The following is a 44,604-nucleotide window of genomic DNA, read 5'->3' on the forward strand; positions in this document are numbered from 1 at the left end:
TAAATTAAACCAGGCTCACCGTGGGAGAACGGCTACGTGGAAAGCTTCAACGCGCGGCTTCGCGACGAACGCCTGAACGGCGAGATCTTCTACACACTCAGGGTAGCGCAGGTCGTCATGGAAAGCTGGCGACGTCACTACAACGGCGTGCGCCCGCATGCCTCTCTGAGATACCGACCGCCGGCCACGGGGGTGTTCATGCCAGCCTTCTCCGCTTGGCCGGCTGCGCTTGCCAGACCAGCTCCGCCGGCAAGCTACCCGTGGCGGAGCGGCCCACCGTGCACTAACTCTACCCTTGGACCACCTCGTGGGGGCCGATCACTGGTTGCGCCCTACCTGACGCTGCTGCGTGAGGATGCCGGTCAGCGTGAGCATGCGTTGCGCGAGGTGTTCAACGGCCTGCGCTACGTGGTCAGGAGCGGCTGCCCGTGGCGGCTGATGCCCCACGACCTGCCGCCCTGGTTTGCCGTGTATCAGCAGGCCCAGCGCTGGCTGGCGGCCGGCTGTTTCGAGCAGCTGGCCGAGGACCTGCGTGCGGTGCTGCGCATGGCGGCCGGTCGCCCACCGGAGCCGAGCGCGGCCGTGCTCGACAGCCGGACCTTGCGCTCCTCACCCGAGAGCGGCGAGCGGGCCGGCTACGACGGGGCTAAGCGCAAGAAGGGCTCGAAGCTGCACATGGCGGTGGATACCCTCGGCCACCTTCTGGCGCTGCATGTCACACCCGCCGATGCTGATGATCGGGCTCAGGTTGGCCGGCTGGCCAAGGCCGTGCAGGCAGCCACGGGCGAGAGCGTCGAGGTCGCCTTCGTCGATCAGGGCTACACGGGCGAGAAGCCGGCCGCGGCAGCCCGCGCGCACGGCATCGAACTGAAGGTGGTAAAGTTGCCCGAGGCCAAGCGGGGCTTCGTACTCCTGCCCCGCCGCTGGGTCGTCGAACGCTCCTTTGCCTGGGCCACACGCTTTCGCAGGCTCGTCAAAGATTACGAGCGCTATGCAAGCACCCTGGCAGACCTGCACCTCGTCGCTTTCGTCTGCCTCATGCTCAAAAAGGCCGCTCAACTCGCCACAGGTTCATAACAGCCCCTAGGGCGAGACTAGCGGTCGGAAAGTTTAAGGTGCCTAAACCTGAGCGAAATTCCTAAAACAATCTGACGAAGTTGCTAGTTGCTTTCTGCAACCAAGAGGCGATGCAGCGGGCGCTGAGGCATTCAAGGATTGCTCTCTGAAGAAAGCCGCTCCGCGAGTGCCCTTTGAAGGCGTTCGCTCGTCGAATGTGCCCGACCACAGTCCGGAGATCCCGGTGCCTGGCTGGTCGATGATCCGGGCGAGATCGGCGGATCGTACCTTCGCCTTAGATCGCATTCACAGTGACTGCCCACGTGCGAAGCCAGGCGAACATTCATGCGACCTACCCTCGCGCTCATAGCCGCCTTGGCCGCCCTCACCTGCCTTCCTGCTATGGGAGCCGCACAGGGCCGGCCGGAGCCTGATGAGGAGAACGCCTCAGCCGCATCATCCCCAGGCGAAGAGGCGGCTGATGTCGTCGATCCGGAGGTGCTAGCACGCTGCCGCCGACAGGCTGCGGATCAGAAGCTGAAGGGCCCTGCTCGGAAGGCCTTCATGGGGACCTGCGTCACGCCGGAGGATTGAGGTCGAGAGCCAAACGGCTTTTTCACGATAAGACATGACAACGCTGTCACGTGACCACGTGGTCACTCGCCCCGGTTCAACGCGTCGAAATCGCGCCCGTGCTGGCGCAGCACCAGCCGCAGCCCCTCGATGTAGAGGTCATGCGGTTTGCAGTCAGTGGCGGCCGCGATCTCCCGAAGCGCCTTGAACACTTTCGGGTGCGCGTAGATCGAGGCGTGGGGCTTCTCGTACCGGACCCGTCGCTTGTACCCCTCCGGTCCGGCGGGCTCTGGCACCACGTTGTCAGTCACAACGCTAACCTGTGGATCCGTTGCCACGCCATCACGTTGTAACGTGGTAACGTCGTCACGTTGACGCGTTGTAGCGGGGTCACGTGGCTGCTCGGATGCCGGCGCCTGCGTGGCGATCCTGGCGAGCTGATCGTTGATGGACGGCCGCGGTTTTTTGCTCATGCCTTCGCCCCTGCGAGCTGCGCTTTGATCCACTGCCAGAGCAGCCGGACCTCAACAGCCGCCTTGCCCTTCGGCGCCAGTTCAGTGACGCCTAACCCTGTCGTCATCGAGTCGAGGAAATCCGAGCGCGTCGCCACCATCGACGGGGCAAGTGCACCTGTGCTGACCAGAGCGGTAGCCGCGTCCAAGGTGCGGGCCTGCGTAGTGGCATTGCATTGGTTGAGAACGAAGGCGAACTGCCGCCCGAGAAGCCTGAGCTGCTCAACCGTCGGCCTTGCTGCTTCGACGTCGAGGATCGACGGCTTAACTGGCAGAAGGCACAGGCTCGCCTCGCGCAGTACGAGCGCGACGTCGGGCCCGAACCGGCCGGGCGTATCGACGATCACGAGTGAGACTTGGCCAGCACCGCGCAACTGCTTGAGTGTTCCGGCGAACGCCGACGGCTCCACCCGCTGCACGTCCAGGCCATTCGCCTCTCGGCGCCGTCCCCATCCGAGGAGCGACGCTTGTTGGTCCGTATCTAGTGCTACGACGGTCTCCCCGTCCTGCATCGCCGCAACGGCGAGCGAGGCCGCGAGCGTGCTTTTGCCCGATCCGCCCTTTTGTGTGGTGAGAGCCAGAACGCGCATCACAGCCCCGCCATCCCGGCCGGGTTCTGCTTGAAGAGCTGCCCGGACCGGATGTAGCCGCTCGTCGTGTCGAAGCGCTTGTGTCGGAGCTGTCGCTGGATCGCGTGACCCGGCGCGTCGTTGGCTGCGGCCGACGTGGCGAGCCCGGACCGGAGCGAGTGCCCCGCATAGGCTGCCGCGAGCCGCCGCGCTTCGTCCGGTGAATGCCCCTCCGCCAGGGCCGCCGCTTCGACTGTGCGTTGGACGATCCGAGCCACGGCCCGATCCGTCACCGCCTCAGCGCCGATGTGCCCGTGCCTGTCGATCGGCCGGAACGCCGGCCCCTCCGTCAACTGAGCGGCCTTGATCCACGCGCGATAGCTGCGCACTGGGCATGTCTCCATGTTCGAGCCATAGGGTACGCCTATCTCGGCGCCCTCCCCCGATTGATCGGTCTTGCTGCGGGCGAGGTGCACCACGAGGCCGTCAGGCTGCTCCTCGACCCACGCACCACCGTCCCGCCGCGAAACCTCGAGCCCTGCGAGCTCGGACCGGCGCAGCGCCGCGGCAAAGCCCACCAAGATCAGCGCGCGATCGCGCCGGCCAGCCAGCGTGTCCGGTAGAGCCGCCACGGCCCGCCGCAGGTCCACCGTCATTAGGGGCCGCTTCTTGGCCGCCGGCTGGCCGTGCGCCCGTTTGATCCCGCGCCACGTGTCGCGGAACGCTGCGGACGAGGTGTCGAGTTTGAACCCCGCCGCAGCGTGCTGCTCTCGGATCGCAGCGAGACGACGTTGCAACGTGACAACTTTCAACGTGGTAGCGTGGTCAATCAGGTATGATAGCACTGCAGCTGGGCTCGCCGGCAACGACGCCTCGCCACGTGCCTCGCACCAGTTTGCGAAGGCTCGCACATCCGAGGCGTAGGCCCGGCGCGTGTTCGCAGCCCGCGACTGGTCGGCATACTGGCGGGCCCGATCAGCGAATGCCTGCAGGCCAATCGGTGAGGGGAGGGTGATTTCCGAGCTCAAGGCAGCGTTTCCTCGTGCAGCGGCTCACCCTTGTCGATCGCCGAGATGATCTGGCTTCGAACGAGCTTCAAAGCTGCTTGTACCGGATCGGCCCAGTCAGGCCGTTGGGCCTTCTGGATGGCCTCAGACGGCACGACGACGAAGAACCGCGTCCGTCCCCTCGAGCGAGCATGCCAAAAGCCGCGAACCTCAACGCCAGCCGCCGTTGCCCGCGCCTTGGCGATGAAGTCCTGCCCGGCGTGCGAAAACGAGAGGCGAGGGGGCGTTGGCGACATGCGAGCTGCTGGTGTCCGATAACCTCTTCTTATCGGACCTTAGTCCACCACGCGGAAACTGGCAACGGGATCGCGTCACCACGTTGTAACGTGGTCATGTGGTGACGTGGTGCAGACAATGAGAGTTCGCTATCTGCTTCCTACCGGCCGTGGACGCGACCGGGTTATGCTCAAGGCCGGGCGAGCCGTGGTGATATGGCCGCCCGGCCGTCTACGCTCTAGCTAAGTCGCTCATGAAGGGGGAAAATCCTGGGTGGGTGCGCGCCAAGCTGGCGACGGCCGCCATGCTGCTGCTGTTCGCGTTCTTCATCGTCCTGGCGCGTGGCATCGCGCATTTGTCGTGATGGCGGGTCAACGCGAACGAGCCTCATGGACGGGGCAGGGGAGCTGCAGTAGCTCTCCGGCATGGCCAGCAACCCGACCGTGTCCGACCTGCGCAAGGTCTCCGAGGTGACGGACGACGAGATCACCGCCGCCGTCGACGCCGTGCTCGCGGATCTGGCCTCAGAGGCCTACCCGCTGGCCAAAGGGTGGGTGCTCGACCTCGGCGAGGCCGTCGCAGGCCACAAGGCCTCACAGGACGCACTGCTCACCGACCGGGACGCCTACAAGCGCAACATGGTCCGCACCGCGATCCTGCTGGCACAGCCGGTGAAGGGATGAGGCATGAGTGAGGCTGGAACCTCCGCTGCGCCTTCGCTCCCCATCGGGCTGATCATCCGAAGGAGGCGACGTGAGTTGGGGCTGTCTCAGAACGATCTCGCCCGTCAGCTCGGCATTGCACAGAGTTCGATCAGCAGATTAGAGCGCGGGCTTGAAGGCGCGCATCATGTCTCTCGCATCTTGAGTGCTCTAGGAACTGACGCTGATACCGCCCACGCAGGAAGCCCGGCACATGGCTGATCAACCCAATGCAGGCGTGGCGATCCAGCACATGATGCGCCGGCTCGACGGGTTCGCCCGTGGCCTGGGACTGGACGAGGCGGCCACGCGGCAGATCGTCGAGAAGGTCGCCGCGGACATGGCGGATCAGCCAGACGAAGAGCGCATGATTGAGGCGCGGACCCGAATGATCGTGGCGTCCGCGTAGCCGCATGCTTGAGGAGGATCCCATCGCCGAGGCCGTGACAGTGCTCACATCCCGCGGCCACACCGTCGAACCCGACGACGATCACGAGAACTGGCGCGTGGACGGCGGTGAGCCAATCACTGCCGGGGACCTGCTGGCCTGGGCCATCGTGCTCGGCCTGAACGGCGGCGTCGGCCGACTGCAGTAGTGCGCGATGCCTCAGACCCTCACTGGCTGGATCCTATTTGCGGCCATCATGGTCTCGTCGACATGGACGATAGCCGCTGGCATCAAGCTGACCAGGGTCATGCAGACGCGGGGAAAAGAGGATCAGCGCGACCTCTACCTGGTCTACGCATTCGGAGCGCTGCTCATGTTATCGACGCTGGTGTTCATGTTCGTCGAGTCGCCGTAGCTCGACGCCGCTATGCCCACCGAACCGCACGCCCCGATCCGTGGCCGCGCCCTCTTGGCGCTTCGTGCCTGCGCCGCCCATTCGCAGAGCCTCCAGCATGAAGCCTACCCGACCTACATGCCGATGCTTGCTGAGATGGGCCTAGTCGTAGAGCGGCATGTGCACGGAGTTGGTCGCAGCTAGCCGGCGTGGTTTCTGACCGCGGCCGGGCGGGCTGTGATCGCGGAACTCGGGTCGAGCGAGGTGCGGGACTAACCTCTCTTCGCCCTGAACTCCCAGATCGGTGGGCCCCATTCCTGTCCCTGCTTATCCCGGCGTGCCGCGGTCCGCTCGAACACGATGCGGTCGGCATCGACGGCATGAACCCGGTCGCCGGCAACCATCAGCGCTCCGCAGTAGTCGACGCGCAGCGTGCCGTGCTCAGGATGGACGCCGAACAGTTGTCGATCCGTCCAGCCGTGCCGCTGAGCCTCCGCGCCGAACCGGTCGCAGAAGTCGAGCGCCGCTTCCCGCATCTTCGCCCACTGCGCCGGCGTTAGGTAGCGGCAGGGCGAGGCGTGCGGGGAGATATTCTCAATCGCCCCATGCCACATCGCGACGGGGTTCGGGATCAGGGTGGGGGCGAGACCGGATGACATCCGGCCGAGCTACGCCAGGTGCTGCAGGCAGGCCATGCGACCAGAAGCGGGGTTGCTCAGCGTCGAGACCCACCGACCCGTTCCGAGTGAGGGGAGGGATTTGGACCGGGCCGGTGGGTGTCCCTCGGGAGGACGCACCATGGTGCACCGCAGTGCTGACCTTTCAAAGCCCAAAACGAGCAAGGCCCGCCCAGGGGGATTGAGGTGGGCCTAGAGCAACCACACCGGCTAAGCCGCATTGTGACATCTACCGTGTACCGGCCCTGGCACTGCTCTTCCGACGATCACTCTCCAGCCCGATCGCTGCGGCTATCCTGCGCCCGCATTCTGGCAGCCCTGACAGCGGATCAAACGACGATCCCCGTGAAAGGAATACCCTGTGTTCAATCGCGCAGCCTAATACGTATCGTGGTCTTCAACGCTTTTTAGCAATGCCCTGTGCTGTAAGGCTGCTGAGTAACAGCTCGGTGGTCGGAAACACTCATGCAAACCGTCGGATCCGTTCTCGACCGGCGAGGCGGGCTCGCCCCCGGCTTCGACTTGCTGCGGATTGTCTTAGCTGTGTCCGTCGTGATCTGGCACGGGCGCGCCATCGTGAATAATGAGATCACCCGCGTCGGCGGGTTCTTTGAACTCGGCAGTTATAGCATCATCGCTGCCTTCTTCGGGCTGAGTGGTTTTTTGATCACCGGCAGCGCCCTTCGCCTCCGGCTCCGCGACTTCCTACTCAACCGAGCGCTGAGGATTATTCCCGCGCTTGCAGTGGAAATCGTACTCAGCGCTGTCGTTCTTGGCCCGCTGTTCAGTGATCTACCATTGTTGAGATACGCCACCGATCCTCAGGCCTACCGTTACTTCGCCAACATCCTAGGACTGATCGTCTATACGCTGCCGGGCGTGTTCGCGCACAATCCCACTGACGTCGTCAACGGCTCGCTTTGGACCATCCCTCATGAAATCGCCTGCTACGCACTGATGTCGGCCTGCGTGCTGACCGGCCTGCTGCGGCGGCCAGCTTTAGTCCTTGGTGCGGCAGGGGCGGTGATCCTGCTCGGCTTCATCCTGGGCCTCGGCGCCATAGGTGACCCCGTCAGCGTCCCGGCTCGACTGGCCGACAAGTTGTTCGTCGACAAGGCCTCACGGCTCTACGTGGCATTCCTGCTCGGGATCGCCGCCTATCTATATCGCTACCGGCTGCCCTACGACTGGCGATTGATCGGCCTCGCAGCAGTGATCGTGTTCGTCGCAGGCGCCTTCGACTTAACTGCCGTCACAGCAGTGCCAGTCTTCCCGTTCATGAACCTTATGATCCTGCCCGCACTGATTTACCTCATCGTATGTTTGGGCGTGACGAACCTCTGGGTCCCCACCCTGCTTCGGCGTGGCGACTATTCCTACGGGATCTACCTGTACGGATGGCCACTTCAGCAGGCTCTAGTTGCCCTCGTACCTGTGCGCGACACGACCCAGCAAGTTCTCTTGGCGCTGCCGTGTATCATCCTGTTTGCGATGGTGTCCTGGCACATGATTGAGCGGCCGATCCTTAGCCTGCGGCGTCGCTTTTCGTTCGTCGCATCACACCGTCTTAAGGCTGAACTGGCTCAGCCGACGGCCGCGACTGCGACAGGTCTTGGACGTATGCGATAGAAGTCACATGTGAAGCGGGGTCGGCTGACGTCAGGGAGCTACGGCAAGCAAAGTCGATAGGACATGCGGCCAGAAGCGGGGTTGCTCAACATGGATGGGGTCAGACGTAGCCCTTGTAGCCGACCCGCTTGGCCTCCTGTCGGGCTATCTCTAGGACACGATCACGGTCCTGAACGTTCTTGATCTCCGACCAGATGCGCACGAAGACGAGAAGGTCGCCAACTTCGTTGACGCGCGGCTCGGCCAGGAATTCTTCTGACGGCACATCGAGTGCCTGAGCTAGCCGCTTTAGCGCAGGGGAGTTGCAGCTGATAGTGGGATCAAGCGTGTCCATAATCGCGCAATGCGCCATCGGACGACCTGGTCGCATAATGAATTCAAAATACCGTGAGGTGTAGATGCCCACGGTGTTCTACCGGCTCGGCCCCGCCGCCCAATCTGATCACGGGCTGGCGGGGGAGGTCGTCGATCTCACCAGCGTACAGGCAGAATGGCTGCCCGTGGTTGAGCGAGCGTGAACGGCTCTGCTCTCAAGCTTGGGGCATCAGTGGGAATTCCATGGCGGTATCTCGCGCCAGTTGTCAGGAAACCCCATCGCTTTCAATGGCACGCCGGGCCGGCGGTCAATCAGTTGTTCAAGCCGTGACGCCCACGGCGATGAATTGTCGATTAGTTTTGTTAAGTGCCATGTCATTCCACAGATAACAAAAAGCCTGTCGTGCCCAAAGGTCGGCCAATGAGGTGAATAAACACGTGGTACCTTAGGCTTGATAGTAAACGCCCTGTTCCATATACGATTGTGATGCGCGCAGACATTGCGTGCGAATGATAAGGAATGAAGCCAGCTTTCCATTACGTCATGCTGCAGATCGAACTTTGATGATACGGCTTGCCGTATATTTCCTTTTGAAAACTTATATATTTTCGATATAGATCCGAATGACATTATTTCAGTCATCATCCAAGAGGGTGGATATGGCTGAGAATATTTATTCATAAACTGATTTATGAACATGTGCTGATGCGGCTGGTTTCTATCGCCAACGCAGCCGTCGAGAACTTCGGTAATCAAACGGTGCGAGCCGCGGTCAAAGTTCGACGGTTCGCACAGCCAAAATGGTCCGTGCGTTTGCGCGCCGGCATCAGATAGCGTGGCTTTTACTGCTACTTCCACCCTTTCGAATGCCCGGGTGAATAGCGCCCTTAGGCGGCGGTCGAAATTATAGATTTCGACCAGCTGCTCGAACGATATGCCAGGGACAAATCGCTCTCTCTTAGGGTCCGCTGGGTCAGTATAATATTTGTAATAGCCCGAAAGCCTATAGTAACCAACAAACTGTAGAAAGTGTTTAGCTTTTCCTGCGTCTGAGATTTCAAGACCGCGCTGTCTAAGGAGATCAAGCTGCGCATCGAGTGTAATGGCAGGTTTTGTAAAGTCGACTTTAGACAAAAAGAAACCCCCCTGAGGCGCTTCCATGGAGAGGCGTGGGGGGTGTTATTACCCGCGATAATTGGCGCCGCCTCGCCCTGAGTCAAGAGGAGGTTATGCACAATCGGTTGCGAAAATCACATGTCCCACAGGCTCAGTTAACGATTTTTTGCATCTTCGCCGCATGGGCGAGGGTTGGCATGTAGGACGCTGGCGCTAGCAGCCCGCAGAGCCTGCAGGAGGGCGTTGAGCTGGGCGATCGTGACCGTCAGCCCCTCGGGGCTGCCCTCGGCACGCGCGACAACGCTCACAGGCACCTTGGCGCGCTGAGCCAGATCTCTGGGCGTCCAGCGAATGGAGAGCCGTGCTGCGAGAAGCTGCGGGCCTGTGATCAATCCTTCCGCTCCCCGAACCGAGATCTGAGCCTTGCTACTCACGAGCGCGCCTGTCGCTCTCGATGAAAGTAGGACGCCACGCCGGTGGCGATCAGGACGGTCCCGACCCCGATGTAGGCTATCTCGACGATGCTGATGATGAAGTCCGTGGGCCGCGCGAGGGCGAGCCACACCATGAACAACAGGCCGGCGACCGGCACGCTGAGGGCTAGGACGCTGATCACGAACATCAGCCAGTGCGGCATCGCTCTAGGACGGCGCGGCGCCGGCAGATTGCTATCGCTGATGCGTGTCACGGCCCCTTCCTCTCCCGGAACCGGATCCCGGCCCCACCGCCGTTCTCGGGGATGAACTCTAGGCCGGCGGTCATGCCTCGCCTCGACGCTTCCGCACACGAATGTTGGCCGGCGGATCGCGCCGCAGCCGAACACCGGGAAGGCCGCCGTTTTCCGGCAGGAATATCGCCCCCTCGTGCTCCAGCGCCTTCTGCAGCCCGGCCAGGGTCATCGAGTTCGCGCTGAGCGGGCCGTCCAATCGCTCCAGCCGCTTGATGGTCTCGGCCGACACGCCGGACAGCTCGGCCAGTTCGCCCTGCTCCAGTTTCAGCATCGCGCGCGCGGCGCGCAGCTGCTCACCCGTCAGCATTTTACACCTATCATGCAAAAACATACGCGTTGAGTGTTGACGTGTTATCGGGATGGGATTACACGATAAGGGCAAGCAGTGACCCGCGCAAGGCATATCCGATGTCCCACCGCACCGTCTCCTGGAACACACTCTCCCGCAGCCTGCACGACAGCCGGCCGGCCGTCGCACCCGGCCTGCTCTCGGCAAAGGCTCGCATCGACATGACAGTGCGCACCACCCGCCGACCGCTGTTCGCTGCCGGCCAATTCGACCGCGGCGCCATCATGTCGGCTGCCGCCTCTGCTGCCCGCGCCCATCAGGAGCGGTTCGGCTGCACCTGGGGCGAGGCCATGTCGGTCTGCCTCACCGCCGCGTGGCGCGCCGCCAAGATGGCCCGCCACATGGCCGCTCACTGATAGCATGAGTCCAGAAGCCGTTTTTGGGCCCTTGAGCGCCTGAAAGCCCAGACCGCCCAGACACTTGGGCGAGTGAGTCGACCCTCCCCTTTTGATCCCCGCCACGAGCCCTCACCGGAGCCCGAACGATGACGCACGCCCGCATCCCCGATTTCTCGCAGCCCGCCACGGCTCGCAGCACCAGCGCCCGCACCGGCCGCCGCCGGCTCTCGGCCGATGGCCGACACCTGAACCTGCCGAACGAGCAGCAGCCCGGCACGATCGACGCGTGGGAAGGCGTCTATCCGGTCCGCCCGGACACCGCGCACAGCCGGTCCCTGCGCTTCCTCGACACCGCCGGTGAACTGCTGGCTGCGGTCGCCATCATCGGCGGCGGCATCGTCGTGACCGGCTTCGCCACGCTGCTCTGACCCGACCCGCACCCGAGCGGGCCGGTTGCCCGCGCCCCTCACTCTCGAGGATCCCGCGATGTTCCTGCGCACGTCCCTCAAGAACCTGATCCGCCGCAATCCAACTGCCAGCCTGCGTGAGCGCGCGGCCGAGCTGCGTGGCACCTTGAGCCGCCGCACCGTCGTGGCTGGCTCCCTCGCTGTCGCCGCACCCTTGCCGGCGATCTCCGCGCCAATCGGGGCGCCCCCCGCGCAGCCGCATCCCGACGCCGCCCTCGTGGCGCTGGGCGAGCGGTGGCTACGAGCGCACGACGCGCAAGAGAGGGCGCGGGAGGAATGGGGTGTCGCCTATCAGCAGGTCTACGCGGTCATCGTCACGTGCCCGCCCGAGCTGTTCGCGACCCGCGATGAGCAAATTCGGGTGCTCGGCGGCTGGCGCTGGCCCACGCTCCTCGGCGTGAACCTCAGGCACGTCGCTCTGGATTGGGGAACCGAGGAGGCTCACACCGAGCGGGCCTGGACCGGTGAGGCGTTGCGCATCGCCATCGCCCGCGCGGTCCCGATGCTTGGCCAAGGCGGCAAGACGCCGGGCCGGATCCGCCGGTGGAAAGCCCTCCTGCCGATCGCCGACGCCTTCGATACCCAGGTGGAAGCCGTCGAGACCGCGACCGACCGACGGCGCCTTGAAGCGGCCCGCCGGACGGCGGAAGACGAGTTTCGCGATCTGAACCGTGAGATCGGGCGGCACGTCGCCACTACCCCAGAGGGCATGGCCGCCCTGGTCCGGGTGATCGGCCTCTATCCGTGGAAGGACACGGGCGGCGCTTGGCCGAACCTGCTGCGCAGCGCGGCTGCCGTCTCCGGCATCGACTCCGCCAGCCTCGAACACAAGCACGCGTCGACCCGCGCAGATCGGGCCTGACGCCGCCACTGCGCGGCGCTCGCCCTGCCGCGCCTCCCGCCATCCTTATGACCTCGGAGGCCGCCCGTGCCATCTCTCAAGCTGTCCAGCCTGTTCCGGCGTGATCCTGACCGCCCCGACCTCAAGCAGCGGGCCGCCACATTAAGGGCGAGCCTCGGAAAGCACCCCCACCTTCAGCCGCAGCCTGGCAGTAATGAGGCGAAGGCGGCGTTCAAGGCTGCCTGCCACGAGCACACCATCCGGACCCAATTCGCCAACGGCTACCCCGAACTGAAGCGCACCACCTTGGAGTGGTGGACTGCGAGCAGCCTCGGCAAGGCGCTGGAGACGGGCGAGCTGACGCCGGCTGAGTGCGCCCGGCTCTACCCGCTGGCGACCGAGCGCGAGTTGCGCATGGCCGAGATTGAGCACGAGCTGAACCTCGGCGGCCTGTTCGCCCTGGCGTTCGCCGATGAATACCCGGTCACGCCCGTGGCCGACGATCCGGATCCGATCCACGCCGTGATCGCGGAGAGCTACCGCGCCGAAGACGCGATGAAGGTGTTCGGGTTGGACCCGACCTCGACCTCGCGGCCAAACTGGTTCCTACGCGAACGGGCGCTGACGGAGGCGCAGAGCGCGACGCGAGATGCTGTGTGGCGCACCACGCCGACGACCCGCGCCGGTCGGCTCGCCCTGGTCGACTACGCTCGGTTCCAGATCGCGCTCTTCACGGGCAGCAGCGTCGAGGATCCCGACTGCCCGGCCTACCTATTCCGGGAGATCATGGGCGCCGTCACCGCGGCGTTCGAGGCCGACTGCGCCCCGCCGGACGATGGCGCTACGCACGACCTGTCCGGCTGCGACCTCGCCCAACTCGCCCGCCTCTACGAGACCTGGGAGGGCGTATTCCACCATCTCACCGGCGCTGGCGCGATCCCGTGCTTCACTGCGGATCGGCACAGCGGCTTCACGCCGGCCGGCGAGGTGCTGGACCGCGAGTACGACCGAGCAGGGGCGTTCCTCGGCGCCATCGCCAGCGAGGTTCGGAGCCGCACGGCCGTAAGCGCCGACGACCGGCACGAGCGCCTGGGCGTGCTCATCCGACACGAACTCAACACGAACGGCCGGCCTGTCGACGAAGCGCTGCTGTCCGAGCTGAACACCTCGGACAATCGCTGAGCCTCTCTTCCCGTAGCCGTGTGTACCGCCCCGGCCGGATCCCGCCGGGCTTCCCCTTCACTGCGACCCGAGACCTGACATCATGGGCGACGTGCTCACTTTCACCCCGCGTCCGAAACCGGCCGCTCCGGAGGCCCTGGAGCCGCTGGCCGGAGCAGCCCTCCGCGCCAGCCTGGAGGAGGCCGCACAGGTCGCCCTCGACGCCGCGGACCGCATCATCGCCGTGCTCGACCGCATGGACGGCGATACGGACCTTGAGGACGGCGCCGACGCCGAGCCATCTTTGGCGGCGCCCGAGAACCACACAGGCAGCCAAGTCACGTGGCTGCGGGGGAACGACCAAGACCGCGAGGCCGAGGCGGCCGAGACCACCTTGCCGGAGGTGACCACCGTGATCGAGGTGGAGCCTCTGCGATGGGGCGGGCGGGGCAATGTCCTCGCCGCGGCCGCCTCGTACCTCGTCGACCTGCTGGAGCGGGCCTAATGCCTTGCATCAGTCCGCCATGCCGCCGCGCCTTCGTCCACGTAGTTGCCGATGGTTAGAACGCTGGCCTGCTGCAGGTATTTCCGTCTGGACTTATGGCTGAATTAGGCGATCTGAAATCAGTTCAGACTGTCGCTCACACAGCACAGGTGGCGATAAACGGTGGGCTCAAGGGGCTGACGACTACGTTGTGATCGCTCCCGCCATCGACTTGTCGAACCGACAAGCGTCACGCTGACGGCAAGCATCCGCACACGCAAAAGCGTGGCTGACGGGTCCGTGTAGGGCGATTGGGAACGCGACGATGGCAGGCGGTCAGGGCGGAAACGGCGCGGGTGCAACCGGGACTGGGGGGCAGCCCACCGCAGACGATTTCGTTGACGCAAATGCCGGCGCCGCTGGTGGAAACGGCGGCTCCTCAACGGCCGGGAGCGGCGGCGGGGCGGGTGGCTCATCTGGAGTGACCGGTGGAGCCGGCGGTGCCGGCGGCGGAACTGTCGCTAACACCACAGGGACGGGCGGTGCTGCCGCGACGGTTACAGGCGCTGGATATCAGGGGGGCAATGGCGGGATTGGCCTCGCTGGGCCGAACGCCGGCGATGGCGGGGGCGGAGGCGGAGGCGGTAGTCACGCGTTTTACATCAATGGCTCAGGTTTAGTCGCTTCCACTACGAGAGTAGGCGGCTCCGGCGGCATCGGTGGGGCCGGCAACGGAACCGGCGGCGGTGCCGGCGGTGGCTCCGGCGGGTCCGGGCTCGTCGCACCCAGCCAGCGGTTCGCGCTCGACTCCTATGCTACGATCACGGGCGGCGTTGGAGGAGCCGGAGGGGCTGCCGGTGGTCCGGGGGCTGTCGGAGGTAACGGCGGCAACGGCGGGATCGCCGTCGTCATCGGCGGTGGGGATGTTACTAATAGAGGCTCAATCACGGGCGGCGCAGGCGGTCTAGGCGGCGCGGCGAACGGAGGCACGGCCGGGATCGCAGGCCAAGGTGGAGCTGGTCTTTCCGGTGCAAACCTCGCAGTCACGAATACTGGAACGATCTCGGGTGGCTTCGCTAATGCTGGCAACGGTGTTCAGGCCGATGCTATTGATTTTACTGGAGGCGCAAATACCCTCACGCCCAGCACCGGCACGCTCAACGGCGGCATTGGCGTCACCGGCACGCTGCGCGTCCTAGGCACGAATACTACACTGGCCAACCCCATCCGCGACTCCGCCGCGGGAGCTGGCTCGCTGATCAAGAACGACGGTGGCAACCTTACGCTAACCGGCACCAACACCTACACCGGCTCGACCTCGATCGCGGCGAACAACACGCTTGCCCTGTCGGGCACTGGCTCGATCGCCAATTCCAGCGGGGTCGCCAACGCCGGCACCTTCGACATCTCGGGGACGACGGCGGGTGCCTCGATTACCACCGTCTCAGGCGCCGGCGGGACGACACTCGGCGCTCAGACGCTGACCGTCACGAATGGCTCGACCGGCTACAGCGGCGCGATCTCTGGTACTGGCGGCGTGGCGATCACCGGCGGCACGCAGACGCTGACCGGGGCCAACACCTACTCCGGCGGCACGACGATCGGCGCGGTTGGGAGCACGACGTCCAGCACGCTGCAGCTGGGCGGAGCAACCTCGGCCGGCACTGGAGCTATCAATTTCGCCAGCATGTCTGGCACCGCCACCGCTCGCCTGGGCCTCAACGTCGCTGCTCAACCCACGAACGGCACCTTCACCAACACCCTGGCCAACTTCGGCTCCGGCAACGAACTCGCGCTCGCCGGCCTGACCAATTCCAGCGTCAGCTACAACAGCTCCAACAGCTCGATCACCGTCACTGGAACCCGTACCGGTGGCGGCGGCCAGGTGAGCCAGAACTTCGTGCTGTCGGCCCCGCGCACTACCAGTTTTACGGCGACGGTCGACGGCCAGAACAACACGATCATCCAGGCCACGCCGCCTACTCCGCCGCCTACCCCCACTCCGAACCCGGCGCCAAACCCTAACCCGGCTCCGAACCCTACGCCGGCCCCGGCCCCCTGCTACGTCACTGGTAGCCACATCCGGGTGTTACGCGGCCATACGATCCAAGACGTGCCCGTCGAGACCCTGCGTGTCGGCGACCTCGCCGTGACCGCCTCAGGCAAGCCCTGCCCAATCCGCTGGATCGGCAGCCGCTCCTATGCGGGCCTCACCGCCCCGCAGCATGATCGCCCGGTGCGGATCAAAGCCAACGCCTTTGGTGATCGCGTACCCGCCCGCGACCTGCTCGTCTCGCCCGACCATGCCCTGATGGTCGACGGCATATTCGTGGCCGCCGGGCACCTCGTGAACGGCACGTCGATCACCCGCGGCGAGGCAGTAGTGGATCTCACCTACTGGCATGTCGAGTTGGATAACCACGACCTGCTCCTAGCCGAGAATACCCCGGCCGAGAGCTTCCTGGCCGCCCCGGGCGTGCGCGCTGGCTTCGCCGGCGTCCAGGCCCTCGACGCAGGCGCCGCTCCCGTGCCCTACGCCCAGCGCACCGAACTCGGTCCGGAACTGGCGACGCTGCGTGGGCGCTTGGCCCTTCGTGCCGTCTCGTCAGGTGAGGCTGGTGGCCTGCCGGGCCCCGTGCGGGCGTGGCTGGATCGGTGCACTGTCGGCACAGACGGCGTGCTGCACGTGGCCGGCTGGGCACATGAGGCCTCGCAGCTCGACGCACCGGTATGCCTGGACGTGATGGTGGATGGGGCTGTGGTGGCGTTCACCGTAGCGAGTGAGTACCGCGCGGACCTCGCCGCAACCGGCATGGGAGACGGCCGATACGGCTTCGACCTCGGGCTGGACGTGCAGTTGGCGCCAGGCGTGCCACACGTCGTCGAGGTGCGTCGCTCGGCCGATGGGTCTCTGGTGTGCGCCAAGCAGGTCGACGCAGCAGGGGCATGGACGGCGCTGCTGGCGGCGTGAGCGCCCAGTTGGTCCTGCGCGGGGGCATCGACCTCCTGAACCATCGCCGCATTATCGGTTGGGCATGGGATCCGGGCGCGCCGCACGTGCCCGTGCCTATACTCGTCGTGATCGAGCGGCGCGTGTTGGGCCGGGTACTGGCCGACCTGTACCGTGAGGATCTGGCGGCTCAGGGCTTCGGGACGGGTCGGTGCGGCTTTGCCCTCGACCTGCCGGCGGAGCTGCTGTCACTGCGGCAGGGCTACGAGATCAGCGTCCGCCGCGAAGGCGACGGCGTCCACCTACCTGGCTCGCCCTACGTGCTGGATCCATTGATCCGGGTCGTGCGAGAGGAGTAGCGTCAGAGCCAATCGTTTCGTCATAGCGGCTATTGGAACGTCATCGCTACTGCTGGCACGTCCTGCTTCATCAGGCTTCTAGAGCGTGTCTGATGCCGACTGCCTCACCTCAATGCGCATGCCCTTCCGCTCTCGCGCGTCATCGTCAGCCGCTGGGATACCCATCAGAACTCGCGCAGGATGCGTATGTACGATCCGAACGCTCTTCGGCGCCCAACCACACCCAATGCAAACAGCGTAGGTCCATCGCCCCCAAAGATCTGAGTTATGGCTGTCAACAGATTTCTGTCTTTCTCTTGCTTTTGCAATAAGTTGCTTGGTTTCTTCCGCCTTTTCATCGCTAGTTATATCAGAGTTATTTGCGGGAGCAACCCTCCGGGGCTGTACATGCTGCGCCAGTGTCGGTGACGCAAAACCGATAAAAACAATCGAGATTAGTATTAAAGTGCGCATTAGATGCTCCAAGAGCCTCGTTGGCACCCCCCTGTTGCGGCCTTGACGAAACTGAGCTCCGATAGGTTTCAGGAACAGCGAAAATAATTACGAGAAATCAATTTTAGATGATGGTGCATTGCAGCGCAGGAGCGAAAATGGGCGAGCGGAAACCTTGCGATAGGCCCTACTCCCGCGCGGGCTTCGGCTCTGGCTTAGCCGCTCTCATGGGGCTCTGGATCACTCGTGGCGTCGGACCAGCCTTCTCGGCGATCTCGGCCTCTTGCTGCTCGATGAGATCGCGGGCTGGCTGATCACCGTCGAGACTGCCTAGTGGTACAAACTTGACGCCTGATACCCACTCGCAAGGTCGGTTTGAGGTGGAAAACGGAACTAGGCGTTGAGGCTTTCTGTGAGACATTCGGCCGATGAGCTCCACGGCTGAGCTGAGATGATCACGAAGCGTCGCAAAGCTAGTACATTCCTGGCATTCGCCCTCACGCTCGCGGTGGAACCCCTGAACGCGCAGACAGAGGAGCAGCAGCGCCGAATTGAAGCTGTGCAAGCGCCGTTCGTGAAGTGCATGCGCCGAAGTGTCGACGAAATTTACGCGTCAGCCTCAGATATATCTCGCTCGGCCGATCAAATTCTGGAGACCTGTCGCCTGGAGCTCGGGGCGTGGCGCTCAGGTGTGCAGGCAATGGTTCAACAACCCAATCCGGCCGATCGCCACTATCTTGAAGATAAGGCATTCGAAGAAAGGTCGACGCGCAATATGATCAAGAGCATGATCATTTATAGGATCGCGCAGAAGCGGTGCGCGGCTGGACTGCCAGCTACAATGCTTGATTGTGCCTCGCTCAGTCGCCCACTCATTCCACCACGGCGCTAGAGCAGGCACGAGGGGCGCGAATGCGGTCCCGGGTTCAGCTTCGGCGCGCCGGGTCGGTCACGAGGGATTTGACTTGCTCTATGTGTTGGCTTGAACCCGGCGATCAGGATCCTGCGTGGAAGCGTAGCACTCGGGGCCATGCTGCCGACGGTGCCATTTGCAGGCTGATCGGCGGCATGGTCGCGATTTGTGGGGCAAGGCCCAAACAACCTTTGGGATTGTAGCAGGCGACGCCTACTGGAAGCTGCCGTCGGGTAGGCGACCGTGGAACGGCGTGTTGCGGCAATGACCCCATGGCCCACGCCAGTAGCCCGGAGGGCACCCATTCCCTGCGCGCACTTGGTACCAGCCGCCGGGGAGGGGGCCAGAGTACGGCGTATTCCGGCAATGCCCCCACGGACCGCGCCAAGCGCCTGGGCCGCAACCACCCGCAACAAGGGTAATGGGAGCAGTGATGCCCGGATCTGCCGCGATCGGCATCGCATTCGCGGAGGCCAGCGGCAGAGTGGTCAGCGCCGCGGCGGCAAAAATTGTATTCATTATCTTCATGGCCGGTTTCCTCAGTACTCCGTCGCCAAGATGCTCGTGGCGGCTGTCCCTACAACTTGGCAGGAGGGCAGCCGCTGCATTAAATCTTGGCCATGAAACCGTAGGGTTTCTGCAAAGAGGAAAATTTGATGCGGATGAAGCTAACGACGATGTTGAATTAAGTTCGCAGGAGCTCGGCTCATGCGCCCCGCTTGACGCTGGAGCCCAGCCGAACGGAGTATCGAGCACGACCGCGCCGCCGAACGTCAGGACCGAGACCAAGGTTTTCTCGACATAGCTGCTGAAGTGCGCGTTTGGCGATGTCGGGCTGATAGGTCCTCAAGCTCGACATACTAGGCCGTCAAATAGCAATGGTTTGAGCATGGCGGTGATCGATAGAGGTTCCTATGGTCGCTGCCATGCCTCGCCGGTCCTGTCAGAACCCCAACAACTGCCATGCTGCCGGTCGCGGTGGGCCGTGCCGAACTTGTGACGCGGAAGCGATCGCGCGCCGGGCTGTCCTGCTGCGGGAGCGTATTCATGCGAACCAAGCGGAGGGGCGCCCGCTGTATGCCGAACGCCTTGCACAGCCCCCGGAACAGGAACGTAGTCTCGATCCTGAACTCTGAGCGAAGCTTCGCTACTCCGCAGCAGCCCCGACGCTATCGGCCATCTTCGCTCCCCGCGTCCCTAGGGGCTGCGGTTCGCCAACAGTCGTGTCCTCAGCCGTCTGATGTTCCATCTCGGCGTTCACCTGGGCGCCCAACAGCACGATCGTCGTCGAAATCCAGATCCAAGTCATGAACCCGATCGCCGCCCCGAGTGAGCCGTAGGTTTTGTTGTAGCTGCCGAAATTCGACACATACCAGGAGAACAACAACGAGCCGCCGAGCCAGAGTATCGCCGCAACGGTGCTGCCCCCGGTGACCCAACGCCAGCGCGGCGCGTCCCGACTCGGGCCGTAGCGGTAGAGTACCGCCAAACCGCCGAGCACAGCCAACAGGAGTACCGGCCATCGCAGGAGAGCGAGCCACCATGCGTCCTTGCCGACGCCAATGAACTCGAACACCACCGGCAACACCACGACTGCGCCGAGTGCCAGGACCAGGAACGTCAGGGCGCCCGCCGTGAAGGCCAGCGAGACGAGATTGAGTACGAAAAAATTGCGCCTCTCACGCTCGTTGTAGACGAGGTTCAGTGCGTCGAAGATGTGCTTCATGCCGCCGTTGGCACTCCACACCGACAGAACGATGCCGACGATCAGACTAAACCCCAGCGTCGCGTTGCCCTTCTCATCCAACGATTTGATTTGTTCACCCACAATGTCGAGAGCGCCTTGGGGTAGGATGCCCTGCAGGCTGGCAAGCTGGTCGTTAATGGTCGAGGTATCGGCCACGAGGCCGTAGACGGATACCAAGGCGGCAACCGCGGGGAAGATCGCCAGCAGCGCGAAGAAGGTGACGCCGGCCGAGACCAGCATGATCCGGTTCTCGCCGACGTCCCGGTAGGTACGCAGGGCAATGTCCTTCCAGCCCTTGGCCGGGATCTCAGTTGGTCTCGATGCCTGGCGGCCGCGATCGGCCTGCGTGTGTGCCACCTCTTCAGCATCGCGGCCGACATGGGAGGGCGACGCTTGACGGGCGTCGTTCGCCCCTTGGTCGCCTGATGTCACACGTGTCGTGGAGCGGCGCGGAAGCGCCACGAGGCCGATGAGAGCGGTGGCGAGTGCCAGCGTCCAGACCGCTGAGGCTTGTCCGTCAGGTTTACCGGACGGATCCGAATTCGAGGGGGTAGGGGACATAGTCTGGCTTCAGCCTCACGCACGAATGCTCAAGATCGCCGCCACAACGACGAGGCGTCAAACCGTGTTGCAACGAACGTAGCGTTTTGCTGAGGATGGAGGGTGATTGGGGCACTCAAGACGCCCGAACCACGCCATCCGTCATGTGCTCCCGATTTGCCGGCTTGAGGTTCAGCCTTCCACGCATGGCCTTGCCCGGCTTAAAGTGGACGCTCGTCCTTTGCGTAGAGGTGCGGGTTTTGCTCCGCGATGCGGGCGACGAGCTCGGATCGGACCATGGTCGCTCGATGCCGCGTCGTTCACCGGACCGCAACGGTGTTGGGGGCGTTCCTGGTTACGGGCCGGTTGCGTATCGGCTCGCGGGATGATGTCGGTCGCTCCCCTGCCCCAACCGGATCGGGGTCGGGTCGAGTGGCCGACGGGTCACAGCGCCGTCGGATGCGCCGCCATGACGACGGCCGCGACCGCGTTCCGGAACGTCTTCTCCTGCGGACCGGCGCGGTTCGCGACCTCCGTAGGGTCGATCGTGGAGGTCACGAGCGCGGACACGTCGAGGCTGTAGCCACTGGCGAACAGGTAGGGGCCGGCCGTCGGGTCGATCATGTAGGCGTCGATCGCCGCGACGATCTCCTGGCTGCTGATGCGGCCGGACCTGCGCAGGTCGGCGACGGTCGGTAGTGCGGCAGTCATAGGCGCGCTGATCATTCCCTGACGTTGACTTAACCGTGCCGCCCGGTCGACATGGACCGTTCCGGCCGGGCTCGCCTCGGCGAGTCGAGAGCCGGCAATTCAGGAGACCGTCGCCGCGAGATAGACCCTGAAAAGCCAACAGCCCCTTCCCGGCAAGGAAGAGGCTGCTGAAAATCCTGAGGCCTTGTGAGACCCGGCGTAGCTGCCCCTCACAAGCCATGAGACCCCCCGGGGTGTCAAGACGGAACCTGTTTCCGTCAACGGGAAGGCTTTGCCTGGACCCTAGCCGCGGCCCGTGAGGGACCGGGTTCGATGAACTATGCCGATGAGATCCGCCGACAGGCGGAGGAGGCTACGCGCGCCGCGTTGCCGGCCGTCACGGCTGCGCTCTGGCGCGCGTACAGCGACGGAAAGATTACGGAAGCCGAGGCTGAGTCGCTGTCTGGGCTGATCGAGGCACGCACGGACGCGCCCGCGGCTCGTCGGCTGCCGAGCGAGGCCCATACCGATCGGCATGCCTCCCAGGATCGCCAGAGCAGCCCCAGGAGGCCCGGCGTCGGCTCCCGGCCACGCACGGACGCTTCGATGGAGCGCCGCCGCCGTTGGGCCGCTTCTGGCCGCCTACCGCCCGCCATCGCCGCGCGCTTCACCCTAGCCGAGCAGGGCGTGCTCGCGCTCGTGGCTGCTGAAGTGGTCCGCCGGAAGGATTGCCGGTTGGCCGTTGGGCATTTGGCGGCGATCGTCGGTGTTGCCGAGACCACTGTGCGTAACGCCATCCGCGAGGCTCGGAAGCTGGGCCTGCTGACCGTCGAGGAGCGCCAGATCACGGGCTTCCGCAACGACACCAACATCGTGCGGATCGTCTCGCCAGAGTGGCTGGCCTGGCTGCGGCTGGCCAGGAAGGGGGTTGCTACCTGGCCTACCCCTGCACGAAGGGAGGGCCGTCATGACCCAGCATCCCAGGGGGGAGGGTGCAAATCCGCGCTGGGCACGCCTACTGAGGTTCTAGGTCTGGGAAAATCGAGGCCAGCGGATCCCTCAAAGGGCTGCCGACAAGCGGCTGGCGACCTCGACCAATCAGGCCATCCGAGAATTCGCGCGGGTGGTGGCGCGGGCCGAGCTATGCGGTGAGGGTCTGCGCCCGTTCGACAAGGCGGACGCAGAACAAACGCTCGAATTTTTTCAGGCTGCGAGGTTCTGAACCGGCTCGTCCGCGCATGGTCCAGTTCGAACCAGAGCAGCCATAAGCTTCATCGCGGCTGCTGCGGCGTCAGCGAGTTCGACCTCAACCCCGATGCGGTCCAGCAGCGCCCCGGCAACAACATCTGGCACGAGGTAGGTCATTGCGCCGTTGCCAAAGCCCGGCTCCAGCACCGGACCGCACTCGATCACCTCTAGGCCGGTATGGCGCAGGTCGCAGCAGATCCGATCGAAGATTGCCTCGACAGCTGCGGCCGATCCCTCCAGGGCCTGCACGAAGAACAGCCCAGTGAACATCAGCGTCCCCGTGACGCCGGCCTCGGCATTGCGGCGCTGTGAGGCGGCTACCACCGCGTCGATGGTTTGCTGCACCGCCTCAGCGCCACCGGCGATCGCGCTGCGGCTCCGATAGACCAAGCGGAACAGGTCGGCATTGTCCGGCGGTGTCATGCAGCCTCGCGCGCATCGACGAACGACAGGAACTCGCCGAGCGGCAGCGGGCGACTGACGTGGTAGCCCTGCACCTGGTCGCATCCTTCCCCAGTCGTGAAGGCGAACTGCTCTGCCGTCTCGACCCCCTCCACCGTGATAGACATCCCAAGGCACGTCCCCATGGTGATGATTGCCCGCACGATCGCGGCACTCTCCGGATCGGACGGAAGCTGGCGCACGAACGACTGGTCGATCTTGATCTTGTCGAACGGGAAGCTGCGCAGGTAGCTCAGCGACGAGTAACCGGTGCCGAAATCGTCCATCGAGATGCCGACGCCAGCCGCTCGTAGCTTGGTCAGCGTGGCTAACGTGCGCTCCTCATCCGCCAGCAGCACGCCCTCGGTGATCTCGAGTTCCAGGCGGTTCGCAGAAAGGCCGGATGCGGCCAGCGCGGCCTTGACCGTGTCCGCGAGCCGCACATCACGGAACTGCGCGGGCGAGAGATTGACGGCGACCCGGATGTGCACCGGCCATTGAGCGGCCTGGGCACAGGCCGTGCGCAGCACCCACTGGCCCAACGGCCCGATCAAACCGGTTTCCTCGGCAAGCGGGATGAATTCAGCGGGTGAGACCAGGCCACGGTCCGGATGACGCCAGCGCACCAGCGCCTCCGCGGCGTTGATACGGCCGGTGCGCGCGTCAACGAGCGGTTGGTAGTACAGCTCGAACTCCTGAACGACGATGGCGCGTCGCAGATCGGCCTCCAAACCACGGCGGGCCTGCATGCGTGCGTCCAGTGCAGGTTCGAACCTCCGGAACGTACCCTTGCCGTCCGCCTTGGCCTTGTAGAGCGCGAGGTCGGCGTTGCGCAGGAGCTGATCTGGATCGATGCCGTCCATCGGGGCGAACGCCGCACCCACGGACGCGCCGACGTTGACGAGCATGCCGTCGATCAGGAACGGCCGGCCCATCAACTCGATGATGCGAGTCGCCAGTGCGTCGGTGGCTTCAGGGCCGGCAACGTCGACCTGCAGGATCGCGAACTCGTCGCCGCCGAGGCGCGCGACGATGTCGTGCACGCCGAGTGCCGCCTTAAGGCGCTGGGCGGTCTTGCGCAGAAGCGTGTCGCCCAGGCCGTGACCAAGCGTGTCGTTCACCAACTTGAACCGGTCCAGGTCGAGCATGAGGATCGCGAAGGCGCGTCCGTGCTCGCGGTACGAGGCTGCGTGCAGCGCGACCAGATCTTGAAAATGAGCTCGGTTGGGTAGGCCGGTCAACGCGTCAGAGAAGGCCAGCAGGCGCATCCGGGACTCGGTCTGCAGGCGCTCCCGCTGGTCGCGGATGGCCAGCACAGTCTGCGGCTTGCCGCCCAGCCGGACATCGCTGCGCAGGACGCGCACTGGCACGCGCTGTCCGTCGGCACCAATCAGCTCCGCCTCGCGCTCCTCGCGCTCAGGCAGCGCGGTGACGTCGAGCCCGGGAAACAGCCCGAGCAGGTCGCGGCCGTTCAGCGCGCCGGCGTCTAGGCCCGAGAGACGTTCTAGGCTCCGGTTGGCGGTCGTGATCACCGTACCGTCGCAGACGGCCAGCCCTTCGACCGCGAGACTGGCCAACTCGCGCAGTCGTTCCTGGTCCCGCCGGACCTGCGCGCGGAAATTCAAGGTCAGGCGCAGGCCGACCAACCCCAGGGCCAGCAGGCCGAGGGATACGCTTGCCACCACGGGCGCCATCAGCTCCGGCGGGACCGCCCCGGACGGCAGCAGGCGAGCCGGATCGAAGGTGAGCGTCATCGCCGCCATTCCGCAGAAATGCAGGATGGCGATGGCGGCGATCAGAAGCGGCGCCCCAGCGCGTCGGAGGTCGCGGCGGCGCTCTCCCGTCACGACCATGGCGGTGCCGAATACGAGCAGGCTCGTGGGGATAGAAAGGGCCAGCAGTTGTGGATCCCACGCGACCGTGCCGGCGACGACATAGGAGGCTTCGCCGAGATAATGCAGCGCGGCGACGCTGGCGCCAAGGAGGAGGCCGATCAGGAAGCGATAGACGCGACTGCGCTGGCCGATCGCCAGGGCGACGCTGATCCCGATCCCCGCAATGGCCACCAGCAGCGACAAGGCGGTCAGATAGGGATCGAACCCCGCAGGCATGCCTGGACGAAAAGCCAGGAGGCCGATCATGTGGGTCGCCCAGGCGGTGCAGCCCGAGGCGATAATGCTAGCACACGCCCAAACCGCAGCCGCGCGGCCTTCGGAGCGCGCCGCATGAGTTGCGACGGAAAAAGAGCCGTAGACCCCGACGATGCAGACGCCTGCAGCGAGCAGGATCAGCGCATGATCGTGCGCCTGAGTGAGGCACGTATAAACTGATCGCATACCAAGCTCCGAGGCCTACAATCTAAGCTTGGTCAGTTAATGAAAGCTGCAAAGTCTAGTAGGCTGCAAAAGGCGCGGCTACCATTCAGCTGCATGGTCTATGAATTCGAACTGTTTCGAAAATAACATGGGTTGAAATACCGCTGGTCCTCGGCCAGCCGTTCTTGAGGGGCCCGCGACACCACACGGCGTGCGGCGGGCAAGCACGTGACGACAGGAGACCGTGGGCCAGTTCCCCGTGTCTCGCCCGTGAGGCCTTGGGCGGGCAGTCGCATGAGGGTCGGTGTGGCGGGGGAACTGGACACCGCAAGCGCCGGCTCACGGCCCTAAATCTAGACAGTTAGCTGTCAACTCTGATGTTGTCCGTGCCCGCGCCTGGCCGCGATGATGTCCACCGCCGGCACATCCTGCCAACACGCTCAGGGCAGGCAGCACCTATCGCCTCCCACCCTACAAATTGTCATGGTAAGGGTAAGCGATTGGCAATTGATTTCTGCCTTTCTGCGTTGGGATCTTTAAACCGCGTAGGCCTGAGGTGGTACACCTTAAGACCAGCCCGCCAGGGCGCTTTTACCACTTGTGGCTCGGACGATCCTTAGCCAGGTGGCTGGTCCTTGCCAACTTTCTCACCGTCGCCGGTCTGATCAGCGTGGCCGCGTTTCTGCTCTGGCAGATGCGCACGGACGCTGAGCATCGTAGCCAGCTGACCGCCAACAGCCTCGTTCAGGTGCTCGGTCGCGATATTGCCCGCAACGTCGAACTCTATGATCTGTCCCTACAAGCAGTTGTCGACAGCTTTGGCCGAACCGACGTCGCACAGGCGTCACCCGAGTTGCGCCAGCTGATCCTGTTCGATCGGGCTGCGTCAGCACCAGGCTTCGCTTTCCTGCTGCTCCTCGACGCGAGAGGCGTCATCATCTCCGGCTCGAACGACTTGGTGCCAAAGGGTCTTGATCGTTCCGATACCGAGTACTTCCGTCACTTCGCTGCCCATTCTGACGACGACGGTCTGCACATCAGCCCTCCTGCTATCTCGAGGGTAAGCGGCCAGCAGATGGTCATGCTCTCCCGCCGCCTTTCGAACCCTGACGGTTCGTTCGCCGGCGTCGTAGTCGGAGGCATCAAGACGGACTACCTGCGCAGCCTGTTCACCTCGGTCGATGCCGAGCATGCCGGAACCGTGACGCTCTATGGACCAGAGGGCATCGTCCTGATGCGCGAGCCGTTCGATCGGAGCGCAATCGGCATGAGCGTAGCCGATTTGCCGAGCTATCGGCGCATGATCGCAATGCGGGAAGGTAGCTTCGTCGGACCCGCGATGTTCGGGGAAGGGCAGCGCCGACTCACCTTCGCGCGGCTTGGCACGGAGCCCCTAACCCTCAGTATCGCCGTGGAACCATCCACGATCTATGCCGAGTGGTGGCATCGAGCCCTCGGCCTCGGCATGGTACTGCTCAGCCTCTGCGGCGTCACGGCTGGGCTGACTTGGCTGCTGCGCCGGGAACTGGTTCGACGCGAGCAGGCCGAGACCAAACTGCTCGCCGCCAACGCACGCCTTGCAGCACAGGCAGCTACCGATGCCCTGACCGGCCTCGGTAATCGGCGGCGCTTCGACGAGACGGTTGCGCAGGAATGGGACCGCGCAGTGCGGGGCCACCGGCCGCTGTCGCTGATCCTGATCGACGCAGATTGCTTCAAGGGCTTCAACGACACCTATGGCCATCAGCGCGGTGACGAGGCGCTTCGCCTGATTGCGGGGTCGATCCGGGCGGCAGCAAACCGTGCCAGCGACATGACCTGCCGCATTGGCGGCGAGGAATTCGCTGTCATCCTGCCTGAGATTGACTTAGCGGGCGCTGAGATCGTGGCCGAGCGGATCCGGACAGCGGTTATGGGCTGGGCTATGCCTCACGCAGCGGGGCCACACGCGGTGCTCACAGTGAGCTGCGGCGTGGCCAGCGTTCCTGAAATCCTGGTGCCCAACGCGGCCGCGCTTGTCGCGAAGTCAGACGAAGCACTGTACGTGGCCAAGGAAGGAGGCCGAAACCAGGTTCGCACCGCCAGCATGATCGCCCGTTCTCTACGACTGGTGAGCTGAACTCGGTACGTGCCCTTTGGCGTCACCACTTCCAATATGTATTAACACCTTTGCAACGTAACGTAGATTAATTCACAACCCTGCGTCGTGGCCGACCCATGCTCGGTCAAGCTCCACCGGGAACGCCGATGAGCCTGCCGCCGACCAAGGTCCGCAAGCCTGGCATTAGAGCCAATTCCAGCGTTTCTGGATTGCTGACAGACGCGCAGGTGCAGGCCGTATTTCAGCCGATCGAGAACCTCCAGACAGGCGAGATCGTCGGGCTCGAAGCCCTGGCCCGCCTTGCTCTCGGCGATCAGCTCTTGAGCCCAGCCTCCTTTCTGCCGGGTCTATCGCTGACCGATCGCACTGCGCTGTTTCGTGAAATGCTCAGGCAGGCCATCGCCCTACAGGGAGCGCTCCCGTGCTCTGGTAGCGAGAGATACGTCGCCGTGAACGTCGAGGTGCCACTCGTGCTCTCGGACGGCTTCCTCCACCTGGTGCACAGCGTCCTCGATCAATATGGCCCCGTAGGCGAGGGCGCGATCGTTCTTGAGCTGCTCGAAGGTCATGCCACGACCGATTGCGCGCGGATGTCCAAGCGTCTGCATGCGATCCGTGCGCTCGGCATCCGTGTCGCCCTCGATGACATCGGCAGCGCCTACTCCTCGTTGATCAACCTGCGCGACTTGCCGGTCGATATCATGAAGCTCGACCAGTCATTCGCGCGCGGCCTCGGAGATCGGCCCAGAGACCTGCACTTTGCGCTCAGCTTGCAGAGCCTGGCGCGCAGCATCGGCAAACGGCTTGTAGTCGAGGGCGTCGAAACGGTCGAGATCCGCGACGCTCTGCGCGTGCTTGGGGTTGATCTTGGCCAGGGGTACGGGATCGCGCGGCCGATGCCGGGGGAGGCTGTCGCCGCTTGGTTGGCTGGACGCCCGGAGATCGGGGACTTCGACAAGACACCGACCTCGCTGCTGGGGGCCTATGCTGGCCATCTGCGCGTGGTGGAAGCGTGTCGGACGTTGATGGGGCAGCCCTTGCCGATAGCGTGGGAGGAGGCATCGAAGGACCCGCATGCCTGTAGCATCGGGGTGTTCTTCGACCGTCAGGGCCTACATGAGACTGTCTTCGGTCGCGCGCATAAGCGCTTCCACGAGGTTATGGCGCTCTACGAGGCCGATCCGAGAGGTTGGCACAACGGAGCTGAGGATTTCCGGCAGGAGCTGGAGCGGGCGCTCAAGGACCCTTCCCTGCGGTTCCGGTGTGAAGCCGTAGCCGCTTGAGCGGCAGCATAGCCCTGAAGCAGGTAACGCCGCACTGAATTAGCAGTTGACCCTCTGCCCTAGGTACTTCCTCGTTACACTTACCAGTGGCTGACAGGAGCGCATGGTCACCCGGCAAATCCGCTCCGAGAGATCAGGGCTTATGCCTTGCGCTATGCGCCTTAGTCGGGCGCTGCAACGCTTGGGCTTGATGAACCTTGAATACACACGGCAGAGTAGTGCAGGCAGATAGGTTCAGCATCACAGGAGAGCGGATGCCACGCTACTTTTTCGACGTCCTGCACGTTGGCGATGACGTGACGCGCGACCACAGTGGGATCGATCTCCCCGATCTTGAGGCGGCAACGATCGAGGCCTTGGAGGTCTGGAAGCGCATCCTCAGGGAGCGCGCCGCAGGTGCTGAAGACCCGTTTCATTGGCAGGTGGCCATCTTGGATGAGAATGGGACGGCCTTGGCTAAAGTCCCCTACCCATCCGAGCTCGCGAACGAAGCAGCACACTGAGGCGAATTTCTCGGCTCCACCCGCACCTTCAGTGCGTGTGGTGTGATACCTCTGCTCCTACCGTAGCCGCTACCGTACCGTTGCTTGACCTCGACAGCAGCCTCACTGCTCGCAAGCAGCCCGCAGACGAGTTGCATTACACTGGCGACAAGGACGACTCGGCTACGATGAACGTATGGCTGCATAAGCAGGGGGTGCAGAAACTCGCAAAGAACGGTGGCAAGATCCCCGCCGACATGCAGCACGCGTGAGGCGGCTGTCATCGGGCGTCTTCTTTATAGGAGGCACCGATGACTCGGTACGTGGTCCGAGGGGTTCGCGACACTGCAGAGTGCGCAGCGGGCAAGCACGTCATGAAAGCCGACCGTAGGCCAGTCCCCTGCGTCTTGCTCGTGAAGCCTCGGCCGGACAGTCGCATCAGAGTCGGCGCGGTGCGGCGGGACTGGAGACCACAAGCGCCAGCTCACGACCAGGATCTATGGCCGGACCGGTAGGGTTGTCCATTTTGATTGCCCTTCGCGGCAATTGTGCCGTCCTCCAGGCGCCCCGGCACGCGCCTAAGGGAGATCTGATGCCGCTGTTCCGCTTCCACCTACGCTCACCAGCAGGCCTAGAACGCGATGATGAGGGGCTGGAGTTCCCGGACTTGGAGACTGCCTATCTAGAGGCTTGCCGCGCAATACCGGGAATGGCCATGGATTTCGTGCGTTCAGGACTGAACCCCATGCCCTACGCCTTCGAGATCGCCGACGTGGCGGATCAAAAGCTAATTGAGATCCCCTTTTCAGAACGGCTCAAGGATGGACGGCGACCGCGCCGACCGAGGCGCCCGAGACGCCCCGCCCCCACGGCTTTGCCGCGCGAGCGCCGATCAAAGGCCGGCGAGGTGTATCATCTTCGGTGTTCGTACCGTTTCTCCGACGCCCGGCAGGGACTGGTGGCCGACACGCGTGAAGTGAAAGCTCGCGACGCGAACTCCGCCATCGTGGTGGCGCGGAAAATCTGCCTGGACCTGCCCAGTATGCAACTGGCATCGGCGTTCCTGATCTCGCAGGAAGGCGCGATCGTGTGGTCGAAGCAGGTACCCTTCGAACCGGTCTACTGGGCTGAAGCGACCCGGGGTATTCCGCGCTTCGCCCAGGTATGAGCGCATTCACAAACAACCCTCAGGCGTATGGGCCGCCGAACAGGTCACCGAGCGCCTTCCGCCGGAACAGCGTGCGCCAGCGTCGCCTCTGATGCTCCGGCCGGTCGTGGATCATGTGGCATCGCTGGCAGAAGGCCGCGAGGTTAGCGTCCGCGTTGTTGGCCGTATCGTGATCCCGATGCGCGGCCGCTAGGACGACATGGGTCCGGCGAGCGCGGCCGAGGATGTCAGTACCCGATCTGACCCAGATCCGGCGTCCCCATCCATCGCGCCAGCGGCCGGCCTCTGCGTCCCACCAGCGGCCATCGCCGAGGTGATAGACCATCTGCCCGTGCGGTCGCCCGCAGCTCTCGCAGCGACCCTGCGCCCTGCCGAAGCGGATCGCCATCGATAGCTCGCGCCAGTCGATCGGGTAGAAGAAGCGGTGCTCGGGCCGGATCGGCATGATGGCGGCACTCTGCCATCGGTCCGGGCGAAAGCGTAGCGGTTGGACGTCCTGTCGACGCGCTCTTGCTCGCGAGCCTTTCTGAAGGACGCATGCAATCCTGCTGTGGACCAACCCACCTGCAGAGATCCCGAACTCCCATCCTTTCCAACGCGGTAACCATGGCGGTCCTACCAGCCGCGTCCCTGAGGTAGTGGGTGGGTGCCGGCATGGGTGACGACGTAGCAGCGATCCTGCTGACCCTGGCGGCTGAGAACGCCGACCTGCGCAAGCAACTGGCCGCCTCCCAGGACATGCTGGTCGAGACCGCGATCGACGCCGGCAACATGCACGCCCTGGTCGAGGCCATGCGGACCGAGCGGGACGCGTGGCGGGAGGAGGCTGAAAGGCGAAATATCCAAGCTGCCTGATTGTGGTGCTTCGACTCGCACACGCCAATCGTTTCGCGGTTCTGTCTGCCGATTGCTGACGTCATCGGACTCGCCGCTACCGCATGCTGTGTGGCCGAGGTGTGACAGGACGCAATTTCTACCTAGGTGAGATCAGCTTGGCATTTATTTGCTGGGGATAATCCGATAGGCAAAAAAGAAATGTCATAGTTTGCGAAATGTGAAGACGATGATGTGCCTGTCGAACGCAAGCTTGCGGTCTTTGACTGTAAATCTCCTCGCCGGAACAACATCTTTATTTTTCGTTAACGCGGTGTTTGTACGTGCGGTTTCCGCAGCCCCTATCGAGTATGTTCGGGTCTGTGACAATGCTGGTGTAGGCTCTAGCTTTGCCCCTGGCTTTTATTATATTCCTGGGACGGACAAATGTGCTTACAGCAATAATCTGCCTTACACCTATCAGACTCCTGACGGTCAATTCTCTACCCAGCCAGGCACTGGGGCCGCAGCTTATGGCACGGATGCTTTCTCGAATGGCACGAACAGTGTCGCGATAGGGGATCATGCATTCTCAGGCGGGGATCCGTTCAGCGCTAGTCCCGGTGCCAGCAATGGTATCGACGATCAGACGCCGAACAGCGCCTTCTCGAACGCCAACACCACGGCGATTGGTCAGGGCTCTCGTGCAGGTGCGACGGCGGCCGGACAGAACAACGCGACTGCCATTGGCCAAGGCGCGCTCGCGAACGCCCTGAACACGACCGCGATCGGGCAGGGCGCGACCGCAGCCGGGGCACGCAGCGTGGTCGTTGGGCAAGGTGCAACGGACAATGCCGTAAGCAACTCGGTTGTCCTCGGACAAGGGGCCAGCATCGCGACTACCGCCACAGGAGCCAACGTCGCGCTCGGTCAAGGTTCCGTAGCAAATCGAGGAGCCAGCGCGAACTATGTCGGCTTTGGCTTGCCTACGGTGCAGTCGTCCGTAGGCGAGGTTGCCATTGGGACAGCGGTCGGTAATCGCCAGCTCACTGGCGTGGCCGCTGGAAGCAGCGCGACCGACGCTGTCAATGTCAGCCAATTGCAAGCTGTCGGAAGCAACATCGCAATTGCGCTTGGTGGTGGTGCAAATCTCAATGCAGTCACCGGCGCTTTTACTGCGCCGAGCTACAACGTACAGGGCGGCACGTATAACAACGTCGGCAGCGCAATTGGTGCGCTCGACGTGGCTACCACGGCCAATACGCAGAATATCACGAGCCTTCAGAACGGTACTTCTGGCCCTTTCCGCGCCAACAACACTAGCGGCTATTCAGCTGCACAGGCGACTGGTGCGGACGCGATCTCGGGTGGCTTCGGTAGCGTCGCGTCCGGTACGGCCAGCACAGCAATCGGCACGGGTGCGCAAGCCACACAAGCTGGTGCAGTCGCCATCGGTGCTTTTGCTCAGGCGAGTGCTGATCCGACTACGGCGGTGGGCTTCGCCGCGGCGGCCACCGGCAATGAAGCCTCAGCATTCGGCGCCTTCGCGACAGCGTCCGGCACCAACAGCACCGCACTTGGTCGTTCGGCGAACGCTGCGGGACCGAACAGCGTGGCGGTCGGCTTTGGCGCGTCCGCGACCCAGGCCAATAGCGTCGCTATCGGTACCGGTGTGGCGACGACGCGGGCCAACCAGGTCGCGATCGGCACGGCGAGCCAGACCTACACCCTAGCGGGCCTGACCTCTGCTCAGAGCCTAGCCGCACAGTCCGGGTCGACGGGCTTCGTCACGACGGATGCGGCCGGTAATCTCGCTGCATCGAACTATGGACCGAGCAGCATCGCAGCCCTGGACGGACGTGTCGGCAACCTTGAGAACAGCGTAGCCGGGCTTCAGCTCGCCACAGCGCGCCTACAACGGCAGGTGCGCGACGCGTTCTCCGGTACGGCTGTCGCTCTTTCGCTTACGGGCGCGGTTCTGCCGGAAGGCAAGACGTATGCTGTGTCGGGCGGCTTTGGGACGTATCACGGCTCGACGGCGGTCGGCTTCACCGGCATCGTGCGCCTGAGCGACAACGTGTTCGCCTCCGGCGGTGTCGGGTTCGGCACGAGCGGTCGGAGCAACGTCGGTGGTCGCGGTAGTTTGATGTACGCATGGTAATGACGTTGTGCCGTTGGAGCTCGATTGCCGGAGCGATACTCGCTTTGGCAGCGAGCCCAGTGCTGGCTCAGCCGAAGCCGCCGGTTGAGACCACGAAGCCTGCTGGCCCCCAACCCGCTCAAATCGATCGGAACGGTGTTCTAATCCTCGTGCGCTCAGCGCTGCTAGCGCTGAACCAGGCCAACGAGACCGGCAATTACACCGTTTTGCGCGACCTCTCGGCGCCAGGATTTCGCGACCTCAACACAGCCGCGCGTCTGGGAGAGATTTTTGCCAGCCAGCGCGCACAGAAGCTCGATCTCTCCGGCGTGGCGGTGATCGACCCGCAACTCACGCTGCTACCGCAAATCGAGACGAACGGTCTCCTGCACATGGCGGGGTTCTTCCCGTCCATTCCATCGCAGGTAAATTTCGAACTTCTCTTTGCTCCGGTAGACGGCCGTTGGCGCTTGTTTGGCGTTTCTGTGAGTGTTGGGTCGTCGACGCCGGCAGCTCCAGTGCCAGCACCAGCCGCGCAGCAACCGCCGACACCTCCCCCCGTGAAGCCAGAGGCGGCCAAAACTCCTCCGCGGCCCGCCGCTCACGCCGCGCCACGTCGGACCGGAACGCCGCCAGAGAAGGCTGCAGCACCTGAAAATCAACTTGTTCCGCCCGCCGGCAGCGCGGCTCAGGACTGAGAAGCAGAAAGCGGCCGCCCGTGCGCTCGCTATGTTGGATTGCATACTCGGGCAGCACAGCCAAACCTACGATCCGCGAACCTGGCCACGCACTCCAGCACCATGCAGCATCCCATAGAACTTGCCCGGGTCGAACATGGCCCGAGCCTGCTGCAGCGAGATTGGTCGGGTGCCAACATCCGGCGCCCCGGGCATGCCACCTCCAGCCTTCTGCCCCTGCTTCTGCTGGCCGCCGGCGATGCTCTTCAGGGCGTTGCCGATCTGCGCGTAGGGGTTGGTCTCCTGCTGCTGCACGGCAAGGTCGGTCGAGAACCCGGTCGGCGGGGGGGCAACCGCAAGCGGCTGGGCCGACAGCGAGGCGACGCCAGGCGCCGAAGAGGCCTGACCTGGCACGGCGGCACCCTGACCGACGACACCACCGAGCCCGAAGCCGCCTTGCTGCGCCGTCGAGCCCATCGAACCACCGCGAGGAGCTGATACTCCCGGCAGGGTCTGACCACTCGCGAAGCTGTTGGCGTAGGCCTGCGTGGTCGCCAGCCGCGCCGCGTTCTCGCCGCCGGGTCGGTTGTAGCCCGCGAACTTCCAGGCGTCGGCCATCAGCCGATTGGCTTCCTGCGGGCTCTGAGCGCTCTGCAGGGCTGAGATCAGCGCGGGGTTCTCCGCGAGGGTGAATTTGGCCTGCGCCACCACTGGATCGGGCGCCCCAGCCGTGAAATCCTTCATGGCCTTGAGCCGATCGGCGCGCCACGACAGGATCCCACCGGACTGGCCCGCCTGGCCGCTTTCGCTTGGGTCCGACCATGACCCGGTGATGTTGCTCGGCGAATACCGGCTCTCGTGCTGGGCGTAGGCCGCCACCGCCCCAAGGCCGTTCGGATTGGTCAGGCCGCCGCTCTGCAACGTGCTGATGAACCGGCCGCGGATGTCGCCCGGGTCCGGCGTCGCCGCCTCGGCGCTGTTAGGGCCGAGCATCGACAGAAGCCCGGCACCGGCCGCTTGGGCGCCTGGCTGAACCACGGGCGTCGGCACCCCGGTCGGCGGGGTCTGTGGCGCGTAGCCGGTGAAGCCCGGCGGGGTGGCCGCAAGGACGTCCTGGGGGGGCGCAGCCGGCGCCTGGGCCTGGGCGAGCTGCTGCTGTTGCAGAAACTGCTGCAGGGTGGGGCTCAGCGGGTTCTGATCATCGCCTCCCGCGAAGGAGGGCAGGGAGCCGAAGCCAATTGTCATGCAGAATGCCCCATGGCTGCGAAATCCGCCCCACTGGCGGGCGCTGCGGGAATACGGGTGGCGTCGTGCGGTTTCAGGCCGGCGCCAGCCCGGGGCCAAATCTGCCGAGGCTGGTGGCTATCGACAGAATGGCGGGTCGGGGCCATCTTCATGGGATGCGCCGCTGGGCTGAACCGCTGACCGTCCTTATCGTCTTCGCCGTCGTGATGACGGTGATCGGGTGGGCCGTGAACGCGGCTGTGCCGAATGTCGACGCGTGGCTTGTTGACCACATTGGGAAGGCCGGCGCGTGGGTCGCACTCATCGTCGTCTGGCTCGCGGCCGGGGCCTACGCCTGGATCGGTCATCGTCCGAAAGCCGGTAGAGCCGCCGGGAAATAGGGCCGGGCTCGGTCCGCCTGAGACATGAGCGCCGCCTGCGTCCCGCGCGACGCGAGATCTCCGAGCGCCGTCGCCTGCTGCTGAGTGCGCCCGCGAGCCTCCAAAGCCGCGAGCAGCATGTCGAGCCGCTCCCCTTGGGTCATAGTCACGGCGTCCGCGAGCTGCCGGTTGCGAGCGATGTCCGAAGCCTGACCGGCAGCGTTGATCCCGGCCTTACCGGCGCGCGCGACCTGGGCGAGGGCATAGCCTTTCGGCCCACCCATCAGGCCGGCCATGGTGCCACCGAGGTCGTCACCCAGCGCGGTTCGAGGTGCGATGGCGTCGGCTGCCCGTGTGCGCTGGGCCGTCTGCGACCCCTCGACGATACGGCGGTTCGCGTCCGCGAAGGCCCGTTCCCGAGCGACCGCATCGACGACACGCTGGGTCGGCGCCTCCCCGTGCAGCATGCCCATCTTGGCGGTGTTGAACCCGCCCTCGCCCTGCAAGGTGCTCGACAGAGCCGTGAGGTCGTTGGCGTTCGTGCCGAGGATCCGGCCGATGTCGGCACGGTTGCCGCGAGCCATGGCTGCCCGCTCGGCTGGCGACATGGCCGCGAGCTGCGCCTGCAGATCCTGCGGGAACAGGGCGCTCGGCCCCGAGCGCATCACCTCGTTGTATCCAGCCTCGGCCGCGTCAGCCTGACGGGCGAACTGCGCCGAGGCGTCGTTGGCCGCGCCATAGCCTGGCACCTGGTCGCGTAGGTGCTGGTTCAACTGCCCGCGCACGTCCCGGACGGCGCTCTGCTGGCGCTGGAGCGAGCCCGGCTGGATCCCGATCTCCGGCGCGCCGTAGTTGATCAGATTGTCGAGCTCCTGCTTCACGCCGTGCAGCCGCTGCGGGTTGCTCTCTATCGTCACCCACCCGCTGTCTGGATCGGTGTACGCCAAGAGACCACGAGCACGCTGCAGGGCGGCCGCCTCGCCGCCGACGGCCGTCTGCAGGCGCTGGTCGATCGACGACAGCACCGGGCGGATGTCGATTGGGTTCGAGGCGTTGCGCACGGCGTCGCCGATCGCGGTGTTGGGTACGCTGCGCAGCGCTTTGACCTGGGCGTCCAACTCCCGCGGGCTGCTGGCCGGGCCGAGGGCGCCGTCCACATCGGCGGCAAGGCGGGCCGTGGTGCCTGCGTCGCGGGCGCGGATCGGATCCACGATCTGCTGCATGGTCTCAGGCCGGGCCGCCAAGCCCTGGGCTCGGCCCTGGAAGGACGGCGAGGCGTCGAGCAGCATGGCGGGCGTGCCGAGCTGCGCCATCCGATCCCGCACCGCCTGCGTGCCGCCAGAAGCCGCCGCATCCTCGCCGAGCATGCGGGTGGCGGCAGAGCCGAACCCACTCTCCGGTGCGCGGAGGCCGCCGACCATGTCGTAGAACCGACGGATGCCTGCGCCGACGACGGAACCCGCGACAGGAGCGGCGACGCCAAAAGCAGCGCCGGTCTGGGCGCCTTGGCGAACCGCATCCAGATCACCGCCGCTCCGAACGGCAGAGTCCGCTGCGCCCACTCCGGCACCCGTGAACATTGAGGCGGCCATCCGAGCCGGCAACGCAGCCGTGCCTGCACCGAATGCTGCAGGCGCCGCCGCGATGGCGGGCGCGGTGGCGATAACACCACCGGCGATCTCGCCGCCGGTCGTGGCGTAGGGGTGCGCCTCAGCGGTGCCCTGGCTGAAGCCCTGGACGTTCTTGAGCTCGTCCGAAAATTTGGTGTCGTTCTGCAGCGAGCGGACGCCCGCTGCCGCGCGCTCCAGACCGGACAAGGCGTAGGGGCCGACCACGGGGATGCCGTTGATGAGACCCCGCCCGACAGCGGCCGAGGCGTCGCCGGGCAGGCCAGCCGCGGGCGCATCCTTCGTGGTTGCAGCCGGCGGGTTCGAGGCCGCACCGATGTTCTGATAGGCCTTGTAGGCCAAGCCTTCGTCGGGTGCGTCGATCTCGTACTCGGCGCCGTCAGGGCCAGAGAGACTGAACGTGGGCATCAGCGAACCCTCTTGATGGAAATGCCCTGGAACTGGTGCGTGCCGCCGACATCCAGGCTCGGGATGGCGCTGGAGTTCGGCAGGCGCGTGCCAGGGTCGGCCAGCGGGTTCGGTGTGCTCTGCCCGTATTTGTAGACTTCGGGCGTCTCGACCTTGAAGAAGCCAGTCCGGGCTGCCGCCTCGGGGGCGATCTTGGCGTACTTGTCGAGCGCCGCGTTGTGCCGGTCGATGGCGTCACGGGCCAACTGCTCCTGAGCGTCCACGATTTGGCGCAGAGCCTGCTCCGTCTTCGACCGATCACCACCCGCGATCGTCTTGCCGAGCTGCAGGTCCATGTTGGTCGTGTGCCCCGCCTGAGACACGGCCTTTGCCAACTCGGCCTGCTTCTGAGTGGAGGCGGCATCGAAGCTGTAGGAGGCGTTCAACTGGCTCGGGTCGATACCGAGAAGCTGCGCCCCGATGGCCTGGGCCTGGGTCCGCCAGTCAGCGCCAGAGCCGGCGATCACGCCCTTGTCGAGGGCTTCCTTCTGTCGGCTGATCGCCGCGAGCGTGCCGACCGCGCCCTGCGCCTTCTGGTAGCCACCGGTGATGTTGTCGCCGATGAGCTTGTCCAAGCCCTCGTTGGCCTTCTTGTCGGGATGGCCAGGGATAATCGTCCGCGTGGTCGCGTCGCCACCCGCATCGCCACCAGCAGCCCCGGCATCTTTGCCGGGGAACAAGTTGCTCTTGTTGACCGCGATCGTGCCGCCCTGGCCGTCGGGGACCATGACGATATCGTCCTTGGCGTGGGCGTCCTTCACACCGGCCAAAGCCTCGGCCTCTGCGACCTTGTCTGTGAGCTGCGGGCCACCCAGCCGCGCTCCGCGCGCCGAAGCGGCCGCCTCATCCTGAAGCTGCTGCGGCGACTTTTGGGCCATCTGCTGCTGCACAGCGGACAGGATCGCGGGGTTGAGAACCGCAGCCTCAACCTGATCCGCAGGCAGACCCCGGCCGGCGAGATACTTTCGCGTCGCCTGCAGGCCCTGCTGCTGCTGGATGAAGCGAATTTGCTCGAGCTGGTTCTTAAGCGATCCAGCCTGGCTGCTGTCGTAGTGCTGCATCGCAGCCCCGACCGCCGGGCCAATGCCACGCTGTGTCAGCAAGCCGATGCTGAGAGAGCGCAGGAAGTTAGATCCGTCCGGGCTGTTCATGCCGCTGATAAAGCGTTCCATGAAACCAGGCTGTGCGCCAGCACCACCTGCCTGACTGGTCGATGCCGCGGCGCCGACGGGCGAGACGGCACCCTGCGGCGCCCCGAACGGACGCGACTGGCCCGAGACCGGCTGGCCCGTGAGCGGGTCGAAGGCGCCCGCGAGAGGAGTCCCGCCAGTAGGCTCCGCGGCACGATCAGCCGGCGTAGCGGGCAGGTGCTGGTTCGGCAGCGGCCCAGGGACCGCCTTCGACGAGGCGACCTGCTGCGCTTGCGGCATGCCGGGGTTCGTGCCCGACACTGAGCCCGTCGCGGTCGGGGACGGCGGCGCGGACAGTAGGTCGGCATCGCTCGGTCGACCGGGCGGTAGCGGCGTCGGCCGGGCACCAGAGGGGTCGGCCGAGCCCGCGAACGGGTTAGCGCCACCACCCATGCTGGCGCGGTCGTACAGAAGCTGGTCAGGCGATCCAGGCACGGGGCCGAGCGCAGCGCGATCCTGCGTCGACGCCATCGCCCGTTCCATCCTCTGTGCATCCGCTTCGGACATGGCCGTTGGAATGCTCCGGCCCGAGGCCCCGCCCGTAACTTGCGGGTCGACCTGGCCGAGCAGACTGGTCGGCGCGGCCGGCGGCGCGCTGGCAGGTTGCCCCTGTCCCTGCAGGGCCGCCATCACTGCGGCTTGCTGATCAGGGGTCAAATCGGCGAATGCGGGGAGCCCCCCGAAGCTGAGACCAGCGCTCACGGGCGAACCTTTCGAGTCGGAGGAGAGGTGCGGGCGGTCATGCCGACCCCGCAGAGGAAAGGGCGGCACCGAGGCACGCCAGTCGCGCTCCAGCAGGCGCTTGAAGCTGCTCGTAGGCCTGCACGAGGCCGCACAGGTCTTCTGACGTACCGTTGCCGGTCTCCAGAATTCCGGCGATCTGCGCGCTCACTGCTGCGATGGCCCGAAAGCTCGCGGCGGTGTCTGCGCAGCAAGTCCCGATCCGGGCCTGCAGCGGTGTCTGCGGCCCTAGCTCGGGCGCCGTGGTGTCCGGCACGATCTCAGGTGCGTCGAGGTGATCCATCACGTCCTCCCTCAAGCCGCCGCGCGGCGCTTGCCGCCGGCTTGGTGCTTCGGGCGTTCGCGCCGGATCGGCTCCGGCTCCTGCGGGATCATCGACTGCATCGCGTGCACGAGCAGACCAGCCGGGGCGCCACCCGAGCGGGCGCTGGCGGGATCCAGAGCCGCCATGATGGCTTGGCCCAGGCCGGTCGCAGTCTCGACCGCATGCGGGCCAGAGGCGCCGCGGATCACCATCGTCAGGCCAGGCTCAGGGCCGCCGGCAGGGGGCGCAGCCGGAGCCGAGGATCCGCCGCCGCCCTTCTTGGCCGCGTCCTCTGTCGCCTTGGCGTAGTCGACGCCCAGAAGGTCGCCGAGACCGATCGGGCCGACGGCGCCAGGCTTGCGGTCTGCCACCTCTTGAGCGAGCAGACCGATCTGGGTCCGGGGCTCGTCGCCGTAGCGGTAGGCGTAGACCTTCTGGCCGTCGTGCAGTTCGCCGACCTCGCGGACGTCGGTCTTCATCCGCTCGTCGCTACCAAACAAGCTGCCGATGCCGCCCAGCAGCTTGCCGCCGAGGGTCGCGTTGTTCGTACCTGTGCCGAGAGACAAGAGCCCGGTCCCAAGGCCCAGGATCGACTGCAGCGGGCTCACACCGCTCGTCTTGGTCTGCTGCGTGCCCTGCGAGACCGTCGTGCCGCCCTGGCTGCCGATCGCCAGCGGATAGGAGGCGTACTGACCCAGAGCCTGCCACGGCACCTGTTGGGTCTCCTGGAAGTACTGCTGGGCCGCGTCGAGCCCAGCCTGGTTCTGCTGCTGCTGTAGGCCACCGACTTGAAGCAGGTTGCTCGCCGGGGTGTACCGCAGCGCATCGACGGACGGCAGGAGGCCGGCGGCCTGCAGAGCTTGGGTCTGGCCCTGCTGACCGGCGCCGATAAACCCGTTGGCCTTCGTCACACCGAGGTTGCTGTTGAACTGGTCGCCTCCGAGCACCTGCCCCAGCACGCCGGCCTGAGCGGCCTGCTGCGCCTGACTGAGGCCGGCACCCGCGAGGCGCTGGCTGTTGTTCGTCGACTGCACGCCCGAGATCGCGTTGGTGATCCCAAGCCCGGCGCTTGATGCGGCCTGGCGGGCGCTGTCGATCATGGTGTTGGCGGATAGCTGGTTGGCCCGCTCCTGGTTGTATTGGTTCGCGTACAGGGCGGTGTTCGTGTCGTTGACGGCCTTCGTCGTGGCTCCCGCGAAGTTGCCCGAGCCGTACCGGCCAGACGCCGCGTAAGACTCCTTGACGGCGTTGGCGGCATTCCGGCTCGAGGTATCGACCAGCGCCTGGACGTAAGGGTTGGTCGTTGGGTCGAGGTACTGACCGCTTGCCACGCCGGACAGGTTCTTCTCGGCCGCGGACATCTGCTGCGACTTGTCGAACAGGCCCTGCAACTGCGGGATCGTCGTCAGGTCGCGCGACCCAGACATGAAGTCGTTGGCGGTCCGATTAATCGGGTTCGAGGCGCTACCGATCTGGTCCGCGAGCGCCGAGAGGCGTGCCGTGCTGGCCTCGGGGACAGCCGCCAGCATGCCGAGGCCCTGTTGGGTCGTCGCAGAGATCCCGTTGGAGCCCAGGATGCCCTGCAGGTAGCTGGTGCCGAGCGCCCCGGCGTTGTCCGAGGCGGCCTGGTCCCGGGTGCTCTGGATCCCGGCCGACTGGTCGTTGCTGAAGTCCGCAACCCGCTGGCCACCGTAGATCTGCGAGCCGATGCCCGCGTTGTAGAGCATCCGCGCATCCGTCAGCGACTGCTGCAGGCCCGGGATCGCGGGATCCCACGGGGTCTTCGTCGCAACCTGTGTCGAATTCTGCGTGGAGCTCTGTCCGCCGCCCAATCCACCCGGCATTTTCAGAGTTCCTTCACGAGCGAGACGAGGAGGCGGGCGCGGTAGCCCGGGAACACGCGCTCCCAGCCGCGCCGGCCGCACAGGCGCACTGAGGCCGCGCCGACATGGCGGGCCCAGGCTTCGAATTCGGGGATGACGTGCTGCCAGAGGGCCAAGGCTCGGCCGCCCGCAGCGCGCAACTCGCAGGCCAGCGACCCGTCAGCCTGACGCGGGAAGTGGACGACGGCGGCGGCTGGGATGGTCGAGGGCTGGGTGCTGCCGTCCACGATGACGACGAGGGCGCTCGTGCCGGCGGCGCAGTCGAGGAACAGCGACTCCGGGGACATGTCGCCCACCGACCGCTCGCACGCCCGGCGCAGATGCCCCTCGGCCTGGGGCCATAGCGTCGCGACGTGCTCGGTCGGCACGGGGACGAGGGCAATGCCGGTCAGGCGCGGGGTCGGGGCGTTCATCGTCGCGCTCCCCTCACGCAGCGCTCGGCGGGGCGCCCGTGGCCTTCAGGAAGGTCACGGCGCGCCCGCAAGCGGCGAGTTGGGTATTCAGGATGTCGATCTGCGCGAACACGTCCGCAGGCGGCGCTTCGGCATCGAGAAGGTCGACGATGTCGCCGAGCGTCCCGTGCGTGATCCGCGCGGCTGCCCGCAGCGCTGCCCAGGTCTCAGGGATCGAGATGGCGGTCGGCGCAGGCGGCAGGTTGCGCGGCTGCAGGCGGTGGAGCTCACCCATGCTCAGGCAGCCACCGGCAAGGCGGCAGCCGGCGTGACCGGCGGGGGCGGCTGCGGAGGGTCCTCCGGCGCAATGATCGAAGCGACGGCTCGACGCACGAGCGCCGAAGCCGTGGTGCCCTCGCGGCGCGCAACGCCATGCAGGGCCGCGTGCAGGTTCCGGTCGGTCCGGACGATCAGAATGGTGTCGAGGTTGAGCGGTCGCACAGGCGCCTCCCTTTCCATGATTGGAAAGTAGAGGATCGCTGATCAGTGTATATACAGTGTTGGATTAATTTTTATGATTTCATTCCATCTAGTGGTACCCTGTTATACTAACTGGTTGAGTCATTGTGTCGCATAACTTGAGTGACTATGTCTTCTTCCTGACCTGTAGCCATCTTTGCCCAGACATCCGCAAGGGTCTGAGATTTTTTGATATTTTGTAGATCTTGTTCAGTGCAGGTTTCCAATTCTTCGACGTCTAGTTCCGGGGCGTAGTGATCTAGTAAAATCATGGCGCCGGCACGAATTCCCGCCCTGGTTGGCAAACTTTCTGACCAATTCTGAGATCCGATTTTCTCGCCATTTTTTGTTTTTAAATCTTGAACTGATGCAATGTTGGCCATTAAAGAAGTCGCAAAATTACGTGCCATCTCTCCATTATCAATAAAAACACTACATAAGTCGTCCAATCGACGAACAACACGATCCATTTCAAATGATCGCTCAACCCGCAGCTCAACTTCCTCCGTCACAGATCGCCCCGACTGAGCCGCCGCTTGCTCCAACCGCTCGCGGAAGTCTGCGCGCGTGCGGAATGTAAGCGTCCCGACCTTCGGACCGGAAACAGACTTCGGCGGCCGACCTCGACGCTTCGGCTGATCGTCGTCGCTCATGGCACTCAATCCCCTCTGGTGCACTCGATTTATATGTAGTGCGGAAAATGTGCAATAGGGGGTGACAAGGGGCATCCAGAGGTGTTACGAATTTCGTCCAGTTACCGCACGACGAAATGAGGCGCTGATGGCCGACGACATCATGAGGGTGCTGACAGAACCGACGGTGGACGTGGAGTTGGCAGGCCGCGTCCTCGGCATCAGCCGAAAGACCGCGTACCGCGCCCGTGAGACTGGAGAGATCCCGTCGATCAAAATCGGGCGCCAATATCGCGTCCCGACCGCGAAGCTCCGCGAAATGCTCGGCTTGCCGCCGCACTCGCTCACGCCTCAGCCCATCGCTGCCTAACGAAAACGCCGGCCCCGAAAACCAGGACCGGCGTCAGATCGTATAATCAGCGCTTCGACACCGCTGTATCTATGCGATTTGGTGACCAGCGCCAAGGGTTTTCGGACCGGCTCCCTACTCACAGGAGCCTATCGTGAAATCCAAGACCAAGACCCAATCCCTCGCCGTCATCGCGACTGAGCCCGTCCCCGATACCACGGCGGTTCAGGCCGCCATCGAGCGCCGCTTGGCCGGCCGGCTCCGCGTGTCGGACCAGGTTGCCGCCGTTTTCGCCAGTCTCGCCGGTATCGGCCCGCAGATGCGCGAGGCCCGGTGATGGCCGCTCACACCCCCACCCGCGCCTGGACTGGCGAACCGCTCGTGCAGGATGCGGTCGCCGAATACGCCAAGCTCGCCGCGTCCTACTCCATCGCGGCCAGTAACCTCGCGGATGCCGGCGATACGGTCGGCATGGTGCGAGCCCTCGGGAGCGCTGGCCGGGCTCTCCTAGCCGCTCAGGAAGCCATCGCCACCCTGCGCCCTGCTGATGGGGGCGGCCGATGAGCACCATGAGCCTGTCCCGCCGGCAGCGCCGGCAGATGAAGCGGCTCGGCGAGGAGGCCGACCGGGCCGTTGAAGGCGACCGCCGCTACTTCGATCGCTGGCCGCATCGCACGTACCGCATCCGTCTCATCTCAAGCGCCGAGCGCAAGCAGCTTGAGATTTTCCAAGGCCATCCGATCAGGCCGACGCCCGATCAAGCTGTCTTCACGGTGATGAAGCAGCTCGCCCCAGGCGTGCGGATGCGAGCAACAGTGATCGGCCCGCACGAGAGCATCGGCGAGGAACTGACCGACGCCGAGGTGTGCCGCATCTACGAAGGATACGCCGACTGGTCAGCCCCCATTGAAGTGGTCCGCCCTTTGGTATGGCTTTTGAGCCTGGAGGACGGACGAGATGGCAAAGCACCCGAAGCCCGAGGAGATCGTCGCGAAGCTACGTCAGGCGGACGTTCTGATTTCACAGGGCCAG

At 64.8% G+C, this 44,604-nt stretch carries 54 protein-coding genes and 2 pseudogenes; 31 read left to right on the top strand and 25 right to left on the bottom strand.

Going from position 1 to position 44,604, the window contains the following annotated elements:
* The 3 genes and pseudogenes from MKK65_RS07915 to MKK65_RS31505 all read left to right on the top strand — a co-directional run.
* Positions 1-287: pseudogene (locus tag MKK65_RS07915) on the top strand (integrase core domain-containing protein); the annotation flags it as partial.
* A 34-nt stretch (positions 288-321) separates the two neighbouring features.
* Positions 322-1,077 carry an IS5 family transposase gene (locus tag MKK65_RS07920; RefSeq protein ID WP_243956949.1) on the top strand — a complete coding sequence of 252 codons (756 nt, stop codon included), beginning with the start codon at positions 322-324 and terminating at the stop codon, positions 1,075-1,077.
* A gap of 381 nt (positions 1,078-1,458) precedes the next feature.
* On the top strand, positions 1,459-1,650 hold the full coding sequence (locus tag MKK65_RS31505; protein ID WP_409565382.1) for a PsiF family protein: 192 nt from the start codon (positions 1,459-1,461) through the stop codon (positions 1,648-1,650).
* 62 nt (positions 1,651-1,712) lie between these two features.
* Here the strand turns inward: MKK65_RS31505 and MKK65_RS07925 are convergent, their stop codons facing one another.
* From MKK65_RS07925 to MKK65_RS07940, 4 genes are all read right to left on the bottom strand, one after another.
* Complete coding sequence (locus MKK65_RS07925) at positions 1,713-1,940, bottom strand: hypothetical protein (protein WP_243956869.1); 228 nt, start codon at positions 1,938-1,940, stop codon at positions 1,713-1,715.
* Positions 1,941-2,098: 158 nt separating this feature from the next.
* Complete coding sequence (locus MKK65_RS07930) at positions 2,099-2,731, bottom strand: ParA family protein (protein WP_243956951.1); 633 nt, start codon at positions 2,729-2,731, stop codon at positions 2,099-2,101.
* Positions 2,731-3,738, bottom strand: coding sequence for a tyrosine-type recombinase/integrase (locus tag MKK65_RS07935; RefSeq protein ID WP_243956870.1), 1,008 nt, complete (start codon positions 3,736-3,738; stop codon positions 2,731-2,733). The genes MKK65_RS07930 and MKK65_RS07935 overlap by 1 nt, the downstream gene beginning before the upstream one ends.
* Positions 3,735-4,013: a hypothetical protein gene (locus MKK65_RS07940; RefSeq protein ID WP_243956871.1), complete on the bottom strand. Its 279-nt coding sequence runs from the start codon at positions 4,011-4,013 to the stop codon at positions 3,735-3,737. The genes MKK65_RS07935 and MKK65_RS07940 overlap by 4 nt, the downstream gene beginning before the upstream one ends.
* Positions 4,014-4,418: 405 nt before the next feature.
* Here MKK65_RS07940 and MKK65_RS07945 point away from each other — a divergent pair, with 405 nt between their 5' ends.
* From MKK65_RS07945 to MKK65_RS07965, 5 genes are read left to right on the top strand one after another with little or no spacing between them, the layout of a single operon-like run.
* Complete coding sequence (locus MKK65_RS07945; protein ID WP_243956872.1) at positions 4,419-4,676, top strand: hypothetical protein; 258 nt, start codon at positions 4,419-4,421, stop codon at positions 4,674-4,676.
* A gap of 3 nt (positions 4,677-4,679) precedes the next feature.
* Entirely contained in the window at positions 4,680-4,916 is a 237-nt protein-coding gene (locus MKK65_RS31510; RefSeq protein WP_243956873.1) for a helix-turn-helix domain-containing protein, read from the top strand.
* Entirely contained in the window at positions 4,909-5,103 is a 195-nt protein-coding gene (locus MKK65_RS07955) for a hypothetical protein (protein ID WP_243956875.1), read from the top strand. The genes MKK65_RS31510 and MKK65_RS07955 overlap by 8 nt, the downstream gene beginning before the upstream one ends.
* Positions 5,104-5,107: 4 nt before the next feature.
* A complete protein-coding gene (locus tag MKK65_RS07960; RefSeq protein ID WP_243956877.1) occupies positions 5,108-5,290 on the top strand; it encodes a hypothetical protein in 183 nt (60 codons plus the stop codon).
* Between the two features lie 6 nt (positions 5,291-5,296).
* Positions 5,297-5,497 (top strand): hypothetical protein, encoded by a 201-nt coding sequence (locus MKK65_RS07965; protein WP_243956879.1) that lies wholly within the window; start codon positions 5,297-5,299, stop codon positions 5,495-5,497.
* Positions 5,498-5,748: 251 nt separating this feature from the next.
* Here the strand turns inward: MKK65_RS07965 and MKK65_RS07970 are convergent, their stop codons facing one another.
* Positions 5,749-6,135, bottom strand: coding sequence for a hypothetical protein (locus MKK65_RS07970; protein WP_243956881.1), 387 nt, complete (start codon positions 6,133-6,135; stop codon positions 5,749-5,751).
* Positions 6,136-6,618: 483 nt separating this feature from the next.
* On the opposite strand from MKK65_RS07970, the gene MKK65_RS07975 reads away from it, so the two are divergent.
* Positions 6,619-7,782, top strand: a complete 1,164-nt coding sequence (locus MKK65_RS07975) for an acyltransferase family protein (protein WP_243956883.1) — start codon at positions 6,619-6,621, stop codon at positions 7,780-7,782.
* Positions 7,783-7,882: 100 nt separating this feature from the next.
* On the opposite strand, the gene MKK65_RS07980 is transcribed toward MKK65_RS07975, so the two are convergent.
* From MKK65_RS07980 to MKK65_RS07995, 4 genes are all read right to left on the bottom strand, one after another.
* Entirely contained in the window at positions 7,883-8,188 is a 306-nt protein-coding gene (locus MKK65_RS07980) for a hypothetical protein (protein ID WP_243956886.1), read from the bottom strand.
* 138 nt (positions 8,189-8,326) lie between these two features.
* Complete coding sequence (locus MKK65_RS07985) at positions 8,327-9,259, bottom strand: Abi family protein (RefSeq protein WP_243956888.1); 933 nt, start codon at positions 9,257-9,259, stop codon at positions 8,327-8,329.
* 385 nt (positions 9,260-9,644) lie between these two features.
* Positions 9,645-9,902, bottom strand: coding sequence for a hypothetical protein (locus tag MKK65_RS07990; RefSeq protein ID WP_243956890.1), 258 nt, complete (start codon positions 9,900-9,902; stop codon positions 9,645-9,647).
* Between the two features lie 70 nt (positions 9,903-9,972).
* A complete protein-coding gene (locus tag MKK65_RS07995) occupies positions 9,973-10,251 on the bottom strand; it encodes a helix-turn-helix domain-containing protein (RefSeq protein ID WP_243956891.1) in 279 nt (92 codons plus the stop codon).
* A 101-nt stretch (positions 10,252-10,352) separates the two neighbouring features.
* On the opposite strand from MKK65_RS07995, the gene MKK65_RS08000 reads away from it, so the two are divergent.
* The 5 genes from MKK65_RS08000 (at position 10,353) to MKK65_RS08020 (ending at position 13,605) form a co-directional block, all read left to right on the top strand.
* Complete coding sequence (locus tag MKK65_RS08000; RefSeq protein WP_243956892.1) at positions 10,353-10,649, top strand: hypothetical protein; 297 nt, start codon at positions 10,353-10,355, stop codon at positions 10,647-10,649.
* A 128-nt stretch (positions 10,650-10,777) separates the two neighbouring features.
* The gene (locus MKK65_RS08005) at positions 10,778-11,059 is read left to right on the top strand and encodes a hypothetical protein (protein ID WP_243956893.1); all 282 of its coding nucleotides are present in this window, start codon (positions 10,778-10,780) and stop codon (positions 11,057-11,059) included.
* A 58-nt stretch (positions 11,060-11,117) separates the two neighbouring features.
* Positions 11,118-11,960 (top strand): hypothetical protein, encoded by an 843-nt coding sequence (locus MKK65_RS08010; protein ID WP_243956894.1) that lies wholly within the window; start codon positions 11,118-11,120, stop codon positions 11,958-11,960.
* Positions 11,961-12,026: 66 nt separating this feature from the next.
* Positions 12,027-13,121: a hypothetical protein gene (locus MKK65_RS08015; RefSeq protein ID WP_243956895.1), complete on the top strand. Its 1,095-nt coding sequence runs from the start codon at positions 12,027-12,029 to the stop codon at positions 13,119-13,121.
* A gap of 82 nt (positions 13,122-13,203) precedes the next feature.
* Positions 13,204-13,605, top strand: coding sequence for a hypothetical protein (locus tag MKK65_RS08020; protein ID WP_243956896.1), 402 nt, complete (start codon positions 13,204-13,206; stop codon positions 13,603-13,605).
* A 1,281-nt stretch (positions 13,606-14,886) separates the two neighbouring features.
* Here MKK65_RS08020 and MKK65_RS08025 read toward each other — a convergent pair.
* Positions 14,887-15,024 (bottom strand): hypothetical protein, encoded by a 138-nt coding sequence (locus MKK65_RS08025; RefSeq protein ID WP_243956898.1) that lies wholly within the window; start codon positions 15,022-15,024, stop codon positions 14,887-14,889.
* Positions 15,025-15,121: 97 nt separating this feature from the next.
* On the opposite strand from MKK65_RS08025, the gene MKK65_RS08030 reads away from it, so the two are divergent.
* The 3 genes from MKK65_RS08030 to MKK65_RS08040 all read left to right on the top strand — a co-directional run bounded on the left by MKK65_RS08030 (position 15,122) and on the right by MKK65_RS08040 (position 18,217).
* Entirely contained in the window at positions 15,122-16,555 is a 1,434-nt protein-coding gene (locus MKK65_RS08030; protein WP_243956900.1) for a Hint domain-containing protein, read from the top strand.
* On the top strand, positions 16,531-16,893 hold the full coding sequence (locus MKK65_RS08035; protein WP_243956902.1) for a hypothetical protein: 363 nt from the start codon (positions 16,531-16,533) through the stop codon (positions 16,891-16,893). Before MKK65_RS08030 ends, MKK65_RS08035 begins: the two co-directional genes overlap by 25 nt.
* Positions 16,894-17,776: 883 nt before the next feature.
* Entirely contained in the window at positions 17,777-18,217 is a 441-nt protein-coding gene (locus tag MKK65_RS08040) for a hypothetical protein (protein ID WP_243956904.1), read from the top strand.
* Between the two features lie 234 nt (positions 18,218-18,451).
* Here the strand turns inward: MKK65_RS08040 and MKK65_RS31515 are convergent, their stop codons facing one another.
* Positions 18,452-18,766, bottom strand: a complete 315-nt coding sequence (locus MKK65_RS31515) for a GCG_CRPN prefix-to-repeats domain-containing protein (protein ID WP_409565381.1) — start codon at positions 18,764-18,766, stop codon at positions 18,452-18,454.
* Between MKK65_RS31515 and MKK65_RS08050 the strand changes: the two genes are divergently transcribed.
* Positions 18,672-19,043, top strand: a complete 372-nt coding sequence (locus MKK65_RS08050) for a hypothetical protein (protein WP_243956958.1) — start codon at positions 18,672-18,674, stop codon at positions 19,041-19,043. The two genes, MKK65_RS31515 and MKK65_RS08050, sit on opposite strands and share 95 nt — an antisense overlap.
* Before the next feature lie 342 nt (positions 19,044-19,385).
* On the opposite strand, the gene MKK65_RS08055 is transcribed toward MKK65_RS08050, so the two are convergent.
* Both MKK65_RS08055 and MKK65_RS08060 read right to left on the bottom strand, forming a co-directional pair.
* A complete protein-coding gene (locus MKK65_RS08055; protein ID WP_243956906.1) occupies positions 19,386-20,546 on the bottom strand; it encodes a YihY/virulence factor BrkB family protein in 1,161 nt (386 codons plus the stop codon).
* Between the two features lie 423 nt (positions 20,547-20,969).
* Entirely contained in the window at positions 20,970-21,236 is a 267-nt protein-coding gene (locus tag MKK65_RS08060; RefSeq protein ID WP_243956908.1) for a hypothetical protein, read from the bottom strand.
* Between the two features lie 312 nt (positions 21,237-21,548).
* On the opposite strand from MKK65_RS08060, the gene MKK65_RS08065 reads away from it, so the two are divergent.
* On the top strand, positions 21,549-22,367 hold the full coding sequence (locus MKK65_RS08065; RefSeq protein ID WP_243956910.1) for a helix-turn-helix domain-containing protein: 819 nt from the start codon (positions 21,549-21,551) through the stop codon (positions 22,365-22,367).
* 51 nt (positions 22,368-22,418) lie between these two features.
* Here the strand turns inward: MKK65_RS08065 and MKK65_RS08070 are convergent, their stop codons facing one another.
* Together MKK65_RS08070 and MKK65_RS08075 are read right to left on the bottom strand one after the other, a co-directional pair.
* Entirely contained in the window at positions 22,419-22,886 is a 468-nt protein-coding gene (locus MKK65_RS08070; RefSeq protein ID WP_243956912.1) for a BLUF domain-containing protein, read from the bottom strand.
* Positions 22,883-25,240 carry an EAL domain-containing protein gene (locus tag MKK65_RS08075; protein WP_243956914.1) on the bottom strand — a complete coding sequence of 786 codons (2,358 nt, stop codon included), beginning with the start codon at positions 25,238-25,240 and terminating at the stop codon, positions 22,883-22,885. The genes MKK65_RS08070 and MKK65_RS08075 overlap by 4 nt, the downstream gene beginning before the upstream one ends.
* Before the next feature lie 649 nt (positions 25,241-25,889).
* On the opposite strand from MKK65_RS08075, the gene MKK65_RS31350 reads away from it, so the two are divergent.
* The 5 genes and pseudogenes from MKK65_RS31350 to MKK65_RS08100 all read left to right on the top strand — a co-directional run bounded on the left by MKK65_RS31350 (position 25,890) and on the right by MKK65_RS08100 (position 30,253).
* Positions 25,890-27,338: a sensor domain-containing diguanylate cyclase gene (locus tag MKK65_RS31350; protein ID WP_243956916.1), complete on the top strand. Its 1,449-nt coding sequence runs from the start codon at positions 25,890-25,892 to the stop codon at positions 27,336-27,338.
* A 128-nt stretch (positions 27,339-27,466) separates the two neighbouring features.
* Positions 27,467-28,603 carry an EAL domain-containing protein gene (locus MKK65_RS08085; RefSeq protein ID WP_243956918.1) on the top strand — a complete coding sequence of 379 codons (1,137 nt, stop codon included), beginning with the start codon at positions 27,467-27,469 and terminating at the stop codon, positions 28,601-28,603.
* Positions 28,604-28,857: 254 nt separating this feature from the next.
* A complete protein-coding gene (locus MKK65_RS08090) occupies positions 28,858-29,106 on the top strand; it encodes a DUF6894 family protein (RefSeq protein ID WP_243956919.1) in 249 nt (82 codons plus the stop codon).
* 77 nt (positions 29,107-29,183) lie between these two features.
* Positions 29,184-29,357, top strand: a pseudogene (locus tag MKK65_RS08095) (DUF3597 family protein); the annotation flags it as partial.
* A gap of 320 nt (positions 29,358-29,677) precedes the next feature.
* Entirely contained in the window at positions 29,678-30,253 is a 576-nt protein-coding gene (locus MKK65_RS08100; RefSeq protein WP_243956920.1) for a DUF6894 family protein, read from the top strand.
* Between the two features lie 19 nt (positions 30,254-30,272).
* Here the strand turns inward: MKK65_RS08100 and MKK65_RS08105 are convergent, their stop codons facing one another.
* A complete protein-coding gene (locus MKK65_RS08105) occupies positions 30,273-30,698 on the bottom strand; it encodes a hypothetical protein (RefSeq protein WP_243956921.1) in 426 nt (141 codons plus the stop codon).
* 209 nt (positions 30,699-30,907) lie between these two features.
* Between MKK65_RS08105 and MKK65_RS08110 the strand changes: the two genes are divergently transcribed.
* The 3 genes from MKK65_RS08110 to MKK65_RS08120 all read left to right on the top strand — a co-directional run bounded on the left by MKK65_RS08110 (position 30,908) and on the right by MKK65_RS08120 (position 33,904).
* Positions 30,908-31,108, top strand: coding sequence for a hypothetical protein (locus MKK65_RS08110; RefSeq protein ID WP_243956922.1), 201 nt, complete (start codon positions 30,908-30,910; stop codon positions 31,106-31,108).
* A 208-nt stretch (positions 31,109-31,316) separates the two neighbouring features.
* Positions 31,317-33,227: a YadA-like family protein gene (locus tag MKK65_RS08115; protein WP_243956955.1), complete on the top strand. Its 1,911-nt coding sequence runs from the start codon at positions 31,317-31,319 to the stop codon at positions 33,225-33,227.
* A 149-nt stretch (positions 33,228-33,376) separates the two neighbouring features.
* Positions 33,377-33,904 carry a hypothetical protein gene (locus tag MKK65_RS08120; RefSeq protein ID WP_313902030.1) on the top strand — a complete coding sequence of 176 codons (528 nt, stop codon included), beginning with the start codon at positions 33,377-33,379 and terminating at the stop codon, positions 33,902-33,904.
* 66 nt (positions 33,905-33,970) lie between these two features.
* Here the strand turns inward: MKK65_RS08120 and MKK65_RS08125 are convergent, their stop codons facing one another.
* From MKK65_RS08125 to MKK65_RS08165, 9 genes are all read right to left on the bottom strand, one after another.
* On the bottom strand, positions 33,971-35,128 hold the full coding sequence (locus MKK65_RS08125) for a hypothetical protein (RefSeq protein ID WP_243956923.1): 1,158 nt from the start codon (positions 35,126-35,128) through the stop codon (positions 33,971-33,973).
* Between the two features lie 343 nt (positions 35,129-35,471).
* On the bottom strand, positions 35,472-37,523 hold the full coding sequence (locus MKK65_RS08130) for a hypothetical protein (RefSeq protein WP_243956924.1): 2,052 nt from the start codon (positions 37,521-37,523) through the stop codon (positions 35,472-35,474).
* Positions 37,523-39,454 (bottom strand): hypothetical protein, encoded by a 1,932-nt coding sequence (locus MKK65_RS08135; protein ID WP_243956926.1) that lies wholly within the window; start codon positions 39,452-39,454, stop codon positions 37,523-37,525. The genes MKK65_RS08130 and MKK65_RS08135 overlap by 1 nt, the downstream gene beginning before the upstream one ends.
* A gap of 37 nt (positions 39,455-39,491) precedes the next feature.
* Positions 39,492-39,776: a hypothetical protein gene (locus MKK65_RS08140; protein WP_243956928.1), complete on the bottom strand. Its 285-nt coding sequence runs from the start codon at positions 39,774-39,776 to the stop codon at positions 39,492-39,494.
* 11 nt (positions 39,777-39,787) lie between these two features.
* Entirely contained in the window at positions 39,788-41,641 is a 1,854-nt protein-coding gene (locus MKK65_RS08145; protein ID WP_243956931.1) for a tail fiber domain-containing protein, read from the bottom strand.
* Positions 41,642-41,643: 2 nt separating this feature from the next.
* Positions 41,644-42,093, bottom strand: a complete 450-nt coding sequence (locus MKK65_RS08150) for a hypothetical protein (protein WP_243956933.1) — start codon at positions 42,091-42,093, stop codon at positions 41,644-41,646.
* A gap of 13 nt (positions 42,094-42,106) precedes the next feature.
* A complete protein-coding gene (locus tag MKK65_RS08155; protein ID WP_243956935.1) occupies positions 42,107-42,367 on the bottom strand; it encodes a hypothetical protein in 261 nt (86 codons plus the stop codon).
* A gap of 2 nt (positions 42,368-42,369) precedes the next feature.
* A complete protein-coding gene (locus tag MKK65_RS08160) occupies positions 42,370-42,573 on the bottom strand; it encodes a hypothetical protein (RefSeq protein ID WP_243956937.1) in 204 nt (67 codons plus the stop codon).
* 107 nt (positions 42,574-42,680) lie between these two features.
* Positions 42,681-43,244, bottom strand: a complete 564-nt coding sequence (locus MKK65_RS08165; protein WP_243956939.1) for a hypothetical protein — start codon at positions 43,242-43,244, stop codon at positions 42,681-42,683.
* Between the two features lie 127 nt (positions 43,245-43,371).
* Between MKK65_RS08165 and MKK65_RS08170 the strand changes: the two genes are divergently transcribed.
* The 4 genes from MKK65_RS08170 to MKK65_RS08185 form a co-directional block, all read left to right on the top strand.
* Complete coding sequence (locus MKK65_RS08170; RefSeq protein WP_243956942.1) at positions 43,372-43,593, top strand: helix-turn-helix domain-containing protein; 222 nt, start codon at positions 43,372-43,374, stop codon at positions 43,591-43,593.
* A gap of 133 nt (positions 43,594-43,726) precedes the next feature.
* A complete protein-coding gene (locus tag MKK65_RS08175) occupies positions 43,727-43,909 on the top strand; it encodes a hypothetical protein (RefSeq protein ID WP_243956944.1) in 183 nt (60 codons plus the stop codon).
* Complete coding sequence (locus tag MKK65_RS08180) at positions 43,909-44,136, top strand: hypothetical protein (RefSeq protein WP_243956945.1); 228 nt, start codon at positions 43,909-43,911, stop codon at positions 44,134-44,136. Before MKK65_RS08175 ends, MKK65_RS08180 begins: the two co-directional genes overlap by 1 nt.
* Positions 44,133-44,604: hypothetical protein (locus MKK65_RS08185; protein WP_243956947.1), on the top strand; the 472-nt coding region annotated here is incomplete at its 3' end. The genes MKK65_RS08180 and MKK65_RS08185, both read left to right, overlap by 4 nt.

The organism is Methylobacterium sp. J-001 (assembly GCF_022829565.1).
Lineage (GTDB): Bacteria > Pseudomonadota > Alphaproteobacteria > Rhizobiales > Beijerinckiaceae > Methylobacterium.

What these genes read in the sequence shown, in the direction of transcription:
- MKK65_RS08150 (WP_243956933.1), bottom strand. Translation starts at nt 42,093, where the DNA reads ATGAACGCCCCGACCCCGCGCCTGACCGGCATTGCCCTCGTCCCCGTG.
- MKK65_RS08110 (WP_243956922.1), top strand. Translation starts at nt 30,908, where the DNA reads ATGGGTGACGACGTAGCAGCGATCCTGCTGACCCTGGCGGCTGAGAAC.
- MKK65_RS08145 (WP_243956931.1), bottom strand. Translation starts at nt 41,641, where the DNA reads ATGCCGGGTGGATTGGGCGGCGGACAGAGCTCCACGCAGAATTCGACA.
- MKK65_RS08125 (WP_243956923.1), bottom strand. Translation starts at nt 35,128, where the DNA reads ATGACAATTGGCTTCGGCTCCCTGCCCTCCTTCGCGGGAGGCGATGAT.
- MKK65_RS31510 (WP_243956873.1), top strand. Translation starts at nt 4,680, where the DNA reads ATGAGTGAGGCTGGAACCTCCGCTGCGCCTTCGCTCCCCATCGGGCTG.
- MKK65_RS08115 (WP_243956955.1), top strand. Translation starts at nt 31,317, where the DNA reads ATGATGTGCCTGTCGAACGCAAGCTTGCGGTCTTTGACTGTAAATCTC.
- MKK65_RS08060 (WP_243956908.1), bottom strand. Translation starts at nt 21,236, where the DNA reads ATGACTGCCGCACTACCGACCGTCGCCGACCTGCGCAGGTCCGGCCGC.
- MKK65_RS08085 (WP_243956918.1), top strand. Translation starts at nt 27,467, where the DNA reads ATGAGCCTGCCGCCGACCAAGGTCCGCAAGCCTGGCATTAGAGCCAAT.
- MKK65_RS08040 (WP_243956904.1), top strand. Translation starts at nt 17,777, where the DNA reads ATGATCACGAAGCGTCGCAAAGCTAGTACATTCCTGGCATTCGCCCTC.
- MKK65_RS08170 (WP_243956942.1), top strand. Translation starts at nt 43,372, where the DNA reads ATGGCCGACGACATCATGAGGGTGCTGACAGAACCGACGGTGGACGTG.
- MKK65_RS08090 (WP_243956919.1), top strand. Translation starts at nt 28,858, where the DNA reads ATGCCACGCTACTTTTTCGACGTCCTGCACGTTGGCGATGACGTGACG.
- MKK65_RS08050 (WP_243956958.1), top strand. Translation starts at nt 18,672, where the DNA reads ATGCCCGGATCTGCCGCGATCGGCATCGCATTCGCGGAGGCCAGCGGC.
- MKK65_RS08005 (WP_243956893.1), top strand. Translation starts at nt 10,778, where the DNA reads ATGACGCACGCCCGCATCCCCGATTTCTCGCAGCCCGCCACGGCTCGC.
- MKK65_RS08165 (WP_243956939.1), bottom strand. Translation starts at nt 43,244, where the DNA reads ATGAGCGACGACGATCAGCCGAAGCGTCGAGGTCGGCCGCCGAAGTCT.
- MKK65_RS08070 (WP_243956912.1), bottom strand. Translation starts at nt 22,886, where the DNA reads ATGACACCGCCGGACAATGCCGACCTGTTCCGCTTGGTCTATCGGAGC.
- MKK65_RS07945 (WP_243956872.1), top strand. Translation starts at nt 4,419, where the DNA reads ATGGCCAGCAACCCGACCGTGTCCGACCTGCGCAAGGTCTCCGAGGTG.
- MKK65_RS31505 (WP_409565382.1), top strand. Translation starts at nt 1,459, where the DNA reads ATGGGAGCCGCACAGGGCCGGCCGGAGCCTGATGAGGAGAACGCCTCA.
- MKK65_RS08055 (WP_243956906.1), bottom strand. Translation starts at nt 20,546, where the DNA reads ATGTCCCCTACCCCCTCGAATTCGGATCCGTCCGGTAAACCTGACGGA.
- MKK65_RS08010 (WP_243956894.1), top strand. Translation starts at nt 11,118, where the DNA reads ATGTTCCTGCGCACGTCCCTCAAGAACCTGATCCGCCGCAATCCAACT.
- MKK65_RS08140 (WP_243956928.1), bottom strand. Translation starts at nt 39,776, where the DNA reads ATGGATCACCTCGACGCACCTGAGATCGTGCCGGACACCACGGCGCCC.
- MKK65_RS07960 (WP_243956877.1), top strand. Translation starts at nt 5,108, where the DNA reads ATGCTTGAGGAGGATCCCATCGCCGAGGCCGTGACAGTGCTCACATCC.
- MKK65_RS07985 (WP_243956888.1), bottom strand. Translation starts at nt 9,259, where the DNA reads ATGGAAGCGCCTCAGGGGGGTTTCTTTTTGTCTAAAGTCGACTTTACA.
- MKK65_RS08155 (WP_243956935.1), bottom strand. Translation starts at nt 42,367, where the DNA reads ATGGGTGAGCTCCACCGCCTGCAGCCGCGCAACCTGCCGCCTGCGCCG.
- MKK65_RS07970 (WP_243956881.1), bottom strand. Translation starts at nt 6,135, where the DNA reads ATGTCATCCGGTCTCGCCCCCACCCTGATCCCGAACCCCGTCGCGATG.
- MKK65_RS08000 (WP_243956892.1), top strand. Translation starts at nt 10,353, where the DNA reads ATGTCCCACCGCACCGTCTCCTGGAACACACTCTCCCGCAGCCTGCAC.
- MKK65_RS08105 (WP_243956921.1), bottom strand. Translation starts at nt 30,698, where the DNA reads ATGCCGATCCGGCCCGAGCACCGCTTCTTCTACCCGATCGACTGGCGC.
- MKK65_RS08075 (WP_243956914.1), bottom strand. Translation starts at nt 25,240, where the DNA reads ATGCGATCAGTTTATACGTGCCTCACTCAGGCGCACGATCATGCGCTG.
- MKK65_RS07930 (WP_243956951.1), bottom strand. Translation starts at nt 2,731, where the DNA reads ATGCGCGTTCTGGCTCTCACCACACAAAAGGGCGGATCGGGCAAAAGC.
- MKK65_RS08065 (WP_243956910.1), top strand. Translation starts at nt 21,549, where the DNA reads ATGAACTATGCCGATGAGATCCGCCGACAGGCGGAGGAGGCTACGCGC.
- MKK65_RS08130 (WP_243956924.1), bottom strand. Translation starts at nt 37,523, where the DNA reads ATGCCCACGTTCAGTCTCTCTGGCCCTGACGGCGCCGAGTACGAGATC.
- MKK65_RS31515 (WP_409565381.1), bottom strand. Translation starts at nt 18,766, where the DNA reads ATGAAGATAATGAATACAATTTTTGCCGCCGCGGCGCTGACCACTCTG.
- MKK65_RS07995 (WP_243956891.1), bottom strand. Translation starts at nt 10,251, where the DNA reads ATGCTGACGGGTGAGCAGCTGCGCGCCGCGCGCGCGATGCTGAAACTG.
- MKK65_RS08035 (WP_243956902.1), top strand. Translation starts at nt 16,531, where the DNA reads ATGGACGGCGCTGCTGGCGGCGTGAGCGCCCAGTTGGTCCTGCGCGGG.
- MKK65_RS07955 (WP_243956875.1), top strand. Translation starts at nt 4,909, where the DNA reads ATGGCTGATCAACCCAATGCAGGCGTGGCGATCCAGCACATGATGCGC.
- MKK65_RS07975 (WP_243956883.1), top strand. Translation starts at nt 6,619, where the DNA reads ATGCAAACCGTCGGATCCGTTCTCGACCGGCGAGGCGGGCTCGCCCCC.
- MKK65_RS07965 (WP_243956879.1), top strand. Translation starts at nt 5,297, where the DNA reads ATGCCTCAGACCCTCACTGGCTGGATCCTATTTGCGGCCATCATGGTC.
- MKK65_RS08100 (WP_243956920.1), top strand. Translation starts at nt 29,678, where the DNA reads ATGCCGCTGTTCCGCTTCCACCTACGCTCACCAGCAGGCCTAGAACGC.
- MKK65_RS08020 (WP_243956896.1), top strand. Translation starts at nt 13,204, where the DNA reads ATGGGCGACGTGCTCACTTTCACCCCGCGTCCGAAACCGGCCGCTCCG.
- MKK65_RS08180 (WP_243956945.1), top strand. Translation starts at nt 43,909, where the DNA reads ATGGCCGCTCACACCCCCACCCGCGCCTGGACTGGCGAACCGCTCGTG.
- MKK65_RS07940 (WP_243956871.1), bottom strand. Translation starts at nt 4,013, where the DNA reads ATGTCGCCAACGCCCCCTCGCCTCTCGTTTTCGCACGCCGGGCAGGAC.